The 57,671-nt window shown below is 39.1% G+C and carries 60 protein-coding genes and 1 riboswitch (2 of these 61 running past the window's edge); of the genes, 4 read left to right on the top strand and 56 right to left on the bottom strand.

The window, feature by feature from the left end:
* The 28 genes from KHA95_RS17040 to KHA95_RS16905 form a co-directional block, all read right to left on the bottom strand.
* Positions 1-217, bottom strand: partial view of a ReoY family proteolytic degradation factor gene (locus KHA95_RS17040; protein ID WP_213138761.1) — the beginning only. Its footprint begins 329 nt before the window's first position; only the first 217 of its 546 coding nucleotides appear in the window; it begins with the start codon at positions 215-217; the stop codon falls past the left edge of the window.
* A 31-nt stretch (positions 218-248) separates the two neighbouring features.
* Complete coding sequence (locus KHA95_RS17035) at positions 249-1,511, bottom strand: tetratricopeptide repeat protein (RefSeq protein WP_349305497.1); 1,263 nt, start codon at positions 1,509-1,511, stop codon at positions 249-251.
* 11 nt (positions 1,512-1,522) lie between these two features.
* On the bottom strand, positions 1,523-2,410 hold the full coding sequence (locus KHA95_RS17030; protein ID WP_213138760.1) for a type 1 periplasmic-binding domain-containing protein: 888 nt from the start codon (positions 2,408-2,410) through the stop codon (positions 1,523-1,525).
* 78 nt (positions 2,411-2,488) lie between these two features.
* On the bottom strand, positions 2,489-3,571 hold the full coding sequence (gene aroB, locus KHA95_RS17025) for a 3-dehydroquinate synthase (protein WP_213138759.1): 1,083 nt from the start codon (positions 3,569-3,571) through the stop codon (positions 2,489-2,491).
* A gap of 14 nt (positions 3,572-3,585) precedes the next feature.
* Positions 3,586-4,362, bottom strand: coding sequence for a CheR family methyltransferase (locus tag KHA95_RS17020; protein WP_213138758.1), 777 nt, complete (start codon positions 4,360-4,362; stop codon positions 3,586-3,588).
* A 220-nt stretch (positions 4,363-4,582) separates the two neighbouring features.
* Positions 4,583-5,029 carry a nucleoside-diphosphate kinase gene (gene ndk, locus KHA95_RS17015; RefSeq protein ID WP_213138757.1) on the bottom strand — a complete coding sequence of 149 codons (447 nt, stop codon included), beginning with the start codon at positions 5,027-5,029 and terminating at the stop codon, positions 4,583-4,585.
* Positions 5,030-5,214: 185 nt separating this feature from the next.
* Positions 5,215-6,177, bottom strand: coding sequence for a heptaprenyl diphosphate synthase component II (gene hepT / locus KHA95_RS17010; protein WP_213138756.1), 963 nt, complete (start codon positions 6,175-6,177; stop codon positions 5,215-5,217).
* An 18-nt stretch (positions 6,178-6,195) separates the two neighbouring features.
* Complete coding sequence (locus tag KHA95_RS17005; RefSeq protein WP_213138755.1) at positions 6,196-6,900, bottom strand: demethylmenaquinone methyltransferase; 705 nt, start codon at positions 6,898-6,900, stop codon at positions 6,196-6,198.
* A gap of 3 nt (positions 6,901-6,903) precedes the next feature.
* Positions 6,904-7,710, bottom strand: coding sequence for a heptaprenyl diphosphate synthase component 1 (locus KHA95_RS17000; protein WP_213138754.1), 807 nt, complete (start codon positions 7,708-7,710; stop codon positions 6,904-6,906).
* Positions 7,711-7,803: 93 nt separating this feature from the next.
* On the bottom strand, positions 7,804-8,037 hold the full coding sequence (gene mtrB, locus KHA95_RS16995) for a trp RNA-binding attenuation protein MtrB (RefSeq protein ID WP_213138753.1): 234 nt from the start codon (positions 8,035-8,037) through the stop codon (positions 7,804-7,806).
* A gap of 18 nt (positions 8,038-8,055) precedes the next feature.
* Positions 8,056-8,622, bottom strand: coding sequence for a GTP cyclohydrolase I FolE (gene folE / locus KHA95_RS16990; protein WP_213138752.1), 567 nt, complete (start codon positions 8,620-8,622; stop codon positions 8,056-8,058).
* A 117-nt stretch (positions 8,623-8,739) separates the two neighbouring features.
* Entirely contained in the window at positions 8,740-9,012 is a 273-nt protein-coding gene (locus tag KHA95_RS16985; protein ID WP_213138751.1) for an HU family DNA-binding protein, read from the bottom strand.
* A gap of 265 nt (positions 9,013-9,277) precedes the next feature.
* A complete protein-coding gene (gene spoIVA, locus KHA95_RS16980) occupies positions 9,278-10,756 on the bottom strand; it encodes a stage IV sporulation protein A (RefSeq protein ID WP_213138750.1) in 1,479 nt (492 codons plus the stop codon).
* A gap of 138 nt (positions 10,757-10,894) precedes the next feature.
* The gene (locus KHA95_RS16975; protein WP_213138749.1) at positions 10,895-11,605 is read right to left on the bottom strand and encodes a hypothetical protein; all 711 of its coding nucleotides are present in this window, start codon (positions 11,603-11,605) and stop codon (positions 10,895-10,897) included.
* A gap of 46 nt (positions 11,606-11,651) precedes the next feature.
* Positions 11,652-11,852 (bottom strand): DUF2768 domain-containing protein, encoded by a 201-nt coding sequence (locus KHA95_RS16970; RefSeq protein ID WP_213138748.1) that lies wholly within the window; start codon positions 11,850-11,852, stop codon positions 11,652-11,654.
* Between the two features lie 413 nt (positions 11,853-12,265).
* Entirely contained in the window at positions 12,266-13,318 is a 1,053-nt protein-coding gene (locus tag KHA95_RS16965) for an NAD(P)H-dependent glycerol-3-phosphate dehydrogenase (protein ID WP_213138747.1), read from the bottom strand.
* A gap of 262 nt (positions 13,319-13,580) precedes the next feature.
* Positions 13,581-14,891, bottom strand: a complete 1,311-nt coding sequence (gene der, locus KHA95_RS16960) for a ribosome biogenesis GTPase Der (RefSeq protein ID WP_213138746.1) — start codon at positions 14,889-14,891, stop codon at positions 13,581-13,583.
* Positions 14,892-15,232: 341 nt separating this feature from the next.
* Positions 15,233-15,829 carry a YphA family membrane protein gene (locus KHA95_RS16955; RefSeq protein WP_213138745.1) on the bottom strand — a complete coding sequence of 199 codons (597 nt, stop codon included), beginning with the start codon at positions 15,827-15,829 and terminating at the stop codon, positions 15,233-15,235.
* Positions 15,830-16,267: 438 nt separating this feature from the next.
* The gene (gene rpsA / locus KHA95_RS16950) at positions 16,268-17,401 is read right to left on the bottom strand and encodes a 30S ribosomal protein S1 (RefSeq protein ID WP_213138744.1); all 1,134 of its coding nucleotides are present in this window, start codon (positions 17,399-17,401) and stop codon (positions 16,268-16,270) included.
* Between the two features lie 147 nt (positions 17,402-17,548).
* On the bottom strand, positions 17,549-18,133 hold the full coding sequence (locus tag KHA95_RS16945; RefSeq protein WP_213138743.1) for a lysophospholipid acyltransferase family protein: 585 nt from the start codon (positions 18,131-18,133) through the stop codon (positions 17,549-17,551).
* Positions 18,130-18,813: a (d)CMP kinase gene (cmk, locus tag KHA95_RS16940; protein ID WP_213138742.1), complete on the bottom strand. Its 684-nt coding sequence runs from the start codon at positions 18,811-18,813 to the stop codon at positions 18,130-18,132. The genes KHA95_RS16945 and cmk overlap by 4 nt, the downstream gene beginning before the upstream one ends.
* Positions 18,814-18,884: 71 nt before the next feature.
* Positions 18,885-19,535, bottom strand: a complete 651-nt coding sequence (locus KHA95_RS16935) for a flagellar brake protein (RefSeq protein WP_213138741.1) — start codon at positions 19,533-19,535, stop codon at positions 18,885-18,887.
* Between the two features lie 483 nt (positions 19,536-20,018).
* The gene (ypeB, locus tag KHA95_RS16930) at positions 20,019-21,368 is read right to left on the bottom strand and encodes a germination protein YpeB (RefSeq protein WP_213138740.1); all 1,350 of its coding nucleotides are present in this window, start codon (positions 21,366-21,368) and stop codon (positions 20,019-20,021) included.
* A 15-nt stretch (positions 21,369-21,383) separates the two neighbouring features.
* Positions 21,384-22,169 (bottom strand): spore cortex-lytic enzyme, encoded by a 786-nt coding sequence (gene sleB, locus KHA95_RS16925; protein WP_213138739.1) that lies wholly within the window; start codon positions 22,167-22,169, stop codon positions 21,384-21,386.
* An 86-nt stretch (positions 22,170-22,255) separates the two neighbouring features.
* Entirely contained in the window at positions 22,256-22,939 is a 684-nt protein-coding gene (gene prsW / locus KHA95_RS16920) for a glutamic-type intramembrane protease PrsW (RefSeq protein WP_213138738.1), read from the bottom strand.
* Positions 22,940-23,060: 121 nt separating this feature from the next.
* Positions 23,061-24,050, bottom strand: coding sequence for a YpdA family putative bacillithiol disulfide reductase (locus tag KHA95_RS16915; protein ID WP_213138737.1), 990 nt, complete (start codon positions 24,048-24,050; stop codon positions 23,061-23,063).
* 118 nt (positions 24,051-24,168) lie between these two features.
* A complete protein-coding gene (locus KHA95_RS16910; RefSeq protein ID WP_213138736.1) occupies positions 24,169-24,741 on the bottom strand; it encodes an adaptor protein MecA in 573 nt (190 codons plus the stop codon).
* A gap of 58 nt (positions 24,742-24,799) precedes the next feature.
* Positions 24,800-25,573 carry a metallophosphoesterase gene (locus tag KHA95_RS16905; protein WP_213138735.1) on the bottom strand — a complete coding sequence of 258 codons (774 nt, stop codon included), beginning with the start codon at positions 25,571-25,573 and terminating at the stop codon, positions 24,800-24,802.
* Between the two features lie 130 nt (positions 25,574-25,703).
* Between KHA95_RS16905 and KHA95_RS16900 the strand changes: the two genes are divergently transcribed.
* From KHA95_RS16900 to KHA95_RS16890, 3 genes are all read left to right on the top strand, one after another.
* Positions 25,704-25,934: a spore coat associated protein CotJA gene (locus KHA95_RS16900; protein ID WP_213138734.1), complete on the top strand. Its 231-nt coding sequence runs from the start codon at positions 25,704-25,706 to the stop codon at positions 25,932-25,934.
* Complete coding sequence (locus KHA95_RS16895) at positions 25,931-26,191, top strand: spore coat protein CotJB (protein WP_213138733.1); 261 nt, start codon at positions 25,931-25,933, stop codon at positions 26,189-26,191. The genes KHA95_RS16900 and KHA95_RS16895 overlap by 4 nt, the downstream gene beginning before the upstream one ends.
* A gap of 107 nt (positions 26,192-26,298) precedes the next feature.
* Positions 26,299-26,868 (top strand): manganese catalase family protein, encoded by a 570-nt coding sequence (locus KHA95_RS16890; RefSeq protein ID WP_213138732.1) that lies wholly within the window; start codon positions 26,299-26,301, stop codon positions 26,866-26,868.
* Between the two features lie 550 nt (positions 26,869-27,418).
* Here the strand turns inward: KHA95_RS16890 and KHA95_RS16885 are convergent.
* From KHA95_RS16885 to KHA95_RS16810, 17 genes are all read right to left on the bottom strand, one after another.
* A complete protein-coding gene (locus KHA95_RS16885; protein WP_213138731.1) occupies positions 27,419-27,754 on the bottom strand; it encodes a zinc ribbon domain-containing protein YjdM in 336 nt (111 codons plus the stop codon).
* 19 nt (positions 27,755-27,773) lie between these two features.
* Positions 27,774-29,501 carry a thiol reductant ABC exporter subunit CydC gene (gene cydC / locus KHA95_RS16880; protein WP_213138730.1) on the bottom strand — a complete coding sequence of 576 codons (1,728 nt, stop codon included), beginning with the start codon at positions 29,499-29,501 and terminating at the stop codon, positions 27,774-27,776.
* Positions 29,498-31,219 (bottom strand): thiol reductant ABC exporter subunit CydD, encoded by a 1,722-nt coding sequence (gene cydD, locus KHA95_RS16875; protein WP_213138729.1) that lies wholly within the window; start codon positions 31,217-31,219, stop codon positions 29,498-29,500. Before cydD ends, cydC begins: the two co-directional genes overlap by 4 nt.
* The gene (cydB, locus tag KHA95_RS16870; protein ID WP_213138728.1) at positions 31,219-32,232 is read right to left on the bottom strand and encodes a cytochrome d ubiquinol oxidase subunit II; all 1,014 of its coding nucleotides are present in this window, start codon (positions 32,230-32,232) and stop codon (positions 31,219-31,221) included. The genes cydD and cydB overlap by 1 nt, the downstream gene beginning before the upstream one ends.
* The gene (locus KHA95_RS16865) at positions 32,219-33,622 is read right to left on the bottom strand and encodes a cytochrome ubiquinol oxidase subunit I (protein ID WP_213138727.1); all 1,404 of its coding nucleotides are present in this window, start codon (positions 33,620-33,622) and stop codon (positions 32,219-32,221) included. The genes cydB and KHA95_RS16865 overlap by 14 nt, the downstream gene beginning before the upstream one ends.
* A gap of 833 nt (positions 33,623-34,455) precedes the next feature.
* A complete protein-coding gene (locus tag KHA95_RS16860) occupies positions 34,456-35,067 on the bottom strand; it encodes an ABC transporter ATP-binding protein (protein ID WP_213138726.1) in 612 nt (203 codons plus the stop codon).
* A complete protein-coding gene (locus KHA95_RS16855; RefSeq protein WP_213138725.1) occupies positions 35,057-35,980 on the bottom strand; it encodes an ABC transporter ATP-binding protein in 924 nt (307 codons plus the stop codon). Before KHA95_RS16855 ends, KHA95_RS16860 begins: the two co-directional genes overlap by 11 nt.
* A 23-nt stretch (positions 35,981-36,003) precedes the next feature.
* A complete protein-coding gene (locus KHA95_RS16850; RefSeq protein WP_213138724.1) occupies positions 36,004-36,837 on the bottom strand; it encodes an ABC transporter permease in 834 nt (277 codons plus the stop codon).
* A complete protein-coding gene (locus KHA95_RS16845; RefSeq protein WP_213138995.1) occupies positions 36,834-37,778 on the bottom strand; it encodes an ABC transporter permease in 945 nt (314 codons plus the stop codon). The genes KHA95_RS16850 and KHA95_RS16845 overlap by 4 nt, the downstream gene beginning before the upstream one ends.
* 59 nt (positions 37,779-37,837) lie before the next feature.
* Positions 37,838-39,445 (bottom strand): ABC transporter substrate-binding protein, encoded by a 1,608-nt coding sequence (locus tag KHA95_RS16840; RefSeq protein ID WP_213138723.1) that lies wholly within the window; start codon positions 39,443-39,445, stop codon positions 37,838-37,840.
* A gap of 22 nt (positions 39,446-39,467) precedes the next feature.
* Positions 39,468-39,887 carry a nickel-responsive transcriptional regulator NikR gene (gene nikR, locus KHA95_RS16835; protein ID WP_213138722.1) on the bottom strand — a complete coding sequence of 140 codons (420 nt, stop codon included), beginning with the start codon at positions 39,885-39,887 and terminating at the stop codon, positions 39,468-39,470.
* Positions 39,888-40,098: 211 nt separating this feature from the next.
* Positions 40,099-40,230, bottom strand: coding sequence for a hypothetical protein (locus KHA95_RS23200; protein ID WP_283248181.1), 132 nt, complete (start codon positions 40,228-40,230; stop codon positions 40,099-40,101).
* Positions 40,231-40,328: 98 nt separating this feature from the next.
* The gene (locus tag KHA95_RS16830; RefSeq protein ID WP_213138721.1) at positions 40,329-40,778 is read right to left on the bottom strand and encodes a DUF2663 family protein; all 450 of its coding nucleotides are present in this window, start codon (positions 40,776-40,778) and stop codon (positions 40,329-40,331) included.
* A gap of 92 nt (positions 40,779-40,870) precedes the next feature.
* A complete protein-coding gene (locus KHA95_RS16825; protein ID WP_213138720.1) occupies positions 40,871-41,566 on the bottom strand; it encodes a LysM peptidoglycan-binding domain-containing protein in 696 nt (231 codons plus the stop codon).
* Between the two features lie 14 nt (positions 41,567-41,580).
* Complete coding sequence (locus KHA95_RS16820; RefSeq protein WP_213138719.1) at positions 41,581-42,165, bottom strand: CPBP family intramembrane glutamic endopeptidase; 585 nt, start codon at positions 42,163-42,165, stop codon at positions 41,581-41,583.
* Entirely contained in the window at positions 42,155-43,594 is a 1,440-nt protein-coding gene (locus KHA95_RS16815) for a RecQ family ATP-dependent DNA helicase (protein ID WP_213138718.1), read from the bottom strand. The genes KHA95_RS16820 and KHA95_RS16815 overlap by 11 nt, the downstream gene beginning before the upstream one ends.
* Positions 43,581-44,648, bottom strand: coding sequence for a YpbB family protein (locus KHA95_RS16810; protein ID WP_213138717.1), 1,068 nt, complete (start codon positions 44,646-44,648; stop codon positions 43,581-43,583). Before KHA95_RS16810 ends, KHA95_RS16815 begins: the two co-directional genes overlap by 14 nt.
* Positions 44,649-44,896: 248 nt before the next feature.
* Between KHA95_RS16810 and KHA95_RS16805 the strand changes: the two genes are divergently transcribed.
* Entirely contained in the window at positions 44,897-45,145 is a 249-nt protein-coding gene (locus KHA95_RS16805) for a ferredoxin (protein ID WP_213138716.1), read from the top strand.
* Between the two features lie 368 nt (positions 45,146-45,513).
* Here the strand turns inward: KHA95_RS16805 and KHA95_RS16800 are convergent, their stop codons facing one another.
* From KHA95_RS16800 to ccsB, 11 genes are all read right to left on the bottom strand, one after another.
* Positions 45,514-46,125: an ECF transporter S component gene (locus tag KHA95_RS16800; protein ID WP_213138715.1), complete on the bottom strand. Its 612-nt coding sequence runs from the start codon at positions 46,123-46,125 to the stop codon at positions 45,514-45,516.
* 134 nt (positions 46,126-46,259) lie between these two features.
* Positions 46,260-46,395: riboswitch (FMN riboswitch) on the bottom strand.
* A gap of 100 nt (positions 46,396-46,495) precedes the next feature.
* Entirely contained in the window at positions 46,496-47,350 is an 855-nt protein-coding gene (speB, locus tag KHA95_RS16795; RefSeq protein ID WP_213138714.1) for an agmatinase, read from the bottom strand.
* Entirely contained in the window at positions 47,340-48,191 is an 852-nt protein-coding gene (speE, locus tag KHA95_RS16790) for a polyamine aminopropyltransferase (protein ID WP_213138713.1), read from the bottom strand. The genes speB and speE overlap by 11 nt, the downstream gene beginning before the upstream one ends.
* 6 nt (positions 48,192-48,197) lie before the next feature.
* Positions 48,198-49,649: an aminotransferase class I/II-fold pyridoxal phosphate-dependent enzyme gene (locus KHA95_RS16785; protein WP_249317021.1), complete on the bottom strand. Its 1,452-nt coding sequence runs from the start codon at positions 49,647-49,649 to the stop codon at positions 48,198-48,200.
* Positions 49,650-49,660: 11 nt separating this feature from the next.
* Positions 49,661-50,482: an adenosylmethionine decarboxylase gene (gene speD / locus KHA95_RS16780; protein WP_213138711.1), complete on the bottom strand. Its 822-nt coding sequence runs from the start codon at positions 50,480-50,482 to the stop codon at positions 49,661-49,663.
* A gap of 1,225 nt (positions 50,483-51,707) precedes the next feature.
* Positions 51,708-52,760, bottom strand: a complete 1,053-nt coding sequence (locus tag KHA95_RS16775; RefSeq protein WP_213138710.1) for an LLM class flavin-dependent oxidoreductase — start codon at positions 52,758-52,760, stop codon at positions 51,708-51,710.
* A gap of 194 nt (positions 52,761-52,954) precedes the next feature.
* Positions 52,955-54,115 (bottom strand): GerMN domain-containing protein, encoded by a 1,161-nt coding sequence (locus KHA95_RS16770; RefSeq protein WP_213138709.1) that lies wholly within the window; start codon positions 54,113-54,115, stop codon positions 52,955-52,957.
* Positions 54,105-54,641 carry an RNA polymerase sigma factor SigX gene (gene sigX, locus KHA95_RS16765; protein WP_213138708.1) on the bottom strand — a complete coding sequence of 179 codons (537 nt, stop codon included), beginning with the start codon at positions 54,639-54,641 and terminating at the stop codon, positions 54,105-54,107. The genes KHA95_RS16770 and sigX overlap by 11 nt, the downstream gene beginning before the upstream one ends.
* Positions 54,642-54,806: 165 nt before the next feature.
* Positions 54,807-56,588, bottom strand: coding sequence for an ATP-binding protein (locus tag KHA95_RS16760; RefSeq protein WP_213138707.1), 1,782 nt, complete (start codon positions 56,586-56,588; stop codon positions 54,807-54,809).
* A complete protein-coding gene (locus tag KHA95_RS16755; RefSeq protein ID WP_213138706.1) occupies positions 56,585-57,304 on the bottom strand; it encodes a response regulator transcription factor in 720 nt (239 codons plus the stop codon). Before KHA95_RS16755 ends, KHA95_RS16760 begins: the two co-directional genes overlap by 4 nt.
* A 211-nt stretch (positions 57,305-57,515) precedes the next feature.
* Positions 57,516-57,671 carry the final stretch of a c-type cytochrome biogenesis protein CcsB gene (gene ccsB, locus KHA95_RS16750; RefSeq protein WP_213138705.1) on the bottom strand. It continues 1,041 nt past the right edge of the window, so 156 of the gene's 1,197 nt are visible here — the last part of the coding sequence; its start codon lies beyond the right edge, outside the window; its stop codon occupies positions 57,516-57,518.

Raw genomic sequence — 57,671 nt, 5'->3', positions numbered from 1 at the left:
AAAAGCGAAATGGGACATCTCTTGTACAATGAGTAGACATAATCAAGCCTCTCGGACAACATTGGGCTTCCTCGACAAAATGCACTTTTTCCATTAACTTGTCATGACTCATTAAATAATTGAGAATCCAAACCGACTCTCTTCTCTTCAATTGATATCGATTTAAAAACCAACGAATAAATTCTTTCTTCTCGTTGACAGATACAGGGGTTGCCATTTTACTTCCCTCCTCTGCTTTTTTTCGCTTATTATTCATCTATACTTCTAAGGAGCTCATACCATTCCTCGTTGTCAGGCTCCATTTGTAAAAGTTTCTTGAAAAGGTGAGAGGACTCTTCCCTTTTGCCTTCCTCTAATAAAAAATATCCATAATCAACGAGGAAATCACGGTTATGTTTGAAATCATTATATGCGAGTTCATAATGCTTTAATGCCATTGAATATTGCTCTGTATGCTGAAAACTTACAGCCGCATCCCACTGAAATTGAGGATCTGCATTCCCATCATCAAGCATATGAATAATTTCCAGCACCTCTTCGTATCTTTCCTGATGAATCAATAATTTATTTATATTTAGCGCAGCCATAACAAATTCTGGATCGAGGGCGAGGGCTTCGCGGAAATAGTGTTCAGCTTCCTGCTCATTATTATTTTTTAGAAATAAATTGCCCGCATAAAAATGTAAGTCTTTATTATATTCATCAAGCTCAAGTCCAAATTTAACTGCCTCTAAAGCAGATTTGATGTCATTCTCATGTTCATAACATTTAGCTAAATATAAATATAATGAATGATAATCTGGATCCATTTCTTTTAACTTTTTAAAAGCATTCAGCGCTTTTTGATACAAGCCAGCTTGATAACTTGTTAATCCGTAACCAAACAATACGTTAACATCCGATTGATTAGCAAGTGAGTTTTCATAATAAAATAATGATTCCTCAAACGCGCCTCCCGCACTTAATGCTTCAGCCATCCTCGCATGTAAATCAATATTATTCAGAGAGGCAGGCTTAGCATCAATGAGCAGCTGAAACAGCCGAGAAGCTTCCAGAAAGCGTCCTTGTGACATATAAAGCTCTGCTAAAGCATAATCAATGATCGGCTCGTCTGCTACAATTTCCTTTGCCTGTAAAAGCTTTTGTTCACTTACTTCATAAAGGCCCTGCATTTCATATAAATCGGCTTCAATCAGTAAACTTTTTGGATAATTCGGGTCCTCTGGTGATATGGATTCCAAATAATGATATGCTTCCTCATCCATATCCATTTCAATTAATGTTTGTGCAAGTAAAATTTTCAGTTCCGACTCTTCAGGATGGTTCACCAGCAATAATTCAAAAAGCTGTCGCGCCTCTTCTAAAAATCCATATTGGGACAACACTTCGGCTAACTCAAACTTTTCCTCATCACTGCTACTTACTTTCACTAATTCAAATTGTTTTTCTGCTTCCTGCAAATTTTGTTCTTCTATATAACGAATCATTAACTGTGCGGGATTCATCGGCATCACCCTTCCTACTAAACAAATAAAGCTGTTTGATTAATTACAAGCTCCTCGCCAAAGCCTGAATGAAAATGCGCATGTGGATCGCTGAAAAGGAACTTCCCTTTATGAACGGAAACAGCTAATTGTAATTGCTGAACCTCTACTTCAGATTGAGGGTCCGCATGTCCATCTTTCCAGTAAAGGTTATAACTAACTTCTCCACCAACCCGTAAAATTCCTCTATTCGGATATAAACCAATTTTCTTTAATATATTTTCTTGTAATGGTGTATGCTCATCTAGCGGACTAGACAAATGATTGATTTTTTCATTCACTAATATTTTTGTCCAAACTTTGCATAATCGCTTTTGTGCCGCAGTCTTTAAGTTTGAATCTAGAATAGGAATAAATATCGGATTAGATGGAAATGACGCTTCTTTGATCCATCCCCACGGCTTTGCATCAAGCTCCGTTCTCTCCTTCACCACAACGAAAATAATTGGTATTTTATATCTTGCACATTTTCTTACAATAGCAGGCGTTAATTTACTGAGCGAAATGCGAAGCCCGATCACATAATCGATCGGACTACTAAAAAGAGCTGCACGCTTTTCACTTAAACGCTCGTCAATCTCTGATTCATAACGAATGGAAAAGTCAGTGATCATTGTACCACATCCTGCTGCAAGTAACCGCTCACTAACAAATGCTTTGAAAATTGCAAAAGAATCTGCTGGTAAATTGGGAGTATACATAATATGTGAAGGGGTAAGGAAAAACGAAGCTGCTTCCATCTTCATAACAGAATACATCGAAACGGAGTCCCCTATATAACGGATTTCTCTATTTTGAACCATAAGTGAAATCCTTCTTTTCCGACCCGCTTGAATAAAATGAGCATTTTCAATAATAAAGTGCATCCAATCCCTCCTCCTTTTATCACTCTTAAGACAAGCTATGAAAGAATTGAGGGAATGATGCGAATTTTTCGTAATCGATTAGATTTTTGCGTTCTCCATTTGTTCTGTGAATATTTTTTCAAGTTCATGCTTTTCCACTTTTCGCAATAGAGGCTGTCCTATTTTTTCTAAAAGTACGAAATATGGCTCACTGCCGATTGATTTCTTATCGCGCTGCATTGTTTGAAAAGCCGTCTCAAAATCAAGCGTTTCAGGCAAATTCACTTGATAGCCAAGACTGCGGATCCACGCGACGAAGGAAGAGAGTGGGAGATCCAATCCAAGCATGCTTTTACTAATATGTAATGCATAGACCATTCCGATCATTACAGCCTCTCCATGCGTATATACACCATAGCCTGCCGTTGCTTCAATCGCGTGACCAAGCGTATGACCAAAGTTCAAGTAAGCCCGAACTCCCGTTTCACGCTCGTCCTCAGAAACGATGCCTGCTTTGATTTCAATTCCCCTTTTTAAGATGTACGCATATGTCTCCGCGCTAATATTTTTAATATCGGAAATCTCATTCATTAAAAAGTGCAATAACTCTTCATCAGCGATTAACGCATGTTTAATGACTTCTGCCATGCCGGATCTTAGTTCAGAGTCTGGAAGGCTTTGTAAAAAATCAATATCATAAATGACCGCCTCAGGTTGATGAAAAGCCCCGACCATATTTTTGCCAAGTGTTACATTGATCGCTGTTTTGCCTCCGACTGCACTATCATGAGCCAAGATGGTCGTTGGCACTTGAATAAAGTCAATTCCCCGCATAAATGTAGCCGCAACAAAGCCGGCAAGATCCCCGACGGCTCCCCCGCCGAATGCGATAATGCATGACTTACGATCAAGCCCTTCTTGTAATGCAAAGTTTAAACATGCTTCATAAACGGAAAACTGCTTTGCTTTTTCGCCAGCGGGAACCGTATAAGCGACCGTTTCAATCTCTTCTGGTAATTGTGCTTTTAATCTTTCAAGATACAAACTCTCAACAACCGTATCCGTAATAACAAATAATTTCGTGTATTGCTTTTGATGCAAAGTTTCACGAATAAAGCGAATCGCTCCTTGTTCAATATAAACCGGATATGTTTTGGATGCCGTGTTGATCATTACCTTCATCGTTTATCCCTCTCTCATTTTACTTTTTTATAAAAGAATGTATCTTCTACTTCAAAGCCGTATTGACTTGGATTAAAGATTTGCTCTGTACTGCCGACAAATAAAACACCACCTATTTTTAAAGCGGCAGAGAACTTCTTATAAAGGCGATCTTTCGCTTCCTCCGTAAAATAGATTAGTACGTTTCTACAAACAATTAAATCAAAAGAAGAATCAAAAGGATCAGATAGTAAATTCATTTTCTTGTATGTAACGGTTCGTTTCAACTCGTTGGTAAAAGCATATACATTTCCTTTTTTTTGAAAATACTGCTTTTTCATATCTTGTGGCACTTCAGTAAGTGATCGCTCCGAATAAATACCCGTTTTAGCCGTGGCAAGTGCTTGCTCATCAATATCCGTTGCCAATATTGAAATTTGTTGGACTGGGCAGAACTTTGTTAAGATCATCGCCAATGTATAGGGCTCTTCACCTGTTGAGGAAGCAGCACTCCATACTTTTAACTGTTTATTGTTTTCATATAAACGTGGCAAAATTTTCTTCTCCAATACGTCCCATCGGGCTTTATTGCGGTAAAACTCTGTCACATTGATCGTCATCCGATCAAGAAATTCATTAAATAATTGTTCATCTTTTGTCATGCTAGCAAAAAATTCAGCAAATGAAGTGTAGCCTTTTTTTTCATAGAGAGACTTCAATCTTCTTTTCATTTGATTTTCTTTATATAAAGATAAATCGATGCTCGTTTTCTGCTTTACTTGGCTAATAAATTTTTCATAATCTACATCCATTCCCCAAATCTCCTATCACACTTTTCCTTCATCAATTATACATGAAACCAGCTACTTTTATTAGGATTTAATATAGAATAATAAGTATGCCAGTGTAGACAGCCACTGACTGTTTGCTAATTAATGTGAATCTATATAAATTGAAATAAGAGCTTTAAAATAAAAACTGTAAGAAATTCCTTTTAAAAAAACCGCTTGCAAAATTGCAAGCGGGAAAAGCTTAATACAGCCATGTATTGATGAGCTTTGAATACTCGACCAATTCTTCATCCTTAAAAAACAATCCAATTTCTCGATCTGCACTTTCTCGGGAGTCAGAACCATGAATCACGTTTTTCCCGACGATTAACCCAAAGTCACCCCGAATCGTTCCTGGACTCGCATCTTTCGGATTGGTTACCCCCATCATATTCCGTGCAACAGCTACTACATTTTCGCCTTGCCATACCATTGCAAACACCGGGCCTGATGTGATGAAATCGACTAACTCACCAAAAAAAGGACGCTCCTTATGTTCAGCATAATGTTTCTCTGCTAAATCCTTTGACATTTGTATAAGTTTTGCACCGACAAGCTGATACCCCTTTTTTTCAAAGCGTGAAACGATCTCTCCGACTAACCCTCTTTGTACCCCATCTGGTTTTACCATTAAAAATGTCTTTTCCATCTAAGATCACCTCTGATATTATGTAGGTCTGCACCGATGCATTCCAAGCAAATAATACCATTGTTTTAATTGTATGGCAATTAAGCTTTTTCAAATATAAGAAGCTCCAGCGACTTTCTCTCGCTTCAGCGTGTTGTGTAGCTTCTCCTGTTGCCAACATCTGATTACATCACTAAATGGGCAGATCAATAGGATCGTTTGCCGATAAAATTAGCAATTTCATTCAATGTCCTTTTGGCTCGATTGGCAGGTAATTCGTCTAATATTTGTTTTGCTTTCTCTAAATATCGATTACTTATAGCTAACGATTGTTCTATTGCTCCCGAATCTTTAATAAGCTTAATAATTCGATTCATCTCTGCCTTTTCTATATTTTCATGCACTGTCGAAATAACGGACTTTAAGTTCGCATCCCTCATCGCAAACAAGGCTGGTAATGTAATATTCCCTTGACGTAAATCCTCTCCAGCAGGCTTACCTAATTGTTTCTCCGTTCCAGTAAAATCGAGAATATCGTCAGTAATTTGAAAAGACATGCCAATATAATAGCCGAACTTATATAACTTTTTATACGTATATTCATCCGTATCCGCCGCAACCGCTCCTAATTTACAGCTAACAGCAATTAACAGTGCCGTTTTCCTTTTAATTCTTCTAAAATAATCCCTAACCGTTTGATCAAATCGATACTTATCTTTAATTTGCTCAACTTCTCCGATACATACTTCGATAATCGCATCAGCAAGGATTTTGTGAGCGATCGGGTTTTTCAGCTTTGTCATATATTCTAGTGAACTTGCTAAAATATAATCGCCTGTATACATCGCAATTTCGTCGTTCCACTGATGATTAATCGTTGGTACTCCTCTTCTTAAGCGTGCCTCATCGATCACATCATCGTGGACGAGTGAAGCCATATGGATGAGCTCAAGCGCAACGGCAACATTTTTGATTTCATGAATGTCGTATGTACCAAACTTAGCAGCAAGCAGCACGAAGACAGGACGAATTCTTTTGCCGCCTGCTTTTAATAATTGGCTGGCGGTCGTTTGAAGCAGCTCCGTCTCTGAATAAATAGCAAGCTCAAGCTCGCGTTCAATAAGAGTAAAATCTGTTTTAAAATTTGAATTAAGCAATGATCGTTTCATTTCATATCCACCCGGACGTTATTTCTGTTTCACACCAATATGAGTTGCTGCCGCACCGCCGCTAAAAGGCTTATAGATTACATCGATAAACCCTGCTTTCCAGAAATCCTGAGCTAGCTCTTCCATCCCCGGAAAATCGCGTGCTGATTCTTGTAACCAAGAATATTCTTTATAGCTTTTAGCAAAGACCTTGCCAAACAAAGGCATAACATAGCGAAAATAAGTGTAATAAAGCTGGCGATAAACCGGTAATGTTGGCTGCGATGTTTCTAAACAAACAGCCATTCCACCTGGTTTTAATACACGGTGCATTTCCTTTAACACTTGCTTATAATCAGGCACATTACGAAGTCCAAACCCGATTGTTACATAATCGAACGTATGATCATCAAATGGAAGACTCATTGCGTTGCCATGAACGAGTTCAACCTGTTCCAATTGTTGTTGCTCTACTTTTTGTTTAGCAATCTTTAGCATATTTTCACTAAAATCAAGACCGATCACTTTTCCTTCTGTACCGGTACTGTTTGCTAATGCAATCGTCCAATCCCCGGTTCCGCAACAAAGATCAAGCGCGTGATCGCCTTTTTGAACGTTCATTTTTTTCATTGTCGTATTTCGCCATTTGATATGTTGGTTAAAACTAATGATCGAATTCATTTTATCGTATTGATCGTAAATTTTTTCAAACACATTATGTACACGTTCTTCTTTTGATTGCATAAGTCAACCTTTCTCTACGCATAAGCTCGTTATTTTGATCCCCCTAATGACCTCATCGATACGCGTTTGAAAAATAGGAGGCAATTCAGAAAAGCTCGCGAGATATTCATTCATATTATTTATTGATTCACTTAAAATTTGAAGGCTTATATCATTTACTTTTTTTGTATCCTCTTTTGTCAGTGCTGTTGCATTTTCGGGAAAAAGATGTTGGATCAACATTTGAAAAAAGCTCGAAGTTTTTCCATTGTGAAACTGCTCCATTTCTGCGTGCAGCTTTTTCACAAAGAGAAACTCATTAAACAGTCCTATATATTTCGTGGAGTGAAAATGAAGAAAAAGTTGTTCAACAACTGAAATTTCTACTTCTTTAAAGCTGCTAATGATTTGCTCTAAGGAATGTTTATTTTTCTCACGAATAAGGATCTTATGTTCATTAATAGTTTTAATCGCTACGGCTAACGCTTTGATGAGTTCCGTATGATTGTGTTCTGCTAATAAGCGGTAATACAGGCCGCTATAATAATCGCCGGCGAGTACAGTAATCTGGCGCTCCTTCAATAAAAGCTGGCGAGTTGCGATCTTTTCATGTGTATCCAAAGCAAGTTGCACAAGCATAGCAGAAGTAATACATGTTAACCGTTCTGAATCCGGTATGTTTACGTCTTGAAGAGCGATCGACATCATCAAGATGCGGTCCTCATCTACTTGTGGGGAGCCAATAATTTTCCGAAAATAACTGTTATAGCTTTTCTCAGCTATCATTTCTTTAATTAATTGAATTTGCTGCTCATGATCGAGTACAGTCATCGCCGGAGTCCTCATTTCTATTCCCTAATTTTACTGATCATTATAACATACAATGCTCACTTGCGTTGTAATTAGCTCTTAAGCATTGTAACTTCATTTTCCTTCGCTTTCAACTTCCCCAAACGAAGTTGTAATGATTGCATTTCCTCGAACCTTCATTGCGGACGTATGCTCGGTGAATTGAGCAATCATCACTTCACCTTTGTCTAATTTTTCAGAGTGATGAAATTTCGTATCCGATCCTCTCGTTAAGCCAATGACATTAACCCCGTCTTCCAAAGCTTTAATAATAATAAATTCGGAATGCCCGTTTCCAGCTTGGTTCATCTTTACTCACTCCGTCCTCTATTCTTTTATTAATGACAAAACTTCAGCGCGTGCTTGACTGTCCGTTGTAAAAATTCCTCGTACTGCGGATGTTACGGTCTTCGCTCCTGGCTTTTTAATGCCCCTCATCGTCATACACATATGCTCTGCTTCTAAAACGACCATGACACCATATGGTTCAAGCTTCTCCATCATGACGTTCGCTACCGTGCTCGTAATTCGTTCTTGAAGCTGTGGTCGTGCTGCAACCGTTTCAACCGCCCGTGCGAGCTTACTTAATCCAGTAACTTTACCGTTTCGAGGAATATAAGCAACATGGGCAACACCGAAGAACGGAACAAGATGGTGCTCACACATTGAATAAAACGGAATATCTTTGACGAGCACCAATTCTTCATGCTCTTCACCAAATATTGTTTCAAAGTATTCTTCTGGATTTTTTCCTAGTCCTGCGAATACTTCTTCATACATCTTTGCCACACGCTTCGGGGTATCTACTAATCCCTCTCTATTTGGATCTTCTCCAAAACCCTCGATCAGCATTCGTACTGCTTCTTCAATCTGCGGGCGATTAAACTTTGCCATATGTAATCCTCCTAAAATAACAATTCCAATACTCCAATATTAGCATAGGTTTGAATATAAATAAAAAGGAACTACCGATTGGCAGTTCCTTTTTACGTCATCTTAAAGATGTATGTATTATTTTACAGCATCTTTAAGAGCTTTACCTGGTTTGAATGCAGGTACTTTGCTTGCTGCGATATCAATCTCTTCACCTGTTTGTGGGTTACGACCTTTACGAGCAGCACGCTCACGAACCTCGAAGTTACCAAAACCGATTAGTGATACTTTATCACCGCTTGATAATGCGTCCTGAATTGATTGGAAAACAGCATCAACCGCTTTAGTAGCATCTTTTTTAGATAGTTCAGTTGCTTCGGCAACAGAATTAATAAGTTCAGTTTTATTCATTCCATTCACCTCCTCCCAAAAAGAGAGTATTCATTGTACTACTATTACATTAGTGAACAATTAAATGGATTTCTAAACATTTCCTATGCAAGAAATCGTCTGAACTGCATATATATCAACGATTTAACAGCAATTCTGTTTAAAAGATTAACATAATCAAAACATGTAAGCAAGAATAAAAGTCATATTAAATGGAAAAAGTGCTGAATTCCTCCATTCAGCACTTTTTCTTGACATTTTATTGAAATTTTCAAGGTGTTAATTGTCATAAAATAATCGCAATTAAACCGCCAGATCCTTCGTTAATGATTCTTTCAAGCGTTTCTTTCAATTTATATCTTGCATTTTCTGGCATCATGGCAATTTTACCCTGAATTCCTTCCCTTACTAATGAGCTTAAGCTTCTACCAAAAATATCGGAATTCCAAATCGATAGTGGATCGTCTTCGAAATCTTGCATTAAATATCTAACGAGCTCTTCACTTTGTTTTTCTGTACCAATAATCGGAGCAAATTCAGATTCAACATCTACTTTAAGCATATGAATCGATGGGGCAACAGCTTTTAAACGGACGCCAAAGCGTGAACCTTGACGGATAATTTCCGGCTCATCAAGACTCATATCCGCCAATGATGGAGCAGCGATACCATACCCCGTTTGACGTACCATCGCAAGCGCATCCGAAATTTGATCGTATTCACGTTTTGCATTCGCAAAATCTTGCATTAATTCAAGGAGATGATCCTTCCCTCTAACTTCTACACCAACAATTTCTTTTAATACGTCATCATATAAATGATCTGGAGCAATCAAATCAATTTCTGCAACCCCTTGCCCCATATCTACACCTGCAAGACCTGCATTTTCAATAAATTCATATTCATAAAATTGTTGCACAACCCGATCGACATCGCGCAGCCTCTTAATGTCCTTCACCGTTTCTTTTACTGCATTTTGATAGCTTGAGCGCAGCCAATGGTTATTGTTTAAGACCATTACCCAGCTCGGTAAGTTCACATTCACTTCTAATACCGGGAATTCATAAAGAGCTTCACGGAGAACGTTTAACACGTCTGCTTCGCGCATATTTTCTACTGACATGGCGATGACTGGTATATCATATTTTTCTTCAAGTTGTCCTCTTAATACTTCCGTTTCTGGGCTATGTGGTCGAGAGGAGTTGACGACCATAATAAAAGGTTTTCCAACCTCTTTTAATTCTTCAATGACACGTTCTTCCGCTTCTATATAATCATGGCGGGGAATATCACCGATTGTGCCATCTGTTGTAACGACGACTCCAAGGACGGAATGTTCTTGAATGACTTTTCTTGTGCCAATTTCGGCCGCTTCGTGAAAAGAGATCGGCTCCTCATACCATGGTGTATTAATCATTCGTGGACCGTTTTCATCTTCATACCCCTTCGCTCCCGGCACAGTATAGCCAACACAATCAACAAGTCGCACATTCACTTCTAGCCCTTCGTCGACATGCACAGAAACAGCTTGATTTGGTACAAATTTCGGTTCAGTAGTCATGATTGTTTTACCAGCAGCACTTTGTGGAAGCTCATCTTGTGCTCGAACTCTATCAGACTCATTTTTAATATTCGGCAAAACAACCAATTCCATAAATTTTTTTATGAATGTGGATTTACCTGTTCTAACTGCACCTACTACTCCTAAATAAATATCTCCACCCGTTCTTTCAGCAATATCTTTAAAAATATCCACCTTTTCCAAGAGGTTCCCTCCTATCATTGGGTTCAAAGGACAAACATCATCCATCATTTTTGACGTTGTCCGATTTTGATATTCGTAGTTTGAAAGTAAATAAAAAATCCTTCTTCCACATTATATTGTGCTGAAGAAGGATTATGCTTATTTCGCCATGTAAACTGGTTCATTCTTTTCATCAACGGTGTATGGAACTGAATACGCTGGAACAACAGCAGATTTATCCGATAAAATCGAGCGAATATCATCACCAGGCGCAAACATTTGTTCACTTCCCTGTAAAGTGAGGTATAGATCACTTATATAATCAACATATACTTCTCCATTACCAGTAATGATAAACGGCAAATGATGATTCGTGTAAGGCGAAACGATATACGGATCTGTTTTATAGCCTAATTTTTCATAATCGAGCATAAACACATTATCTGCTATCGTCTCTTTAAAAGGTGGATAACCTTGAGATTTAATTCTTGATTTAATCTCTCTTATTTTTTCTGCTATTCGCAAGTCAACGACCTTTACTGTCGGATTTGTTTCCACATCGATTAGAACATACTGAAAAATCCCGCCATTTTCAAATGAATTTCCTGGAGGGCCTGATATGTACTGTGGGGCAATTTTTTTAAATTCAATCGGATATTTTATGTATATCGGTGTTTCCATATCCCGAGTTTTGATTGGTAATAATCCACCATTTGCCTCTTGAAATTTATTTACCGCTTGTTGAACAGATTGAATTTGTTCCTCATATGGAATTTGATTTTCAACCTTTCTTTCTTGCGGATACATACATCCTGATAATAGAATACATACAATGAATACGATTGACGATTTTAGTAATATTGCTTTCATCGATTTTTCTTCCTTTCTATTTACCCATTGCCGCATATTTAATTGATTAACTTGTTGGCCCTGGCAATACGATAATAAGTGAAAGAAGAAAACCGATGATTAAACAAAGCCAAGCTATAAGCGACATGAAAAACTTCAATATCCCTTTCTTCATTTTAAAGCGACTTATGTAAATCGCAAACATCGCCAGCGCAAAAAGAATCATCGCGATGATCGATATCCACATTTTTTGCATAGACAGTGACATCTTCATTCCTCCATCGTAATAAGTCATCTAAACAAAAGCTATTATAACACGGTGCAGAAAGTAATTTGAGAAAAATACTTACGAATTCGTGGACATTGTATCATTTTAGCTTAACGGGAAAGAAATCGGCACAAGACCGATTTCTAAATTTCTGCTATTTCATTTCCAAATAATTGAAAGCGTTTGATCTGCATGCAAACTGCGCCGACATTCCTTAGTCTGACTACGTACTTAGCCTATATACTAACCTTTTGTATTAAAATGAATACATTTCTTAACCGACAAAAAGCAGGAAGCAAAGAAATATTCCTTTGCTTCCCCAAAACAAAAATACCCAAACCGGCTGTTTAAGCAATTGTTACACCGCATTATATGCAGAAAAATCAGATACGCATTACGTTTCGCCCATCCTCTTACTGTTGATCAAGCTGTTCGCTTAAAATATCAATGAGGTCTTCCATTTCATTTGTTTTTAAGCGTGCCATTAGCTGCGTGACTGCTTCTTTTGCGTTAACGTCACTAAACAAAACATAATGAAGCATTTCCGTAATTGGCATGCTAGAATTGTATTTTTCCGCTAACTGATAAGCAGCTTTCGTCGTCCTTACTCCTTCTACGACCATTCCCATGTTTTCGAGCACCTCATCGAGATCATGGCCTTTTCCAAGCAGATTTCCCGCCCTCCAATTTCGTGAGTGGACACTCGTACACGTAACAATTAAATCACCAATTCCCGCTAAACCAGAAAACGTTAACGGATTAGCCCCCATTTTTGTACCAAGACGAGAAATTTCCGCAAGCCCTCTCGTTATTAAAGCAGCTTTTGCATTATCACCGAAACCTAATCCATCAGAAATTCCAGCAGCAAGCGCAATAATGTTTTTTAATGCGCCACCAATTTCGACTCCAACGATATCCGGGTTTGTGTATACACGGAAATGTTGATTCATAAATAAATCTTGTGCATATTCAGCTGCTTTCAAATTTTTCGATGAGACGACTACAGTTGTCGGATGATGCAGGCTCACTTCCTCTGCATGGCTTGGTCCTGAAAGAACTACAACATCTTTTAAAACATTTTCTGGAACTTCTTGCTCAATCATCTCAGAAATTCGCAATAATGTGTCTGGCTCAATTCCTTTACTCACATGAATAAACGTAAGTGGCTGCTGTTGAAATAAAACAATATTCCGCATTAATTCCCTAATTGCCTTTGTCGGAACAGCTACGATTGCCGTTTCTACATTTTCTAATACTTCTTCCAACGATGTATGAGCTTGAATTTGCTCAGGCAATTGAATGCCTGGCAAATATTTTTCATTCGTATGACGCTCATTAATCTCCTTTTGCTGTTCTTCACTTCTTAGCCATAGATGTACGTCATGACCATTATCGGCAAGTACAATTGCAAGTGCTGTTCCCCAGCTCCCTGCACCGAGAACTGCAAGCTTTTCTTTTTTATTCATATGCCCACCTACTTATTTTTGTTTCTTTTGAAAGGATCATCTTCTCATTTTTAATTTTGTTAAAGTTATCCTTATCCAGCCTCGGACGCTAACGCATAACTCACATCGGCATTGCCACGGAAGGCTCGCGGGATACAAATCATAAGGGCGTTGCAAATAGGCCGTGGCGAACTTCTCCTACAAACGTTAGGCGATGTTCCATTGCTCCTGTTAGAATCCCAAAAGTAAATACGTCGCAAAGCGTCCCCTTGCGTTTTTATTATTATTTGCGTTGACGGGTAATAATTTTAATTGGTGTTCCTTCAAAACCAAATGCTTCACGAATTCGATTTTGTAAAAAACGCTCATAAGAAAAATGCATAATTTCCGGGTCGTTTACAAATACAACAAAAGTTGGTGGTTTAACACTTACTTGTGTTGCGTAATAAATCTTCAATCTTCTTCCTTTATCAGATGGAGCCGGATTCATTGCGACCGCATCTAGTATCACTTCATTCAATACACTCGATTGGACACGCATCGAATGATTCTCACTCGCCGTTTGAATCGCAGGCAATAAGTTGGTTAACCGTTGCTTCGTTTTTGCTGAAATAAATACAATCGGAGCGTAATCAAGAAATAGAAAATGTTCTCTAATTTTCTCCTCAAATTTCATCATCGTTTTCTCATCTTTTTCAACAGCATCCCATTTATTGACGACGATCACGATTGCACGCCCTGCTTCATGTGCATACCCAGCAATTCGTTTATCTTGCTCGCGTATTCCTTCCTCGCCATTAATGACGAATAGAACGACGTCTGAGCGCTCAATCGCTTTAAGCGCGCGAAGAACACTATACTTTTCTGTACTTTCGTATACTTTTCCGCGTTTGCGCATTCCTGCTGTATCGATAATGACGTATTCTTGTCCGTCGTATGCGTAGCTCGTATCAATCGCATCTCTTGTTGTTCCCGCGATATTACTGACGATCACACGATCTTCGCCAAGCAATGCGTTTACAATCGACGATTTCCCGACATTTGGGCGTCCAATTAAGCAAAATTTAATCGTATCATCATCAATCTCTTCTTCTTTCACTGCTGGGAAATGCTTGACGACTTCATCTAGTACATCACCTAGACCAAGTCCGTGGGAACCAGAGATCGGAAAAGGCTCCCCAAAGCCAAGTGCGTAAAAATCATATATTTCCGAACGCATTTCCGGGTTATCCACTTTGTTGACCGCTAAAACGACTGGCTTTTTTGAACGATAAAGAATTTTTGCCACTTCTTCATCCGCCGATGTCACACCTTCACGGCTGTTTGCAATAAAAATAATCACATCTGCTTCTTCAATCGCAATTTCCGCTTGCAAACGTATTTCTTCAAGAAATGGTGCATCACCGATCTCAATTCCACCAGTATCAATCAAGTTAAATTCATGCGTAAGCCAATCTGCCGTGCTGTAAATACGATCCCTTGTTACACCAGGGGTATCCTCGACGATTGAAATTCGTTCTCCAACAATTCGATTAAATATCGTTGATTTTCCTACATTAGGGCGACCTACAATCGCCACAGTTGGTCTAGCCAATACCATCACTCGCTTTAATTAAATTAGTCTTTTTACCATATGTTGAACAAAAGCGGAAACACCCATTTAACGACGTGCAAACAGTGCCCGCCGACATTGCCACAGAAACTTAATCGATGATCCTTAAAGGAAACACGGAGGAGCCTACAAGGCAAGCCGATCTTTTCATAGGAGATATCGTGAAGTTTACTAGTAGCTAGGCGTCTGAGCTAGCCGTAGATTATTAAAATTGAAAGATTATCTACAAGCCAATATGTTGTAATTTCCAAGACGACATTCAAATGTTCAATTTATGTTATCATAGTTTTTTTGAAAATGGCAATTTAAGTCGTATTTCTCGATCATTGTTGCAATTTTTTACGATTGATTTGTGTCGAAAACGAAACGAGATGAACAATCGCTTGGAAGATAAGTAATAACGAGCAAGTAATCGCTAAAATATCTAAACATTCCTTCGCTCCGACCATATGGACCATTCCCCAATGGGAAAGAAGAATGGCAAAGAAGATTTCCCCGTGTAGCACACCAAGGCAAATAAAGAGTAGGCGCAATGATAATGACGATGGATACATAAAATAGGCAAAGAAAAATAAGAAAAAGCAAAAAAAACTTTTTCGATCAATGAACACCCAAATCGGATCATATATTTCAAATAAACGAAAACCGGAATAACCGATTGATAAAGACAGAATTGCCCCACTAACATATAGTTTTTGCTTCCAAGGTAGTTTTGATAGAAAATAATAGCCGATGAACAAGATAATGATTGTCGATCCACTCATTAACATGAACTTGAGTGAAAGATGAACCGGAAATAAAATCAATAATAAAAGTGCGCCAGCTGCCATTGGCAATCGATAAAATTGTTGTTTCTCTAACAAAAAAGTAGCGATAATCCATATGCTCCATAAAAAAAACAAATAAAAAATACCGTCCATATTACACCTCCACCTTTCCAGTATTGGAAAAAGGTAGAAGTTTTAACCATTATCATTTTTCGTTTTAAGATTAGGAGCAACACCATAGCGATGAATAGCAAGCGAGCGTTTTCAAGATTCCTTTTCCTAATGGCGTTAGGGAGAACAAGATGTGCCATAAAACTAATCACTGGGTGGTTAAGTAACTTGAATTAGCGGAAGCCGCCCGCCTTTTATAAATAGTGAGCAAAATCCCGTATTCCCATCCAAATCAGGGCGAGCTCCAATTCCCTGCTATTTTAAGCTAAAGCCTACGGTGGAGAAGCTTAGAAAGGCAACCTAAGTTCATCGGTTCTGAGGGCACGAACTCGAAAAATATCTGGACACTACATAATTAGTTTATTTAAAAAGGTCTGAACTCCCAATTGGAAGAACAGACCTTCTTTTCTACAATCATCTTTAGTTTTTAAAGTTTTTTAATTTATCGCCGATCATATCACTTAACTGGAAACCTTTTGATTCTTCAGGAAGCTCATAATCCTTTTGTTGTTCGTTTTCTTCAAGTTCCTTCATGCTTAATGATAGGCGTTGTTCATTTTCATTCGCATCAAGAACTTTCACTTTCACACTTTGTCCTTCTTTCAGCACTTCATGAGGTGTGCCGATATGTTTATGGGAAATTTGCGAGATATGAACAAGCCCTTCAACACCAGAGAATACTTCAACAAAAGCACCGAACGAGACAAGACGCTTGACCGTTCCTTCGAGCACAGTTCCTCGTGGAGCTTTCTCGGCAATATTTGCCCATGGTCCTGGAAGTGTTTCTTTAATCGATAAAGAAATTCTTTCGTTGTCACGATCAACTGACAATACTTTTACTTGTACTTTTTCACCTTCTGTGACAACGTCAGCAGGCTTATCAATATGCTCATGTGATAGTTGAGAAATGTGAACAAGCCCATCGATACCACCAATGTCAACAAAGGCACCGAAATCAGTCAATCGTTGTACTGTTCCATCCAATACTTGACCAGCTTCAAGCTTCTCTAATAATGCGCGTTTTTCTTTGCTCTTTTCTTCTTCTACAACTACTCGGTGAGATAAAATCAGTCTATTTTTCTCCCGATCTAATTCGACAATTTTAAATGATAATGTTTTGCCTTGATAATCTGCAAAGTCTTCCACATAATGGTCTTCAACCATTGATGCTGGAACGAAACCTCTTACCCCAAGATCAACGACGAGCCCACCTTTGACGACTTCATTCACTTCAGCGTCAAATACTTCTTGGTTTTGATAACGGCTTTCCAGAACTTCCCATGCTTTTTCAGCATCGATTTTTCGTTTTGAAAGCACAAGCAATTCCTCTTCTACTTTCGTAACGATCAAGTCAAGAACTTCTCCTTCTTTTACAGCATCCGATGCTTTTTCGATATGGAGACTTGAAAGTTCGCTGATCGGAATAATTCCATCAACTTTGCTATCTTCAATATCTACAAGGACCTGCTTTTCTTCAATCTTTGTAACAGTTCCTTTTACTCTGTCGCCTTCTGAAAAGCTTCTAACTTCAACATTATTCATTTCCTCAGACATATGTACTCCTCCTATCAACTTAAAAAATGCTGCAAGGATACTCATTCATCATTTTCATTTATCGGTTTCATAAATCCTCACATAATTCGAAATAATTACCTTGTTACTAACTTCTTATAAATACTGGATTTTGTCAAGTAAATGAATTCACGAACGGTGCTTTTCCAGTAACTTTTTAATTTCCGCCATGATGACTTTTGTTGCTTCTTCTGCTGATGCTTTATTGTTTCGCATTTCTGTAAAATCGATCGGCTGACCAAAGACGATTTTTAATTTCCTAAAAGGTTTATAAGGACCAATAATCGCACATGGGACAACATGCGCATTCGATCTGAGCGCAAAGAACCCAGCTCCACCAAGCCCTTCTCCTAACTCTCCCGTCTTACTTCTCGTACCTTCAGGAAAAAGTCCGACAACTTCGCCAGATTTTAAAAATTTTAATCCTGTTCTTAATGCTTCTCGGTCACTCATCCCTCTTTTTACCGGGAACACCTTAATGCTCTCCATCAATTTTTTTGACCAAGCATATTTGAATAATTCGGCCTTCCCCATAAAATAGACAGGTCGTGGTGATGTAAATCCTATGATCGGAGGGTCAAGGTTATCGATATGGTTCGGACAAAGCAAGACACCGCCTTCTTTCGGAAAATTCTCAGTCCCAACCGTTTCGATTCGATAAAGCGAGCTTAAAATAAATTTCGTTACCGCCTTCGCAAAAGCATAAAAACTCATTTTTCTTCGATCCTTTCTCTTGCCAGCGTCAATATTTCATTTTTCACTTCGTCAATGGAAAGATGAGATGTATCAATCACGATTGCATCGTCCGCTTTCACTAGCGGTGAGATTTCTCGCTCGGAATCTTGCTTATCGCGAAGCTCAATCTCCTTCATCAATTCCTCTAAATCGGTAGTAATCCCTTTCGCTTTATTTTCCTCGTATCTGCGCTGAGCCCGTATTTCCACACTTGCTAGCAAAAAGATTTTCAATTCCGCATCGGGAAGCACACTCGTCCCAATATCTCTCCCATCCATGACAACACCACCGTTTTTTCCAAATTGACGTTGGCGTTCAACTAAATCAAGGCGAACGGCTTTTGATGCCGCTACTGCTGACACAGCATTTGTTACATCGGATTGACGAATGCGTTCCGTTACATCTTGACCATCCAAATAAACAAGCTGTCCACTCACACTAGCTTTCAACTCGATTTTCGTCTTCGCGAGAAGTTCTTCCAAATATCCTTCATTTTGAATATCCACTTTCTCCTGAAGGGTCTTATACGTAAAAGCCCGATACATTGCCCCCGTATCGACATAAATATATGATAATTGTTCTGCCACCCTTTTCGCGACAGTACTTTTTCCAGCTGCTGCTGGGCCATCGATGGCAATGCTAATTTTCTTTTGTACCAACACGTTCACCTGCTTATCGTTATTAAAATTTAAAACTACCTTTTCTATTTAAAATCATTTCATAAAATGATTCAAATATCTATCCCCTTTTTACGATATTCTACTTGCTTTTCAAAACAAAAGCGAATGAGCTGTTGCTCATATTTTTGATTATCGATAAATTGGATTGACGCATATTTCATCCCCTCTTTTTCGAAAATCCTTTTTATTTTACAAGAAAGCTCTAAATAATGGTACTCTTGATCTTTCATCACTAAGACGACGCAAATTTTCCCTGATTCACCTTGATGAACGTTTGTTGTTGAAGGTATGATAATTAGACAGCCGCCAGCACTAAAATCTTCCGTCACTGTCGCGAATTTCGAACCACTTTCTGAAAATTCACAAGCAACATCAACTGAAACAGCTATTCTTACGTATTCTCTGCGCTGAATTTTCATTAAGTTATCCCGTCCTGGATAATGAAGAATAAGCATTGGAACAGGGTTTCGTATTCGTCCGTTTACATATGTTCGAAACGTGTATGCAGTCAAATTTTCGGAAACGAAATTTGCATACATAGTAATATTTGCTGGCAAATAAGACGTTCTGTTCGTCTCAATGTTTAATGGATATTGAATGTAAATTTGGTTATCACGTATATCCGCAATTTTCGATTTATACGTTTCTTCCTTTCCTTGGTTATGTAATTCAATCATTATTTCCATTCCGATTTTTAACATCCGCTCCACATCCTGTCGAATACTTAGTACTATTATCGCATGTCAGAAGATGTGTTTCCACCACAATTGTTTTTAAGTCTACCGTTTTTCATCACAGCTAAGCGTATTTTTCAAGAGAACCTCTAGTCAAGTTTTTTTAATTTGTTTTATAGAGCTGTTGAAAAGGTTGGGAAAAAAACGACTTTCATTGAAGCCTTCATCAATTTTACTCATTCTACGCTGAACTTGGATGTTGATTTGCGCTCCATGCACTTCGCTTTCCACAGGGCGAGCGGTGAGCCGCTTCGGGCCAACAGGATGTTGGTCACGAAGCCGTTGCCACACGATGTGGCGAATTTAGGCTTTGTTCCTTAAACGCGCCTTGCAGGTCTCACCTGTCTCGCACATCCCGCAGGTGCGGAAACCAACATTATTAGATAGATGAAACATCTATTTTCAAGCACATAAAAAATGCGGGCGGTTTTCTCCGCCCACATTCATCGATTAAATAATATCCTCGTATACGGTTTCTGCATTTTGTAGCTTTTCTACTTTTTCCTCAATCCCATTTTCAGCATTAATATAAAGACGATATGTGTCATCGTCCATCGTTCCGATAAATTCATAACATAATACTTCTTCGCCAAGATCATTGACAATGATCGCTAATCGGTTTTCCATCACACGCACATTTTCGTTTATAAATCCCCTCGCATCCGCAAGAGTGAGAACAGGCTCTGTCATTTTTCGTTCTTTTTTTCCTTTTAAATAATCGGCAGCAGCAAATCCGATAATTTGCCCATTGTCTAAAGCGACTTTAATTTTAATGGATTCTGGATAAATCGTTACCCCATCTTGGACAGATGTGAATGTCAATAATCCGATCGAATCATATTGAGTGCTCTCAGTTAGCTGTAATTGTTCATAGTCATGTGATGATAAAAATTGTTCTGCTTTTACTTGTGCATCATGCAAACTTAGTTTTTGCTCGCCGATGTCACGATGGTTCATAAACCAGACGGGATATCCGCCTTTTTTTGTAATATCAAGGCTTGCACTATTACCATTGCCATCATCAAGGTTAACACTATAAAATCCGTAATTGGCCCCTTTTCCATTTTCGGCTACGACAGATTGCTCGACTGTTTTCATTGCCGCATATTTTTGTGCCAATTGTACCGCTTCTTTTTCGGTAATTGTTTTTCCTGTTATATGATCGTAATTTTCATCTTTTTTCTTAAAAGATACGATTGCCGTATCTTGAAAATTTTCTTCATCATACCCTTCCACTTGCTTTTCCACCGTCTTAAAACCATCGATAATTGTATTATCCGCCGCTTCTTTTCCGGACGCTAATGCAGTCTCGACGTCCATCCAGCGCAAATTATTCTTTAATACTTGATGCTGAACATTTCGCAATTCACCGCGAATATCATTACTTTGCTTATACAGCTTTTTCAATGTTGCGTACTCTTCATCTGAAAGCGGCTCATTATCTAGATCACGGACTGCCGTTCGATAACTAAAGTTTCCGATATTCGTTAGAAACTCTTCCGTTTTATTAAACGGCATTAACGTGAGAGGCAATTGTCCAACTTCTCCCCTTGCTTCAGAAGTAATTCTCCAAACATCCGCCAAAGTCGGTGATAGTGACTTTTTTGAGTTCATCGCTAATGTTGACCCAATTTTGTCATTTAATAAATCCATTTGATACGTCAAATTATGAAATGCTCGCTGATAATTATTCTCTGCATTGATAAGGATTGCATTTTTTTCCTGATGCTCTTGATAACCCCAATATGCTGACCCAATCACTCCAACAGTTAACACTGCTATCAAAATGGTTCTAATCATGTCTCCTCACCTCCATTATTTACAAAAAATATGCTTGCCAATTTGCTTAATTTGCGGTCTTGTCCAAATCCAAGCACTTGTTGCTGTATCCGGGTTAAAATAATACAATGCGCCTGTCGATGGATCCCAGCCATTAATCGCATCTAAAACGGCTCTTTTCGATGTTTCATTTGGCGTCAACCAAATCTGGCCATCTGCAACGGCTGTAAAAGCTCGTGGCTCAAAAATAACACCAGAAACAGTATTCGGGAATGATGGACTATTTACCCGGTTTAAAATAACAGCCGCGACCGCGACTTGCCCTTCATAAGGTTCTCCACGCGCTTCACCATGAACAGCATTCGCCATTAAAGCAATATCATTTTGCGAAAAGCCAGCAGGAGTGTTTGTCGCCTTCGTTTGTGACTCCGTTTGTCCGGCAGTATTCGTTGTTCCACCGTAATGTGTAAATGGTTGTCCTTTTTGAATTTGCCCCATTACATAATCTTTCCGATATTCAGAGGCCTTTACAAGCCTGGCTTTCGTGTCCGCGCCAGCCAATCCATCGACTTTCATTCCAAATTCATATTGAAAGTTTCGCAGCCCCCAATATGTACCCCAGCCAAAGACACCATCAATTTTACCGTTATAAAAACCTAAATATTGTAGGCGTGCTTGGAGTTCTATCACGTCATCGCCAACAGCACCTTGTTGAATGACTTGATTCGTGAACGCCTTTGTATCATCAGGATGCTGGGCCGAAATCGTCAGGGCACATAAGAATAATACAAAGATCAGGCTCATTATTTTGCTATTCTTCATTTTTTGGAAACCCTCCAACATTTATTTTCTTAGAAAGTAGTTTTTGAAAAAAAAGGAGATTTATTCATACGAAAAAGCACAACCTTTTAAAAATGAAAAGGTTGTGCTTTTTCGTTATTGTATTTTTTTGTTAAAAGATGTGCTGCCTTTACCTTTTTTAATCCAAACCACCAAAGGAAAAACATAAAAGGGAATAAATAGTATAACCATTTTTCTTCAGCTAATAAAATATAGTCATACAGCCCATGTAATAGAAATGGAATAAAAAACGATAGAAACATCCAAATACGCCTGCGGTCTTGTCGATGAAATTTTGCCTTACCGAAATAATACCCCATGATAACACCGAATAAGGCATGGCTTGAAACCGGAAAGAGCGCACGACCAAACGCGAATTCCAACCCATTGGCAATTAAATACAAAATATTTTCCACCGTTGCAAACCCTAAGGACATGCTTGCACCATACACAATTCCATCATACGGTTCATCAAAATCGGCATGTTGATAAACAGCTAAAAATAGCATAAAGCATTTAAAAAATTCCTCAAGCAAAGCAGCCGAAAAAAAAGAGCTCAATATTTTGCTTTGAAATATACCCTCTACACCGATCACATACTGAATAAACATAATCGGAAACGTCATAATTGCCCCAAACATAAACACTTTAAAAACTGTAATAATTGGCTCCTGATCATACTGATCTTTTAAATAAAAATAACTAAGCAAGGCAAGTCCCGGAGCAATGCCTGCTGAAACAATGACAAGCATATGCAACTCTCTTTTCTTTCCGTTTCCCTTATCGTAACACGGATATTCGTGAAAGAACATTGGATATTTTTTGTAAGCTCAGTCAAAATTGAAAATTGATCCTTTTTAGAATCACTTTTAACTATTCATTCGTTAACAGCAGAGATTCTTCGTTTAATTGAATTGCTTTGGCAATTTGACTGCCGTGGAATCGTCCATTTTCAATGAAAATCTCATTTGCATTATTTCCAGCAGCAATCACTCCAGCGATAAAAAGATGAGGGACATTCGTTTCCATCGTATCTTCATTAAAGCTTGGTCTACCTGTTGAAGGATCAATAGCAACTCCCATATTTGTTAAAAACTGATGATCTGGATGATAGCCTGTCATCGCAAAAACGAAATCATTGGTGATTTCCCTTTCTTCGTCATTCACACTATACTTAAGCGTATTTTCTGTTATCTCTTTCACATGAGCATTGAATTCCATTTTTATTTCTCCGCTTTTCACAAGCGAAATAAATTCAGGGATGATCCATGGCTTAACGCTTGATGAATAATCCGCCCCTCGATAAATACAAGTGACACGAGCCCCGGCCTTATGCAATTCAAGAGCAGCGTCAACTGCTGAATTTTTTCCGCCAATGACTGCCACATCTGTATCAAAATAAGGATGGCCTTCTTTGAAATAATGGAGAACTTTATCAAGCTTTTCTCCAGGTACATTCATGTAATTAGGATGATCATAGTAACCAGTAGCAATGACAACATATGGCGTACCATAAATTTGTTTATTCGTTCTTACTGTAAAATAATCATGTTCCTCTCGCTTAACATGTTCAACCTTTTCAAAGCGGTGAATGCGCAATTCATGACTTTTCACGACCTCACGATAATAGGTTAATGCTTGATTTCGATATGGCTTACGTTCAACTGTAATAAATGGAACATCACCAATCGCCAGCTTTTCGCTGGAACTGAAAAACGTTTGGTGTGTTGGATATTGATAAATCGCATTTACAATATTTCCCTTTTCAATAACTAACGGATTTTTTCCTATCTTCTTTAAGGCAATTGCCGCTGCTAACCCACACGGCCCGCCACCAATGACAATACAATCTTCTTTTTGCAAAGCGTATACTCCCCTATCTAATCAATCATGTGAAAAATCTCCTAACCATAATGATAGGAGATTTCAAAAACGAGTGCAATGAAATTGTTCGAATTCAAATGTAATCGTTAATATATTTTTAAAAATATTGTTGGAATGTTTCAAATGCTTTATCATGACAAACCGCCATTCCATACTCATCTAAAATTGCTTCAGTGATGACTGTTGTTCTTCCGTATTCCTCGCACTGAGCTACTATCCCTTCTTGATAAGCATCGACAAATGTGAGGATGAGATAGTATGCTCCTTTGAACATGTATAGTGAACTTTTCAATTTGTACTTCGAGCCTATATCGATTGATTTCGAAAGCGAAATCCAATCTTCAATATCCATAAATTCAAAGACAACATGCTTTCGATCAGAATAACGTTTTTCATTATATGAAGGCAAATTAGATGATTCTACCGTTTCATCATCTAATGTGACGATTAAAACGAGCTCTTGCGAAGTTAAAGAATAAATCTCAATCGCAACTGCTTCACATTCGTCCAACTCAAATAATTTGCTTGCTTCATCAAGCATATCTTCAAATAAATCATCCCAAATATATGATTCTTTTAGCATTTCATCATGGATAAAGCCTTTCAGTGTCAATTCTTCAAATGTAATGGAATATTTAATTTGATTTGGTGATATCCGTTCCAGCTTCATGAAACCACCCCCTGAATATTGCTCTTATCTTCATATTATGAAGAGCGATGCGGATGGTTCATGACATTCGATGTTCCAATGTAATTAAATGCGCCTCTGGCTTTGCACCGAGCCGGAGTGGCAAAAGGGATGTTCCATATCCATTACTAACGAAAAGCGTCATCCCATTAATTTGTTTCACTCCTCCATGCTCATATGGTCCAAAGCCAAATAGACGAATCTGCCCTCCGTGTGTATGTCCAGATAGCATGAGTGAAACATCCTCTTCGTCACTAAATGTTTCAATAAACTTCGGATTATGAGCAAGTACAATCTTAAATGAAATATCCGCCATTTTGTTCAACATTACATCAATCCGTTCCGGATATTGTGACATATCATCAACACCAACGAATAGAATCTTCTCACCATTTCGCTCGAGTACTTCAGTTTTATTTTTCAGAATGATAACATCCAACGATTCTAGCAGCAAAGTAAACTCTCCATAGTTTAATTCGTAATCATTATTCCCCCAAATAAAATAGACTGGACCTAGCTGTTTTAGCAAGATAATATTCTCTTTCACCCGTTGTAAAGGAACTCCTTTTTCCGCTAAATCTCCACCAATGACAACTATATCAGTCTTATTTTTCGCACGCTCAATCAAAGATGGATGGATACGTCGACGATGAATATCAGAAATAAAAAAAATCGTAAGCTTTCCAAATTTTTTCGGAAAGGTACTGAATGATAGTTGCTCTTGTTTAAGATGATTAGAAAATGCCTGACAAAACATATAACACCCTAAGGCGATGATTCCAATGCAAAACATAATGATTACAACAACTTCCATCTAATCACCTATTTTTATCTATTTTCATTTCTTTACTATTATACAGGAAAAACGCGCAATTCAGAACGCGGAATGTAACCAAGCTATCTCCCATACAATGTAGCGAGGAATGGTAAAGGAGGTAATTAATATGCCAAGCTTTTATAGAACATATAAACCGTATATAAGCCCGTTTGATCCATGTCCGCCAATCACAACGAAAACATATTCCACACCGCCCAATTTATTTATGGGCTTTCAGCCGACCAACTTACCACAATTCACTCCACACGAAGCATTGAGAAAAGGCACGCTTTGGAAAGCTTTTTACGACCCGTATTACAGTCCATACGAACGAGCGAGAGAGGAGGAAAAGCAATGAGGCAAGTGCCTCCAGAATATTACAAGCAGCTTGAAGAACTGCAAACCGTTGATTTTGTCATTGTAGAATTAACGCTTTATTTAGATACACATCCTAATGACCAAGATGCGATCCAGCAATATAATACATTTGTTCATAAAAGAAAAGCAATTAAACGACAGTTTGAAAAAGATTTCGGAGCCTTAACGAACTTTGGATATAGCTATTCGCAATATCCGTGGGATTGGAAAGAAGCCCCTTGGCCATGGCAAGTTTAGCAATATTTTTATCATCAATTTCAGTGCTTAATCGGTAATTGTCTGATTAATTGAGGAATTCACGTTCCGCGCTTTAAATATGAGTAAGCAAGGAGGTTTTTCCGAAAATGTGGGTGTACGAGAAGAAGCTACAATACCCCGTTAGAGTAAGTCAATGCAATCCGATGCTCGCCAAGTTTTTGATCGAACAATATGGCGGAGCTGATGGCGAATTGGCCGCAGCGCTCAGATATTTAAATCAGCGCTATACGATTCCTGATAAAGTCATCGGTCTACTAACAGATATTGGGACCGAAGAGTTTGCACATCTCGAAATGATTGCGACGATGGTATACAAGCTGACAAAAGATGCGACCCCCGATCAGATGATCGCAGCCGGACTCGGTGCTCATTACGCCAATCACGAAAAAGCATTATATTATGAAAATGCCGGTGGAGTTCCATGGACGGCGACCTATATCCAAGCTAAAGGAGATCCGATTGCTGATCTTTATGAGGATATTGCGGCAGAAGAAAAGGCCCGGGCTACGTATCAATGGATCATTAATATGAGTGATGATCCTGATTTGAATGATGGTCTGCGCTTCTTACGAGAAAGAGAAATTATACATTCACAAAGATTTAGAGAAGCCGTTGAAATTTTAAAGGAGGAACGAGATCGGAAGAAGATTTTTTAATGGACAAATAATAAGAAAATGGCAAGCGCTGTTTAGCAACGTACAAGCTGCGCCAACAGGATGTTGGTGCGTCGGCGTTGCCACAGGAAGTAGGCAATCTTAGTCGACCGTCAATCGAGATAAAGGAAACAAGGAGAAGATTGAGCCAATGTTGACTTATCCCAAGAAAAAGAGCGAAGTTAGCTAGTCGCTGGGTGGCTGGCGCTAGACAAGAATATGCTACTTCAAAATGAAATCAACGAAAAATTTATACTTTCATTTTTTTATCAAAAAACATGAGTCTTTAAATAAAGGTAGCATATCCGCATGTGACTATTTTAAACAAGCAACGGGTCATTAGAAGACGCCTTATGGAATAAGTTTGCATTTTTTTTATCTCCATGAAAAAACGATTCATTTCCTTTTAGATCTCACTGAACTCCCAGTAAAATATGCCAGTTAGAAACACTGTGTCAGAACCAAAAAGTTATAATATATTATAATTTCAAATTAAAACTGCCCCTTACATTTCCACAAAATGAAGGGGTCTTTAGTATATTTAGTAATCCTTTTACACCTTTTTCACAAACTCTGACTTCAACTTCATCGCACCAAATCCGGCGATTTTGCAATCGATATTATGATCACCATCAACTAATCGGATGTCTTTTACCTTCGTTCCGATTTTAATGACCGATGAGCTTCCTTTTACTTTTAAGTCCTTAATAACAGTAACTGTATCCCCGTCTTTAAGCGGGTTACCGTTTGCATCTTTAAACAGCAATTCTGCATCCGTATTCGTCGTTTCTAAGCCCCATTCGTGTCCACACTCAGGGCACACGAATAAACCTCGATCCTCATATGTGTATGTTGATTGGCATTGTGGGCAAGTTGGTATATTTGACATCTTTTTTTCCTCCATCTGTTTATTGTCCGCGATCAAGCTTATATAGCATTTGATAGCGTTCATTTGTTTGAATTAGTTCCTCATGCGTTCCTTGAATCGCGATCCGCCCTTCATCTAAAAATAAAATCTCGTCTGCACGCTCGATCCCAATTAAGTGATGGGTAATCCAAATAATTGTTTTATCTTTTAATGCGCTGAAAATCGTTTCAATTAATTCATATTCTGTTTCAGGGTCTAAACCGACCGTTGGCTCATCGAGAATGACGATCGGCGTATTTTTCAATAAAATTCGTGCCAATGCAATTCGCTGTCTTTCTCCACCTGAAAAGCGCTGCCCCGTTTCCTCCATTTGCGTTTGCAAACCATTGGGGAGCGAGTGAATATACGTATCTAATTTTACTTGTTTCATCACAGATTCGATTTCTTCTTTTGTCGCTTCCTGATTGCCTAATCGTATATTATTTTCCACCGTTGTTGCGAATAAATAAGGTTTTTGATTCAATATTCCCATCATATCAGAAATATGTTCTCCATAATATACGGGTAGCTGATCATTGATCGATATTTTTCCCGCAGTAGGTCCAATTGCTCCTTGCAATAGTTGAAGTAAAGTTGATTTTCCTGCTCCACTTTTCCCGAGCAAGGCGATTTTTTTCCCGAAAGGAATGTATAATGAAAGATCGTGGATTGCATCCACTCCTTCCCCATTATACCGATAAAACAAATGTTCAATGGCAATATTCGCCTTTTCACTCGTTTGTATTTGTTTTTTCACTTCTTGTTCTTCAGGAACAAATTGCTGAATGGAATCAATCCTTTGAAGTGATTCATAATAAGCGGGAATTCGTTCAATTGCGTGCGAAAGTGGCAGCAATCCTTCAAGAATTGGCAAGGTAACCAATGTGAAGGCGGCAATATACGTTGGTGCGATCACACCTTGCTCAGCTTTAATCCCAGCCCAAAGTCCGACAAGTAAAACAAGGAAACCTGCGAAAATCTGCAATTGTAATTGGCGTGATTGGCTCCAATAGGCTAATTTCTTTTCAACACGATCACTCTTTCTATGCCCTTCCATAAAATCGCGAATCCATTGCTCTTTATTGCCGCTAATCATCCAATCGGTTAATCCAAAGATCGCATCCGTAAATAAACGGTACAAGTAAGCTCGTTTTTGCTTTGATTCTCTCTGTCTTTTTTTCAGCATATATAACGATATTAGCGGGTAAACGAACACGATTACACTTAAGCATAATCCGATCCAAATCGCGAATAACCAATCAAAAAGCGCCAACATTGTAATCGCGTAAACGAATAAACATAAGCCAATCACCGTTGGAAAAATCGTGCGAATGTAAACGTCCTGTAAATGTTCGATATCATCCGCTAAAGTTCCAAGTAAATCTCCTGTTTGAAAGCGGGAGCGAATAAATAATGCTTGGGGCTCAAGCATTCGATATAATTTCACACGTAGTTCAGATAAGATTTTTAACACCGCATTATGTCCAGCTAGACGCTCCAAATAGCGGGCAACAGCGCGTGATAAACCGAATGTGCGCACGCCGACAATCGGGACATACAAAAGCAAGATCGTTGCCGGCATTTCCGAGGCTCGAGAAATTAAATAGCCAGAAGTAAAAGTTAACATTGCCCCTGATAAAACAGATAAACATCCTAGGAAAATCGTTACACCGATTAAACCTTTGTATTTTTTTACATATGGCATAATATAAGCTTGAAATAAATTCATTGCTTCATTCCCCTTTGATGAGCATGGATGAGGCGTTTATAAACCGTCGCGTTTTCAGCCAATTGCTCATGTGTTCCTGTTTCAACAATTTGCCCATTATCAATCACGAAAATCATGTCCATATCCTTCATCCAATGCAAGCGATGAGTGGCAAAAAAGACAAGCTTATCGTTTAATATCGGAAGCATCATTTCTTTTAACTCATGCTCGGTTTCAATATCTAGATGGGCAGTTGGTTCATCAAAAATGAGAACGGGACGTTTTTGCAGCAATGAGCGGGCAAGTGCAACTCGCTGCTCTTCTCCCCCGCTTAATGTTCTCCCTCCTTGACCAATCTTTTCAGCAAGTCCGTTTGGAAATCTCGCGATTAATTGTTCGAGCCCTGTCATTTTACAAACATGTTCAATCTCTGTCCGTTTCGCATTCGGTTCATAAAAACTAATATTTTCTGCAATCGTTCCAGAAAAAATGTATGGATGCTGTGGAATATACGTCACTTGATCATACCAACTTTTCAATGTTAAATGTGAAACATCAACACCATCGATTGAGATAGATCCAGCCGTTGGTTGTGTAAACCCAGATATGATATCGATCAATGTTGATTTCCCGGCACCTGAGGCACCGACAATGCCAATTTTTTGAAATCCTTTCACGTGCAGATCGATCTTTCGTAATATGTCGCGCCCCTCTTCTGAACGCTTATGAATTTGACTGAACTGCATTTCACTGTTATTCGTCCATCTCGGGACATTTTCAGTTTGAGTCTGAACAATTGTTTTCTCAGCTAGCAAACGATGGATTTGCTCCCCCGCTTCTTTACCATCCATTGTTGCATGATAATCATTGCCAAGATCACGAACAGGCTGAAAATACTCCGGGGCTAATATTAAGATCACTAATGCGGCTTCAAGACCAATCTGTCCATGAATAAGACGCAATCCCAGCTCAACCGCAATGACCGCAACAGATAAGCTTGTAAAGAAGTCCAATGAAAACGTAGATAAAAAAGCGACGCGCAACGTACGGTTCGTCGCAATTCGGTATTTATTACTAACAATTTCAATTGATTTTTGGTGCGACTTGCTTCGTCCTAAATATTTTAGCGTGACAAGTCCGCGCAAAGAATCAACAAAATGTCGCGATAATAAACGATACGTGTCCAATTGCGCATCAATTTGTTTTTGTGCGGCAAAGCCGAGTAGTATTAAAAAGGCGATTAAAATCGGGAAAACAATCGCAAGAATGATCCCGGACATTCGATCGACAGTAAAAATGGCTAAAAATAATGACAGCGGGATGATTCCGATCGATATGAAGCGAGGAATAAATAATTGTAAATACGTTTTAAATTGGGAAACGCCTTCTAATGATAGTGTAATGAGATTTCCTGATCCATGTTTGCCAACAGTGCGTGGGCCAAGTTCAAATATTTTTCGGATAAGCTGCTCTTGAAATGAAGCAGCTGTTTTTTCGGCAAACTGATAAGCGAGTCGTTCTTTTCCCCATTGGATAAAATGCCGTAAACTATATGCGATCAAAAATATAAAAAACGAAGGCAGGACTGCCTGTAATACAGTCCCATGGAATAATTGTGTAATTGCCTTCGCTAAAAATAATGCTTGGAAAATGACCGCAGCTGCTTGAGCGAGCGTCAATACCCCAACGAAAGCCATTATTTTTTTACTACCTTTATAACGCAATAAATGTTTGTCCATTAGTATTCTAGCTGCCCCTTATCTGTCACACGCTTACGGAAAACATAGTAGCTCCAAATCGTATAGGCGAGAACAATCGGGATCATTGTCGCCGCCACAATCGTCATAATCTTAAGCGAATAATCCCCTGATGCTGCTTCATAAATCGTCATATGATAAGCGATGTCTAATGAACTGATCATGACATTTGGGAATAACGAGATAAAGAAAGTGGTCATAACAAGAATAATCATCAATCCGGTCATCGTAAAACTAAGTCGTTCAGATTTATTACGTAAAAGAAAGAATAATAAGCTATATAACAATAGAACGATCACATAGATCGGGATTAATATATACCCTTTTTCAGAAAAAGCATCGGTATATGCGGCGGTTAATACGGTAAAAGCGACGAGGATCATACCGCTAACCACGTAAATTTTTTGCGCCTCTTTTCTAGCGCGTTCACGAATAGAGCCGGTCGTTTTTAAACTAATAAACATCAGTCCATGCAAATAGCTTAATGCAACGAACGCAAGTCCACCAACAATCGTATACACATTAACAATATCAAAAAAGCCTGCATACATATTCATCTGTTCATCAATTGGCAAACCTTTAATTAAGCTCGAAAACATGACACCGAGTAAAAATGGCGGTAAAATACTGCCAATGAAAATCGACCAATCCCATGTTTGCACCCACCGCTTGGAATCAACCTTCCCTCTAAATTCAAAAGCAACACCTCTTGCAATAAAAGCAAGTAAAAGAAGAACGAACGGTAAATAATAGCCGCTGAATAATGTCGCATACCAATGAGGAAATGCAGCAAACATTGCCCCACCTGCTGTAATTAGCCAAACTTCATTCGCATCCCAAAATGGTCCAATCGTATTGATAAGCACACGCTTTTCGAGATCATTTTTAGCGAGAAACTTTGTACTCATTCCAACACCGAAGTCAAACCCTTCAAGAAACATAAATCCTACGAATAAAACACCGATTAATACAAACCATATTTCACTTAACTGCATGTTCCATCCCTCCTGTTTCAAACGGGTCTGATGCTGAGACATCATCTTTACGTTTTTCATGCGGTCCTTGCTTGATCACCCGAATAAATAAATAGACCATCGCAATAGCGAGTAATGTATAGATCGTCGAGAAGGAAATAAGTGAAAATAAGATTTGTCCGGCTGATACGTTCGGAGAAACCGCGTCCTCTGTTTTCATCAACCCATTGACCACCCATGGCTGCCGGCCAATTTCGGACATGATCCATCCAAATGAATTCCCAATAAACGGAAGGAATATTGCAGGAACGAGCCATTTTAAATATTTTGTACTAAAAACTAGCTTTTTTCGATAGGATAAATATAAGCCGGTTAAGCTTAGTAATAGTAAGACGCCTCCCGTTCCAGCCATAATGCGGAAGCTCCAAAAAGTTGTTTTAACAGGAGGCATATAATTACCTTCACCAAACTGCTCCTCATATCTTGCTTGTAATGTGTTCATTCCTTCTACTTTACCTTTAAATTCACTAAATGCTAAATAACTTAATAAATAAGGAATTTCAACTCTGCTTGTGCTTTCCTTATTTTCAACATCAATATTGGCAATGAGCGTCCATGCGGCCGGATCTCCACTATCTTCCCATAACCCTTCTGCTGCCGCCATTTTCATTGGCTGTGCATGCATTAAATATGTTGCTTGGGAATGGCCGGAAAAAGCAAGGCCAAGCCCGGAAATTAAACCAAGTACAAGTGAGATGTTCATTGACTTCTTAAAGAAGTCAACATCTCTTTTCTTTAACATGTTCCATGCACTCACACCAATGATAAAGAACGCACCTGTTGCAAAACTACCGAAAACAGTGTGTGGAAATGCAACCCATAATTTTTCGTTTGTAAGCAAAGCGATAATATCATTCATTTCCGCCCGCCCATTTTGAATAATAAAACCGACGGGATTGTGCATGAAGGAGTTAGCGGCTAGAATCCAAAAGGCTGAAGCGATCGTTCCGATTGAAACGAGCCAAATACATGCTAAATGAATTTTTTCCGGCAGGCGATTCCAGCCAAACACCCAAAGACCGATAAATGTCGATTCCATAAAAAAGGCTAACAATGCCTCAACTGCTAATGGTGCTCCAAAAATATCTCCGACAAATCTAGAATAAGTGGACCAATTCATCCCAAATTGGAATTCTTGAATAATCCCTGTAACAACTCCAACTGCAAAATTAATTAGGAAAAAAACACTCCAAAACTTCGTCATCTTTAAATAAACTTCATCTCTTTTTATAACATACATCGTCTGCATGATCGCAATTAATAATGCTAGACCGATTGATAAAGGTACGAAGATAAAATGAAACAATGTTGTAGAAGCAAATTGAATTCTTGCTAACAAGACTGCATCCATATATGTATCCCTCCAAATTTCCATCGATACTACTAGTATAACTATGGAGGGTGTTTTGTTTGTGAACTTTCAAACAAAGTTTTGTTACAAATTAAGTAACTCTGTATTATTACTTTTTTATGTCTGTTATATAAACTTCACAATTCGTTCAATATTCGATTTTAACAACGCTGTTACAGTAATAATTATTGTTAATTGTAACAGATTAAACTTAATTATCCATTTCAATTAGCCACTTTGATAGTAGTGTGGAGAAATTGTCAAATCTACAGTTGATATTCCCCTTCACCATTAGCAGAACAAAAGCGCAAGCGCCCGTTTAGCGCGTACTTCCTTTCGCGATTCTGACGAGATTCTATGGGATCAATGGCTAAAACCGCCACATCCTTTGGCAACGCCGTTGTGACCTGCATCGTGCAGGCACACGTCCAATAATGAGTCGATGTTGACTTATCGTTGGAAGAAGAGTGAAGTTTGCTAGTCGCTGAGCGACTGGAGCTAGACGTAGATTGCTCCAGTCGAAATTGTCCACAAGCAAGTATTTGACATAGTACGCTAGATAACAAATAAGCGCTTGGAAAAAAATCATCTCCAAGCGTTTTTAACGTCTATATTTTTTTGTTTTTTATTTTTCACCCTAACGATGTCATCTTCTTTTGTTACCAATCGTTCGCTCAATAATATCAAATCAAAAATACGAACGCTAGCAACTGCAAATGACTCGCTCCGGAAATATACTTCGCTAAGGTATTGCATTGTTCACCAATGGGAATGGATCACTTTAGCTATGTCCCAGCCTCTACTGTATCTTTATAAAAACTGAACTATTTATTTTACTGCTGTTGAAGGGAATCAAAATCAATGATTCGATCACATAGTCGATTCATTAGCTTTGCTTCATGACTAACGACAATGATTCCCATATTTCGTTGCTTTGCAATATCAAGAACGGCGTGCCAAATTTGTGCCTGAGTAATGGCATCGAGCATCGTCGTCATTTCGTCGGCAATTAAAATACGAGTATCTGGGCCTAATGCTCGAGCAACGCAAAATCGTTGTAACTCTCCGCCAGATAGCTCATTTGGCCAACGTTTTAACCACGCTTGCTCAATCCCTAATTTGTTCAGCAATTCTTGATCAGGCTTCCATCCTTCTTGAAGACTTTTCTCCATTTTCCAACGTGGATTAATTGCTTTTTCCGGATGCTGAAAGACGAGTTGAATCGGATGATATCCTTTTTGAGCGATGTCCTCCCCATTAAAAGTGATCGTTCCTTCGTTTGCTTTTTCAAACCCAGCTAATATACGGCAGAAGCTCGTTTTCCCACGGCCACTCGGCCCGGTTATACCGACTATTTCTCCCGGTGATAATGTAAAATCAACGCCACGGAATAGCCAAGGGCCATTTCCATAACGAAATCCGACTCCCTTTGCTTCAAGTTGCATATATACACCTCACCGTTCCATTACGCAGCTCCCTCATTTCCGGTTGTGCTTTCGAGCAATCTGCCGTTGCAAGCGGACAGCGCAGTGCAAATAAACACCCTGATGGCAATGCACTTGAAAGTGGCTGTGAACCAGAAATTGGAATAAAGTCATTTTGCGGTAACGCACGCCATAATGCTTTGCTGTACGGATGGCGCAATGCCTCCCCCTGATCGGAGAAATCTTCGACTGGAGCAATTTCGACGGTTGTGCCTGCATAAAAAACCGCGATTTTATCAGCGATTTGTAATGCTGATTCAATATCATGCGTAATGAGCATAACCGCACAGCCAGCATCAGCCAGTTCACGAAAATGGCTTAATGCTTCTTTTATGACGATAGGGTCAAGGCCAGGCGTAGGTTCATCAGCGATGATTACCTTTGCTCCGCTTACAACTGCCGTTGACAGTAGCGTTCTTCTTGCCATACCCCCAGATAGTTGAAACGGGTACATACGCTCAACCTCTTGTTGTAGATGATAACGCTGAAACACGTCTCTCTGCGCTGCTACTGGATCTGCTCCGTTCACCGCTGTGCGCACTTGCTTACCAACGCGCATAAGCGGATCTAAATAATTCACAGATTGTGGAATAAGAGCAATCTCTTTCCCTCTTAATGCCGCCTGCCGATCAGCTGTTAACTTCTCACCCATATAACTGATCGAACCGTTAATACGTGCATTATTCGGAAGAATACCAAGTATGGCGTGCGCAAGCAAGCTTTTCCCTGACCCACTTGCTCCTACGACCGCAAGAATTTCTCCCTCTTCTAGTGCTACATCTAAACTCGATATAACTCGGTATGTTTTGCGTTTTAAACCGCTCGTATATTGCGTAAACGATACCGATAATTGTTCAACTTTAAGAACGGACATTGAAAACCTCCTCTTACTTCAAATCATTCATGGGCCCTTATTGGATCGATCAGAAGGCGTAATTGTTCCCCAATCAGATCAAACGTCCGCACGATGATTAATAAACAAAGCCCCGGAAAAAACGCAAGCCACCACATGCCTGAAGATAAGTACTTCATTGATTCTGATAAAATAATTCCAATGGCTGGTTCATGCGGTGACAACCCTAAGCCTAAAAATGTTACGGCCGCTTCATGTAAAATGACATGAGGAAATAAAAGCATAAAACCAATGATAACTTGCGGCAAAATATGTGGGAATATATGATGGAATGCAATCCAGATACGCGGTTTTCCCATTTTTCGTGAAATTTGCACATATTCCGCTGAACGAACTTGCATCACTTCCGCCCGAATGACCCTAGCAAGACTTGGCCAATGCGTAAGCATTAAACCAATGACGATCCCCTTCAATCCACCGCCTAATGTAAACGCAATAAGAATGAGCGTAACGAGATGCGGCACGCTTAGAAAAAGATCGATAAGCCAGGAAATAAAACGGTCGGTCATTTTCCCCATTGTAGCAGCCCCCATGCCGAGAAGAAAAGCGATCGTTGCACTACCAATTGCACCGATTAGACCAACTTGAATACTTAAAGACAAGCCCTTCATCGTACGTGTAAACATATCTCTTCCTAACCAGTCCGTGCCAAATAAATGGGCGAACGATGGGGCTGCGTTTCGCTGATCAAGATTTGACGCAATCTTTCCTTCATCCAGAAAGGTACTTAATAAGAAAATACTGATTAAAAAAACAACGGCAATTATAATCGTAATGACCGTCTTCCGTCTTCGATTGATTTTGAGGGATGAGATCATACGGTTTTCTCCTCCCTCATCCGTGGATCTAAAACAAGATAAATAAAATCAGCAAGAAGATTACCACCAAAAACAAAAATGGAACTAAAGAGAACAAGACCTAATAAAAGCGGAACATCTCCTCTTAATCCCGCTTCAACCGTTGCCTGACCTAAACCCGGATAAGAAAATACTTGCTCAGCCAGCACTGCACCACCGAATAGTTCGCTAAATCCGGCAAATTGAAGTGTAATAGCAGGCAGCGCAACATTGCGCAATCCATGTCTCCAAAATAAGACGAAGCCGCGCTCTCCTCGCGCTCTAGCGAATAATATATAGTCACTAGCGAGCACATCAACTAATTTTTGACGAGTGTGAAGGGCAACGTTTGCTACCCCAATCATACTCAATGTCAGTGCAGGTAGAATGAGATGTTCAATGCGATCAAGCAGCGTCACATCATGCGCAAGCACCCCGGCGGGAACTCCTAGACCAACTGGAAACCAACGGAGCCAGACGGCAAAAACAATGAGAATAAGCAGCCCCATCCAAAACGTCGGCGTTGAGGCTAGTGTATAACAATACCATTTAATCAAGCGATCGATCCATGTATCTTTTTTCATCGCCGCAAAAATCCCCATCACAAAGCCAATAATTCCTGATAATAGCCAAGCGATCGCCATAAGTGCGAGAGAATTCAAAAATCGTTCGCCGATTATATCAGCGACGGGCCGACGGTAAATCATTGAAGTCCCTAGATCACCCGCGAGCAAAGCGGAACCCCAGTTCAAAAACTGGGTCATGAGCGGTTGATTAAGCCCCCAATATTCCGCAATTTTCTCGCGCTGCTCTGGTCCAACCTTTAACATATCGGCACCGATATACGCTTGGATTGGATCGATCGGAGAATTTTTAATTAATAGAAAGGAAATCAGACAAATGGCGAATAATAAAGTTGCCATTCGCAAGCCTTTCAACAAAATAAACATCGCTATCCTTTTAAACATGTTGTTGCGCACTGTTACTTACTCCACTTCCAATCGACGATATTATCTGTCGCTGGCCACCCATGACCATGTACATGAATTCTTTGTTCTCCAATATCTAATCCATCCTTTACTAAGTATAGATGGTCAATATTTACGAGCCAAGCCCAAGCAGCGTCACCTTTTGCACTGTATCCCGTCGTTCCGTCCCATTGTGCTTTTTTCCAAAACTCTATCGCTTCGTTTTCTGTTGAAGCACCTAATGCTTGATGAAAATAGTTATCAACCGTTTCATTTTTATAAAAGCCAGTATTATAATAATCTACTCCAGCATTTTCACTGCCATAAATATTGTACATTTCATGAGGATCATGACTGCCCCAGCCCATTAAAACCGGGCTTGAGTACATGTTTTTCCCTATGATATCCCAACTTGCTCCTTCAAGATTTACCTGAATTCCTAAAGGTTTTACCATATCCGCAACTGTGATCGCAAGCGATTGTCTAATCACATCACTCGCTGGATAATATAGGCTGAATTCAGCCTTCAAACCATCTTTTTCAATGATGCCGTCACCATCCGTATCACTCCATCCGGCTTCTTCCAGCAACTGTTGAGCAGTATCCATATCGGCATCTTCAATTACCGTTTCGGGATTCCACCAAGGTAGCTGATCAACGGAAGTGTATGCCGGTGTTCCATAGCCTTCTAACACACCATCGACAAGTGCTTGACGGTCAACCGCGATATTAATCGCCTGACGTATCGCCAAATCTGCCGTTACATCATTTCCGATTGGTAAACCATCTTCTGTGACCTCTCCTGATTTTACAACCGGAAAAGCAACCCCTCGATTATCAACTGTTTTTATTGCTTCAAGTCTCATACCGGCAACCTCTTTTTGGCTGAATGCTGCGGGAATATAAGCAATATCAACCTCTCCTGACTGAGCAGCAGCAAATGCCGCATCCTCGCCTAAAAATAAAAAGGTTAGCTTTTTAAAATAAGGGCTTTTTTCGTAATACTCCGGGTTGGCCTCAACAATTAATTGCTGCCCTTTATCCCATTGAACGAGCTTATATGGACCGGAACCGATTGGATTTTCCGCATAATCCGCCGAATAAGCATGCTTAGGAACAATTCCTGTTGCAGCTAACGTATTAACAAACGTTGATTGAGGCTCTTTCAACGTAAACTTAACTATATGTTCATCGATCGCCTCCACCTTTTCCAATATATTCAAATCAACAACAGATCCATTTGACTGCGCCGTTTCAAATGTAAAAACAACATCCTCCGCTGTTAATGGCTCTCCATCTGAAAATTTCACATCATCCCGTAAAGTTACCGTCCATGTCTTTCTATCTTGTTCATCGACTTCATAGCCTGTCGCAAGATCATTGACAATTTGAAGTTGGTCATCTCTTTTCAATAATGTGCTCTGAAATAATGGTGATCCATAGCGTCCCCATCCTGTTGTCGGATCAAATCCCGCTTCAGGCTCAGAGCCAAAGGCTAAAACGAGTTCATCTTTTTCATTTTTGTTATTTTTATTACTATCATCATTTTGTTGATTTGCTTGATTACAACCAACTAGCATAAAAATGACTAGTATTATAATTCCAATAAATTTTTTACCCATTTCCTTCCCCTCCGTCAATTGCTTAAATATGTTCAATCGGTGCAACTGTAAATTTTCCGTATTGCACACCTCTTAAACTTGTTAATTTATTGCTTAGTTGCTGAATTTCTTTTGCTTTCCCTTTAACAATAATCAGCTCAAGACAATTCGAATGATCCAAATGAAAATGCGTTGTGGCAATGATATTATCATGCATGCTATGTTGAATATTTGTCATTTCATCTAGCAAATTGCGCTGATGGTGATCGTAAAATAAAAGAATCGATCCTGCTACAACTTGCTCATCTTTTTCCCAAGAATGTTGAATAAGCGCATCACGTACAAGATCACGTACAGCTTCTGAGCGATTTTCGTACCCTTTATCACTCACTAAACGATCAAACTTTTGCAATAACTGTCCTTCCATCGACACGCTAAATCTTTTTAATGTAGAATGGTCCATACTAACTTTCCTCCCCCAGTAACACGATAACTAACTTTCGTAACACGATCGTGCATAACTATGTAAAAACAAACAATAATCATACTTTATCATCTTATATTTATGAAATCAATTCTTACTTCTTATGAAGGAAGCAAGTAACATTTTTATTCCCATTCGTAACACAAAAAAGACAATCCAACTTTTATATAGAAGCTGGATTGTCTTTATATTACTGCTTAGAATTTTGGCGTTTTGTTGGATGGATCGCTTTTTCTAAATCCTCAGCAGCAATCATCGGTTTAATCGTATCACTGTTCGGTTTTCCCTTCTGGCTATATCCCTTATCCCTTTTGCTACTCATATGCCATTTCCTCCTTTTCTTGCCGTTCATATATATGATGGAGGAAAACAGGTGCACTCATTCATGGCTAAAAATAGCAGTTCTCATTTATTTCCGTTTCATTTGCTTTCATGGTAAAGATTGATGTCATATTGCTTTTTTAGATGGGCATATATCGTGTGGCGATTTCGCCATCTTTCTTCTTTCCATAAATCTTTGCTTTTATCAATGATTTCACAGCGAAGATCATGAAATTCTTTTTCAGCCTTCTCTTTTTTATCAAAGTAAATTTTAACAGCACCAAACAGAATGCATCCAATCAAGCCAAGATAGAAGAACAATGATTGACTCAATAGAATAGAAATTGTATCAAGGACAGATTGCTGATTCGTCCCAACGAGATGTGTGTACACATAATAGAAAGCGGAGATGCTATACATTGTTGCGAAAGTTAATAAAATAAAATGAATGGTTTTGTAGCGATTTGATTTTAATTTTTTCTTAATAAGATTTTGCAACATTTGATTTGTTGCTTCGTCCACTTCCTTCTCGCGGATAATGGAATCCATCTTCAACGCCCCCAGCTCTTATCCCGAAAATCAATAACGGAATGAAGCGTGTACTTCACTTCATCATATGAGCTAGTCCATTAATTTATGATTCATTCATCGAGAGGAATGACTAATCGTTGTCCCACGGAAATCTCATTTTCAACGATGCCGTTTGCTTGGCGGATCTTTTCAATCCCACTTTGGCTATTGTAATAGTGGTTAGAAATTCGATAAAGGGTTTCTCCGGCTTGAACGGTATGATAAACCGTCTTTGCTTGTTTTTGCTCTTTTTCAGCCTGTTCCTTCGCGATTCGTTCTTCTTCCGCCCTTTTCTCCTCTTCCTCTTTTTTCTTCATTGCTTCTTCTTCAGCTTTTCGTTCTGCTTCTTCCTCAGCCTTTTGTTTGGCTTCTTCTTCGGCTTTTTGCTTCGCTTCCTCTTCTGCTTGTCGCTCCGCTTCTTCCCGATCAGCTTGCTCAGCTTTTTCTTTTTCCTTAGCGTCAATAGCTGGTTTCTTCTCAAAGGAAATATGTTCTCCAACACGACTCGTGTTAGCTGCTTGAGATGGCTGCTGCTTCGCAAAGTAAGAATATGAATAATATATAATTGGCAATAAAAGCAGAAGGATTAATAAAATAAACGGAATCGAAATTTTTATTTTTTTTGATTGCTTTTTATCCATATTTTTTTTACGCGTTTTTCTTTTTTTATATTTATGTCCGTGAAGTTCAACCCTTGATGCTGTTCCATTTGACTTCTCAGCATCGTCCTTGGACTCATACGGTGTATATTTTTTATCTTTATCCATATTTTATCCCTTTCTTATGTTTGTGATATCCGCTTGCTTATATAAAGACCGAGAATAAAATCAATTGTAAAATGCATAGCGATGACAGGTAAAAGCAAGTGGCCAGACATTGAATAAATGAGACCAATCCAAAAGCTTAACACGACTACATTTACGATTAAAAACCAATGCCGCCAATAGCGCATATGAATAAATGCGAATATGAGACTAGCAGCAATGATACCTACTTTCGTTTGAATGATTCCTCTAAAAAGGATTTCTTCTGAACAAGCGACAAGCAATGCAATAAGCGCAATCTTCCAAACTGGCATATTTTGAAATAGTTTCTCGTTAATCCCCCCATCATCATAATACTTGTGCGGGAGAACTTTCCATAAAATCATATCGATTGCAGCTACGATCAATCCACTGAATATGCCAATGAAAATCCAAAATCCATCCAAACGAAGATGTGGAAGGATATCCGCAAATGGACGGAACAGAAAAAACCCTAATCCAAATGCAATGACCAATATGATAGCTTGTGATAAATACAGTTGTAGTTGTAATTGGTTTGGAGTCATTTGTTGTATAAGCTGTTCTTGCTTTTTAAGATTCATATTGATTTACCAGCAATTGCTGAAGAATCCCTTCCCATGTAATTGTCTGTTCTTTCATTGATTCTTCCGACTCCTTATACATATTTAGCTGTAGCCCACAGCGATCACAGCATACATCTTGTTTTTCGCTGAAGCTTTCATCAAACATCGTTAATATATGTTGTCTTCGGCAATTTATTGCTTCAATCCACTGTTTCATTTCGTTTACTTTGCTTATTTTATGAGCCATTCGCTGATTTCTTGCTTTCAGAACACGATCAATTGAATGGTTAGAATGAATACTCGGATCAAAATAATGTTCCATAAAACGGAGCTGCGTCTCTGTCGCTTCGAGATCATGTTTATTTTGCAAAGCGGCAAATGTTTGTATTTGCCAATCCGTTGGGAGTTCATAATCCATGAGCTGATAATGTATTTGCTCATCTCCTTGACAATACAATAAGATCGCGACGCTTTTCTTCCCATCTCGGCCAGCACGACCGATTTCCTGTACATATGATTCAAGTTGGTTGGGCATATGAAAATGAATAACAAAACGGATATTGTCTTTATTGACTCCCATGCCAAATGCGCTTGTAGCACAGATAATTTGGAGTTGATCATGTAAAAATTGCTGTTGAATTAATATTCGCTGCTCTTGCTCCATCCCTCCGTGATAAGCCGCGACACCTTTGATCCCTAGTGTACGCAAATCGTCTGCCATCTCTTCCGCTAATCGCTTGCTTGAAAAGTAAATAATTCCTGGTTTGCGTAAATATTGTACGAGTTCTAGCACTCTTTGTTTCTTTTCATCTAACCCATTAATCTTTTCCACAACCATACTTATATTCGGACGATCGACACTATATATGAACTCTTCAGCATGTTCCAGCTGCAAACATTTTTTTATATCTTCCCTTACTTCACGGGCAGCCGTTGCTGTTAACGCTAATAATGGCGGGTTTCCAAGTTCATAACGAATCGTTCCTAATTGTAAGTAGTCGGGACGGAAATCATGCCCCCATTGAGAAATACAATGGGCTTCATCTATGACAAATAATGAAATCTCAATCTCTTTTAATTTTGCCCTCACGTACGGAAGGTTTAGCATTTCAGGAGATAGATATAGAAAACGATATTGAGCAAGCCGTTTTAAAACCTCGCTTCTTTCATGTTGTGTAAGAAAAGAATTCAAGGCTACTACCCTTTTTTCTCCAATCATGTTTAATTGTTCGACTTGATCTTGCATTAATGAAATAAGTGGTGAAACGATCAAAACCGTCCCTTCTAATAAATATCCGGGCAACTGAAAGCAAAGCGATTTGCCAGTTCCAGTCGGTAGCATGGCCAGCACATCATTTTTGCCTAGGACGGCTTCGATAATTTCTTTTTGGCCTTTTTTAAATTGTGAAAAGCCAAAAACATCTTTTAATACTTCATACGTTCTCATTCTCTATCTCTCCTAATCTAGCTAAAACGAGGCGAATTTGAAAATAAGAGACATCGTTGATTTCTTCTTTTATCGGTTTTAGCTTTTTCCTTCCTAACCGCTTAGCTGCATGAGTAATTTTCTCTTGTAATGCTTCGCTTATGAATGGTGCAATTGAAAAAGACGGATCTGTTAAAGCAATTTCAATAATATGATCTTCAATCGTACTCACTCGAAGATTGCGCATATGAGCGATTTGTTCAATCGATATTTCTTTTCGCAAGTATTCATACGTTTCGAGCGTTGATTTCGTATACGGGATCATTTGAAATACGTCGGAAATCATTGCGTAAAAAATCGGATAGACTGTACGTTGATTAACTGCTTGCTGAATAATATAGTGGAGCCCATTTAAAAAGCGGTAATGATATTCTGACTGTTCGAGCTGTAAATGTTCAGCCGTTTGCTTACTCGTCATCCCAATGAATCCATAACCACTTAACCTCGCGATAATTACGAGCGGATTTTCAGGAAAAGGGTGAGAAAAAAGCGTATGTATTTCCTGATATAGTGAATGAATGAGCGTAGTTCGACAGCTTGAATTTGTCTTTAAAAATTGTTTTACCCATGCATAAACGTCAGGGTCACGTTGAATCGTTTGATAGCGTTTATTCCGATAATGCAAGTGAGAAACGACTTGAACGAGTAACGTCATTCTTTTCCATAGTAAAATGGCTGCATCTTGATATTTCCAACCATTTACATAAGTTGGAATAGAACGATGAGAAAAAAATTCATTGATGGCTATCGTACCAGCATTCGTAACGGTTCCTGTTTGCATCTCCTCATCCATTTCAACATATGCTTTATTAATTAACTCTCGTACGATTTCATCAAAGTGAGCTCGTTTCATTTGTGGAACGGTTTTAAAGAGGTGTTCAAGCTGAAACAGGTGGGCGTCTTGTATCGTTTGTGATGATTTTTTCCCATTGAGCAAATGATAGACGGAATAGGTTGTGCGCTCCGCATTTATCGTTCTCAAACAGTCCATGATCACCGCTTGTAAGAAAGTCATAACAATCGCTTCCCCTAGCTATATTTCCCTTAATTTTACCATGAATTCATTTTTTCGACTATATTCATTGAATGCTTCCAATAAATTCGAAAATTATTGACAAACTTGTCTAATTTTCTTTCCTAAAATCAATTAAAGTTGAAATGTTCATTTAACAGTATTAAAATAATGTGTATGGAATTTTATTTCAATCATATTCGTAACGCTTTAGTGCAGTATGATAGATGTAAGGGTGGGAGGTTTTACTCGTGGCAAAATTTACAATTGTCGATAAAGATACTTGCATTGCCTGCGGCGCTTGCGGTGCAGCAGCTCCTGACATATATGATTACGATGACGAAGGCTTAGCATATGTGATCTTAGACGATAACCAAGGAACGGCGGAAGTTCCTGATATTTTAGAGGATGATTTAATCGATGCTTTTGAAGGCTGTCCAACAGACTCCATTAAAGTAGCCGACGAATCATTCGATGGCGATCCGTTGAAATATGAATAGGTAAAATTAAAAAACCGGGCATAGATCGTAACGCCCGGTTTTTTCTTTACTATAATTAAGTTAAACCTAAGATTTTAGAGCAAGGAAACAGGTTTATAAGCCGGAGTGCCGTTTTATTACGAGCTGATATGCAATGTTCGAAATGAAAAAGCGAATTTTAAACTTGTTATGAAGACATACAAGCCGGTTATGCAGTTTTACAAGCCACTATTCACTTTTTTCGAGCCACTTTAATGCTTTTACAAGCTGGAAACAACTAGGTACAAGCCACTTAAGCAATTTTTCGAGCCAGATACGGATTTCGTCCATTCAAAAAAGGTGTCCAAAAAGTTATTTTCTCTAACTTTTTGAACACCTTTATTTTTTACTTAGGCACCTCTATATGATAGTTGCTTATCGATCCAGCCCTTCATCCGATTATATAACAAGATGAAGATGACAGCGACGATTAATCCTTTAATAAGATTAAAAGGCAGAATCGCAGCAACGACTAATTGACGTAAAGCGGATGTTGACATTGGATCCCAATAACCAAGTAGATATATATACGCCGGCAAAATAAAGAAGTAATTTAAAATACTCATGATAACGCTCATTACTGTAATCCCTGTAATTAACGAAACGACCAAACCTTTTTTCGTTTTTAAACGATTATAAACAAAATAGGTCGGCAGGACAAATGTGATTCCAGCTAAGAAATTTGCCATATTACCGATTGGTAATCCAGCCTCACTGCCACTCATTACATAATCTAGAATATTTTTAAAAAGCTCAACCAAAACTGCAGCAATTGGACCAAATAATAATGCAGCGATCAATGCAGGTATGTCGCTAAAGTCCACTGATAACCAAGCAGGAAATGGCGGAATTGGAAATTTGATCATCATTAGTAAAAATGACAAACTACTCAACATTCCAATTGCAACAAACGATTTAACAGATAACTTTTTCAATTTTTCCTCTCTCCTTAGGAGATTCATCCCATGTTGAAGAAAGGTTGACCTTCGTTTCCACGCTTCAAATAAAAACCCCCAAAGAAATATTCTTTGAGGGAGATAGTTTAGGCGTGTTTAAACAAGCGTCCAAAAACCTGCAATTTTTGAACACTGGCAACCTTCACCTTCTCCCATCCAGACTATACTGTCGGCTTTGGAATCGCACCAAATCCTGCCTATAAAGGCTCGCGGGCTTAGAAGCAAAAAGCTTACATTACCGCCGGTCGGGAATTTCACCGCGCCCCGAAGATGAATCGTATTTTATTTTCTACACCATTATACATGATATCGAGTAGTTTGTGAAGAGATTTGTTTACAAGCAAAACAAATGGCGCGGATTCCGCACCATTTGTTTTTATTTTGAATTAAGCATTAGCAATAATTCCCGCAACACTTTACATGCGGCAGCTGTTGATACCCCGCTTTGATCATAAACAGGTGAAAGCTCATTGATATCGCAGCCGACAATGTTTAACCCGCTCACCGCTAACATCGCATTCAATAATTCTATAAAACTCACTCCGCCAGCTTCTGGGGTGCCAGTTCCTGGGAAAACGGATGGATCAAGCACATCAAGATCGATCGTTAAATATACAGGCTTCCCCTGTAATTTTTCCACGACTGTTTCCAAGCCAGCAAAATTAAACTTATTCGTAAAGACATGGTCTTTTCCCCATTGGAATTCGTTGCGATCGCCAGAACGAATGCCAAATTGGAAAATCTTCCCGTCGCCGAGCATATCCCACACTCTGCGGATTACCGTTGCGTGGGAAAGTGGCTCACCGAGGTAATCATCGCGTAAATCTGTATGTGCATCAAATTGAATGATATGCAGATCTGGGTATTTTTTGGCGGCCGCTCTTACAGCTCCAAGTGTAACGAGATGCTCGCCACCGATCATGCACGGAATTTTATTATCTTCCAGCACTTCGGCGGCAAACTTCTCAATCTGAGCTAGAGCTTTTTCCGTATTTCCAAAGCTAAGCTCCAAGTCTCCACCATCAAATACAGCGATATCTTCTAAATCTTTATCTTGATAAGGGCTGTATGTTTCAATCCCGAACGATTCGCTGCGCATTACCTTGCTCGCAAACCGTGTTCCCGGACGAAAGGAGGTCGTCGAGTCAAACGGAGCGCCGAAAATGACAGTCTTCGACTCTTCATACTCGTTATCACAGCCGATGAACGTTTCAATATTTTTACTCCGCATCGTCCAATTGCTCCTTCACATAATTTGGAAGGGCGAATGAACCAACATGGATATCAGTATTATAGTATTTCGTTTGTAAGCCGAGACGATTCCAGGCTTCTGCATCCAAATCTTGAATCGGATCGAATTTTTTTGATGCAAATCCGAATAACCAGTGCCCAGAAGGATATGTTGGAATATGTGCTTGATACACTTTACATACTGGGAAGAAATCAACAATCCGCTTATGGGCTCTTTGCATCGAATGAGAGTATTCACTATAAAATGGACTTTCATGCTGATTGACGAGAATGCCCTCCTCGTTTAACGCCTTATAGCAATTACCGTAAAATTCCTTTGTAAATAGCCCTTCTCCTGGTCCAAATGGATCGGTTGAATCAACGATAATTAAATCATACTCGTTCTCTTTATCGCGAACAAACTTCAATCCATCCTCAAAATATAAATTTACTCTTGGGTCATCAAGCTTTGATGCCGTTAATGGGATGAATTCCCGGCAAACATCAACGACCATTTTATCGATTTCAACCATATCGATTCGTTCAACATTGTCATACTTTGTCAACTCTCGCACCGTTCCACCGTCTCCGGCACCGATGACGAGAACTTTTTTTATATTCGGGTTTGTCGCCATTGGCACGTGAACAATCATATCATGATAAATGAATTCATCCTTTTCCGTGACCATGACTAGCCCATCTAATGTGAGCAACTTTCCAAATTCCGCTGTTTGCAATACATCAATTTTCTGAAACTCACTTTTCCCCGAATAAAGATGCTGCTCCACTTTTAATGAAAATCGTACATTTGGTGTATGCTCTTCGGTATACCATACATTCATCTTTCCCTACTCCTTTACTACATTAATCTGTTTAATCTCACTATCCTCTGTTCCCGTTAAGAAGCAGCCCTTTTCCTTTGAGTATTCAATATAAGCTAATATTTCATCTGTTACCCGTTCCCCTGGGGCAAGAATCGGAATGCCTGGAGGGTAGCACATGACGAACTCACTCGAAATCCTTCCTGAACTTTTGCCTAATGGCAGATTCTCTTTCTCCTCGTAAAAGGCCTCTTGAGGTGTGAGTACGACTTCTGGTGTAATGTATTCATGATCAAATAATCCAGTTTTATCTTGCGAATACCTTCTCTTAATTTCGGCAAGGGCAGAAATGAGCCGTTCAAGGTCCATCTGGCGATCACCTACTGAAAGATAGGCGAGTAAATTGCCAATATCGCCAAACTCAATTTGGATATCATATTCGTCACGCAAAATATCATACACCTCGATGCCAGCTAGTCCAATTTCAAGCGTATGGACAGAAAGCTTGGTCACATCGAAATCATAAATCGTATCACCATTTAACAATTCTTTTGAAAAAGCGTAATAGCCGCCAATTTTATTAATTTCATCGCGAGTATATTGCGCCATTTTGGCTACTTTTCGAAATATTTCTTTCCCGTTTAAGGCTAAATTGCGTCTCGATATATCCAATGATGAAAGGAGCAAATATGAGCCACTCGTCGTCTGTGTTAAGTTAATAATTTGTCGCGTATATCCTTTGCTCACTTCATTATTAATTAATAGAAACGAGCTTTGCGTCAATGATCCGCCTGATTTATGCATACTAACAGCCGCCATATCTGCTCCAGCTGCCATTGCGGAAAGCGGCAAATCATCACCGAAATAAAAATGAGTGCCATGTGCTTCATCAACGAGCACAAGCATCCCATAGCGATGGGCCAGATCAGTGATCGCTTGTAAATTTGAACAAATCCCATAGTAGGTAGGATTATTAATCAAAATCGCCTTCGCGTCACGATTGTCCAAAATCGCCTGTTCTACATCTTTCAATGACATGCCTAAAGGAATCCCAAGTTCGTTATTCACTCCGGGATTCACATAAACCGGAACAGCACCGCTAACAATGAGTGCGTTAATCGCACTGCGATGGACGTTGCGAGGCATGATAATTTTTTCGCCTGCCTTACATGCCGTCATGACCATCGCCTGAACAGCCGATGTCGTACCATTGACCATGAAAAAGGCATGCTTCGCCCCAAAGGCCTGTGCCGCAAGCTGCTCCGCTTCAAGAATAACCGATACAGGGTGGCAAAGATTATCCAATGGCTTCATTGAGTTGACATCAACGGACAAGCATTGTTCTCCTAAAAAAGATGCTAAATCATCATTGCCTCTCCCCCGTTTATGCCCTGGAACATCGAAAGGGACGACCCGCATTGATTTATAACGTTCTAACGCCTCCATAATCGGCGCTCGCTGTTGTGAATTCTCGATCATTTCCTTAGCTCTCATTCTTCGTAAATATTCGTTCCGCTAAAAATTTCAATCATTTCCTTGCGTAGATTATTCGTTATTTGCAGACGTTCTTTTGGCGGGAGTTCATACACATCTGTATTAAATAAATAATCTTGCAAATCAATGTCTTTAATCAATAATTTTGTATGGAATATATTTGATTGATACACATTCACATCAATCGCATCGTACTTTTGCAATGTGTCTTTATCTATATAATCCTGGATGGATGTTATTTTATGATCAATATATAATTTCTTTCCTTGTTCATCGCGCGTAAATCCACGAACTCGATAATCGGTCGTAATGATATCCGAATCGAAACTACTAATTAAATAGTTCAATGCGTTTAACGGCGAAATTTGTCCACATGTCGAAACATCAATATCGACACGGAACGTCGCAATCGAATTATCTGGATGATATTCCGGATACGTGTGGACGGTAACGTGACTCTTATCTAAATGCCCAACAACCGTTTCGCGCGTCTTTAAAATATCAACCTCGCCACGGTTACAGGATTTATCAATCAACCCGACTGGAATGGCTTCTTCCGAAATGAGAATCGTGACACTTGCACCTTGCGGGTCGTAATCCTGTTTGCTTACATTCAACACATGGGCACCAATCATTTCTGTTACATCATAGAGAATATTGGTTAATCGTTCTGAATTATACTGCTCATCTATATAGGCAATATATTCTTTTTGTTCACGCTCACTTTTTGCATAGCTTACATCATAGATGTTAAAGCTAAGTGTTTTGGTGAGGTTGTTAAAGCCGTAAAGTTTCAGCTTATTTTCCAACCCTATCATCACGCCTCTCATTACTAAATAATTATTTATGAACACTTTTGATGATCATCCAACAATAATGACAAACATAAAAAATATTCATTATTAAATATAAAGTATTACCTTCACAAGTCAATATTATTTTTAAAAAATATTTTACAACTTAACAACTGGTGGGAACGCTTACCATTTATACTATATATAGTCACTATGATTAGAATATGCATCGGAAGGATGAGTGTGAAATCAAATTGAAATAAGAATGATTGATTTCCGCCTTATTCCACGAGCTTTCTCACCTTTCTCAAATCAAGGATCATCTCGTCCAGCGATGTATCAATGATGAAATAATTGATTTAATTGATAAGTAGAAAAGCATCTTACGGTTATGCGGAATGCGGGGACTGGAGAATTCGTGCTCGTTCACTAGATGTATAGTGAAATTGTGGCTCGTGGAATTTAAGTATATCATGCATCATTTAGCTTAATATTGAAAAGACCGAGTGCCTTAACACTCAGTCAATTTATTGACAACCTCATAAGGAGCGGTTAGCCGGTGTAAAGAAAGTTACAAAGAATAATCATCCTATTTACATAGGTCGTAGCGAAGGCTTGTTATTTCTCTTTATTGGTGTATATAGCAATAAGCCCAAGTATGCCTGTTGCTCTAGCTGCAAGGAATATAGCAGATTGAAATAGCATTATTCATCGCATCATATGTCACCATGTAGACACCCCCTTTCTTTTAAGGGAGTGCCACCCATTCGCTATATGTCGCTACAACTATTTTTTCTATCAGTTCTAATAGGTATATTCGTAAAATGAATTTCTTGAATTTTCTTTTCGTTCTCTTCTTCAAACCACTTTCATTCGTTCCACTTATTTTTTTGCTCAAACTCGGGAATATCACGTTCTTTTTGAATTTAGGATCATCTACAAATACATCGAAGGATTTCTTCGAAAAATCTTTTGCGTTTTCTTTTTCAATATAAACCCGAGCTTACCTGAAGTATCTGCAAATTACTCCATCATCTATGCTGCTTCCATTCATATGTCCATTTCTCCCACAAGAAATGAAATATGGGATTTATTTAACCATAACAGTATAGCCGAAGCGAGAATAACGATCGAAATAGGGCCCCCGTAATAATATTTACAATCAAAATATAAGTTAAGGTGACAGGTAAACAAATACCTAAAATGTGGATATAAAATATTAATTTATATCCATAACAGACTCCTTCCTTTATACAGATTGATTTTCCCATTTCGCTATCTCTTCTCGAACGAGTGGTGCCACTTCTTTTCCGAGAAGTTCGATTGCCTTCATGACATCGGGATGCGGCATCGTTCCAACAGGCACATGCAACATAAATCTTGTAATCCCAACGTTTTTTCGAAGGTGAATGATTTTTTCAGCAACAACCTTTGGATCTCCGACATACAATGCTCCTTCAAAGCTGCGAGCAGCATCAAAACTTGAGCGCGTATATGGTCCCCATCCGCGTTCTCGTCCTAGTTTACTCATCACTTGTTGTGTTGATGGGAAAAATTTATTCGCTGCTGTTTCAGTATCCTCTGCGATAAACCCATGCGAATGCGAAGCGACTGGAAGTTTTGTTATGTCATGACCAGCGCGAGCAGCTGCCCGTTTATATAGTCTCACAAGCGGCTCAAAATGCATAGGGCTGCCGCCAATAATCGCTAGAACGAGCGGCAGTCCAAGAGCGCCTGCACGAACCACAGACTCCGAAGTACCGCCACTGCCGATCCATACAGGCAAAGGCTGCTGAACAGGACGTGGATATACGCCTAAATTGTCAATTGCTGGGCGATGGCCACCTCTCCAGCTCACTTTTTCCGATTCTCGAATCTTTAGCAGCAGCTCTAACTTCTCCTCAAACAACTCATTATAATCATTGAGCTCATAACCAAATAACGGAAAAGATTCAATAAAAGAGCCACGTCCCGCCATAATCTCAGCTCGTCCATTTGAGATCGCATCAACCGTAGCAAAATCCTGAAACACACGGACGGGATCAGCAGAAGAAAGCACCGTTACTGCACTTGTTAAACGAATCCGCTTCGTTCGTGCTGCCGCCGCTGCTAAAATAATCGCAGGAGAAGATGCCGCAAAATCTTCGCGATGATGCTCCCCGACACCGAATACGTCGAGTCCTACCTCGTCAGCTAATACAATCTCTTCGACGACCTCTCTAATCCGTTGCGCATGACTAATCACCTCACCCGTTTCAACATCCGGGGTCGTCTCAACAAACGTACTTATACCAATTTCCATGAAAAATTCCTCCTGCTTCCTCGTAGTGTAAATCGTATATTCGTTTAGATAAAGATAATTAAATTTTAGATTTTCCCCTTTTACAGCCTTTCTTACTGACACTTTACAATGGTGATCCTATTTTCGCAAGTAGATTCATCGTCAGAAAAAAGAAAAGGAAGCGCAGCTTTTATCAGTACGCTTCCTTACTAACATTACTTTTCAGATTCTTCGATCAGATTAGCAGCAACCGGCACAGTAATCGGTTTTGTGAAATCGAATCGATCCCAATGTTCTGGCTCGATATTTTCAAATTGTAATTGTTTATATCCGAATTCTTTCGCCGTCAGTAAAATCCCTTCAACCATTCGGATTTTTGCTATTGAATCTCCTTCATCAAGCAAGATTTCTTCTTTAAAATTGACTGTCGCTTCACCATTCTCTTCGGTTACAACCGGATGCACATCTTCAGGAATTAAAGGCTGAAAAAAAGCATTTGGTGTTTCACGCATGTCTTCAATTGCTTTTGAGAATTGAGGGGAGTCCGAAGTAGCCGCTACAATAAATATCTCTCCCGTCTTCGTTGTAAATAAATAATGAGCTTTGTTTAAATTTTGCTCGATGTCACGATCTTGAACGACACCAAAGTTACCTAGTTCAACCGGCTCCCCATGCTCATTGCGAAACTTTGTCATTTGAACTTCTTCATTTCGTAACGTGTAATCTAACATTTCCACAATCTGATTTACATTATTTACAAAAAAGGAACGATTGTCCGGGTGAACGGTAACGATCATTGCCTTTGTTTCCTGCTCATATTCCAACGCATCTAGCATCGGTGTAATCGGCTTAAATCCATGGCGCTCCACATCAAGCTTTTGTGCCGCTCTTTTATAAACGCTAAGCCAATCCTCTTTCCCATCATAAGCAACATACATACTAATTGGAATGACAAAGGCATCTTCAGTGCTCACACCGTATGTAACGAGCTTATGATTCGCGTCGTCAGGTTCGTATGCAGCCGTCGTCATATGAGGCGATTTCTGTTGCTCAACCATTTCATTGCTCTCCTTAACGAGTAAGGAAGATTCATTCTTCTGTTCTGCCATATCCATACTGCTTTTTTCTTCCATTAACGGTGTGCTGTTACGAGTAAACTCTCCTTTTTGAAAATAGGTTGGAATCGCGATCATGAATAGAATAAGCGCAGCGAGCGTAGCAAGGGAAGGAATGATGAACCGACGCTTCTTTGGTTTTTTCGCAAGATGCTGATTCACATTTCTGTATAGTTGATCAAATGATCTTTCGTCTTCAATTTTCGGAAGCTGATCAAAAAGTTCGATCAATTCCTGCTCTTTTTTATCATCATAATTCATGGTCATCCTCCTCCTTTCCTCGCATACGTTCCATCATCGACTTTACTTGTTTGATTGCTCGATGCTGTGTCGTTTTCACTTTGCTTTCAGACCAGTTTAAGGAAGTCGCTGTTTCCGTTATCGTTAGCCCATTTAAAAATCTCATTACTAAAACGAGGCGTTGATTCGTTGTACAGCGGTCTAAACATTTATATAATTGACGTATTTCTTCATTTTGCAGGGCGATTTCTTCAGGGAGTGGTCGAATGTCTCGTATATGATTTCGATCCCAGTCAAATGTTTCATATAGGCGCCCTTTCCAGCCCTTTTGTTTTCTAAAATGATCAATTGCGACATTTTTAGCAATCGAAAATAGCCACGTTTTTTTCGAACTTCTTCCTTCAAATGTATGATAAGCTTTCATAATGCGAATATAAACTTCCTGTACTAAATCTTCCGCTTCTTCACGGCTTTTAACCATGTAAAAAAGAAACTGAAACAAATCTTGGTGATGCTCCTCATATATTTCTCGAAAAACGGAGTCCATTCATTCCCCTCCCCGTCAATAGATTAGTCGTTTATAACAATTAAAAAGTTACATTTTACTCATTCTTAATTTGAAATAAAAAAAGCGGATTGAACAACCTTCAGAAGTTCATTCAATCCGCTGTTTCTCGTGTAACAAGATTACGCGTCATTTTTCAACAATATATCACGATTCACTTGGCGAATATGGTAAGAAAAAAGTAAATGTTGTTCCTTGTCCTTGTTTACTTTGTACAGTGATCGTTCCAAGGTGAGCATCAATAATGTTTTTAGCAATTGCTAATCCGAGCCCTGTCCCGGCTCCACCTCTCGTTCTCGCTTTATCTGCTTTGTAAAAACGTTCAAAAACAAAAGGTAGATCTTCCTCAGGTATGCCCGTTCCATCATCTTGAACAGAAATCGCTATTCCTTTCGCATGCTCAGTTTGTGAAATCGTAATTGAACCTTTATCCTTTGTATGTCTAATCGCATTATCAATTAAATTTGTCAATACTTGTTCAATCCTATCCGGATCCATTCTCCAAGTTTGCCCTTTTAATGCAATCGAGGAGTGTAAGGCAACGTCATTTTCACTTGCCATCCCTTTAAATTTGTAGATGATTCGCTCGATGAATTTCTCAATATCTACATCCTCATAATTCAACGAGATATGGCCTGATTCCATTCGAGCTAAATCAAGCAACTCATTTACAAGGCGGCCAATGCGCAATGATTCATCATAAATAATTTTTGCCAGCTCCTTATTTTCCTCTTCTGATCCAGCAATATCATCGATGATTGCCTCACTATATCCTTGGAGCATAGCAATCGGTGTTCTAAGCTCATGCGATACATTCGATATGAAATCAATCCGCAGCTTATCAAGCCTTCGTTCCTCCGTCATATCACGGACAACCGCCACCGCACCGCGGACACTTTCTTGATTTTGTGTATACAACGGACTAACAATGACGACATAATAGCGTCCTTGGAGCTGCAATTCTCCAATTTGCTCCATTTCCGTTTTAATTGCTTGACTTAATAATTCATCAAGCTCCGTCGGTATTGGACTATCTTGTTCACCTACGTAATGCCACTGTTGTAAAAATCGTTCCGCTGGAGGATTTGTAATGAGGATCGAACCATTTTGACTAAATGTCATGACCCCATCAGCCATGCTGCTTAAAATGCTCGTAAGTTGCTCTTTTTCTTGGCTTAATACATTCATATTAAAATTAAGCCTTTTGCCCATTTGATTAAAAGCGATCGCCAATTCACCGATTTCATCATGACTTAAAAATGGAATTTTCGTATCGAATTTCCCTTTTGAAATTTCTAGTACTGCCTCTTTCATTTTTCGGAGTGGAGCAGTAATTCGTGTCGATAGAAAAAAGGCAAAGATCGTCGTTAATACAATCGCAATTCCAGCAGCAAGCAAAATGAGTCTTGTCGTTTTCTGGGTCGTATCTTTCAACGCGGCAAGTGATTGATAGACATATATGGCCCCATTATCCCCAGCGATTTGAATCGGGACTCCTGCGACAATAAAATTATCGTATCTACTCCCTCTTTCCTCTTTCCCTGCTAGGGATAATTCTTTTCTTACTTGAACCTTATCTGAAAAAACTTTCGAGAGTTCTTGATCATCTAGAAAGACAGATTTCGGAATCCAGCCTTCCGTTTCACTTGTCGGCGAATATAAAAATGTTTCTTCATTGTATGCAATCGCTACGCCAACAGGATCATCAACAATTTCAAAGACAATTTTTTCTCCCATATTATCATCAGCATGCGCTTCGATAATCGCTGAAATTTTTCTTGCTTGTTCCGATAAACCTTGTTCAATCTGATTGACATGATATGTTTCAAAAAATTGCAACAGCAACATAGTAAGAATGATAAGCACGAACGAAACGAGCGCAAGAATTGTCATCCATAACTTGCCTACAACACTACGCCAAAGTCTCATGCATGATGACCCGGCTCAAATTTATATCCGACTCCCCATACGGTTACGATCATACCCGCTGCTTTTTCGGAAACTCGGTTTAATTTTTCGCGCAATCTCTTCACATGGGTATCAACCGTGCGTAAATCACCGAAAAATTCATATTGCCATACTTCTTTTAGTAAATGCTCACGGTCAAATACTTTATCAGGTGATTTTGCTAGGAAATGAAGAAGTTCATATTCTTTCGGTGTCAAATTTACTTCCTTTCCATCTGCTGTTACACGATGTGCGTCATGATCAATTGATAAATGCGGATAAACGATAATATCCCTTGTGGTTGCGCCTGGCTGCATATAAGAAGATTGAGTCGATCTTCTTAAAATCGCTTTCACGCGTAAAACGACCTCTCGCGGGCTAAACGGTTTTACAATATAATCATCCGCCCCTACTTCAAAGCCTTGTACTCGATTAGCTTCTTCTCCCTTTGCCGTTAACATAATGACAGGAGTCGTCTTTTCTTCGCGAAGCTCCTTACATACTTCGATTCCATCTTTTTCTGGCATCATTAAATCAAGAAGGATGCAGCTATACTCATTTTGTAAGGCAAGCGCTAATGCTTCTTCACCATTAGCTGCTTCGTCAATGACATAATTTTCTCTTTCTAAATACATCTTTAATAATCTACGAATACGATCCTCATCGTCAACGACTAATATTTTTACCTGTTGATCCATCGATAAACCCCTCTCAAATATATATATACTGCTATTGTACAAGAAAAAGCCCCACACCTAAAGTGAAGGGCTTTTTTTCTACCCTTTTAAGAGGATGTTCAAAAAGTCCGATATAAAATGACGCAGCGAATTTCTTCGTCGGCTCGCTTTTCTGTTTCTCAAAGCTACACCACCTCGAACTTCTCGGTCTTTTTGAACTCGCATTTAAGGGCTAATTGGCTGCGTAGGAATGCAATCCAAATAAAATTAAGTTGACAGCAACGAGATTGAACATAATAATCGCAAAGCCAACTACCGCAAGCCAGGCAGATTTTTCTCCATGCCAACCTCTTGATAATCGAAGGTGTAGAAACGCGGCATAAAATAA

Source organism: Bacillus sp. FJAT-50079, from assembly GCF_018343515.1.
In the GTDB taxonomy this organism is placed as follows: Bacteria; Bacillota; Bacilli; order Bacillales; family Bacillaceae_C; genus Lederbergia.
This window is presented reverse-complemented; position numbering and strand designations above follow the sequence as displayed.

Coding starts and splice junctions, on each gene's coding strand:
- ndk (WP_213138757.1), bottom strand. CDS start 5,029: ATGGAAAAGACATTTTTAATGGTAAAACCAGATGGGGTACAAAGAGGG.
- KHA95_RS17005 (WP_213138755.1), bottom strand. CDS start 6,900: ATGCAATCAAAAGAAGAACGTGTACATAATGTGTTTGAAAAAATTTAC.
- KHA95_RS23200 (WP_283248181.1), bottom strand. CDS start 40,230: ATGAGTAGCAAAAGGGATAAGGGATATAGCCAGAAGGGAAAACCGAAC.
- mtrB (WP_213138753.1), bottom strand. CDS start 8,037: ATGAACCAAGCTGGAAACGGGCATTCCGAATTTATTATTATTAAAGCT.
- KHA95_RS16910 (WP_213138736.1), bottom strand. CDS start 24,741: ATGAAGCTGGAACGGATATCACCAAATCAAATTAAATATTCCATTACA.
- KHA95_RS16905 (WP_213138735.1), bottom strand. CDS start 25,573: ATGGAAGTTGTTGTAATCATTATGTTTTGCATTGGAATCATCGCCTTA.
- KHA95_RS17030 (WP_213138760.1), bottom strand. CDS start 2,410: ATGCACTTTATTATTGAAAATGCTCATTTTATTCAAGCGGGTCGGAAA.
- KHA95_RS16860 (WP_213138726.1), bottom strand. CDS start 35,067: ATGCAACTTGAAGCAAAGGGAGTCGGATTTCGTTATGGAAATGGCCCT.
- rpsA (WP_213138744.1), bottom strand. CDS start 17,401: ATGTCTGAGGAAATGAATAATGTTGAAGTTAGAAGCTTTTCAGAAGGC.
- ypeB (WP_213138740.1), bottom strand. CDS start 21,368: ATGATTAGAACCATTTTGATAGCAGTGTTAACTGTTGGAGTGATTGGG.
- KHA95_RS16845 (WP_213138995.1), bottom strand. CDS start 37,778: ATGGCAACTTTATTATTCGCCATTTGTCTGATTTCCTTTCTATTAATT.
- KHA95_RS16800 (WP_213138715.1), bottom strand. CDS start 46,125: ATGAATCTCCTAAGGAGAGAGGAAAAATTGAAAAAGTTATCTGTTAAA.
- KHA95_RS16830 (WP_213138721.1), bottom strand. CDS start 40,778: ATGGATTCCATTATCCGCGAGAAGGAAGTGGACGAAGCAACAAATCAA.
- KHA95_RS16965 (WP_213138747.1), bottom strand. CDS start 13,318: ATGAATAAAAAAGAAAAGCTTGCAGTTCTCGGTGCAGGGAGCTGGGGA.
- KHA95_RS16985 (WP_213138751.1), bottom strand. CDS start 9,012: ATGAATAAAACTGAACTTATTAATTCTGTTGCCGAAGCAACTGAACTA.
- KHA95_RS17020 (WP_213138758.1), bottom strand. CDS start 4,362: ATGGATGTAGATTATGAAAAATTTATTAGCCAAGTAAAGCAGAAAACG.
- speD (WP_213138711.1), bottom strand. CDS start 50,482: ATGATAGGGTTGGAAAATAAGCTGAAACTTTACGGCTTTAACAACCTC.
- aroB (WP_213138759.1), bottom strand. CDS start 3,571: ATGAAGGTAATGATCAACACGGCATCCAAAACATATCCGGTTTATATT.
- sleB (WP_213138739.1), bottom strand. CDS start 22,169: ATGAAGAATAGCAAAATAATGAGCCTGATCTTTGTATTATTCTTATGT.
- KHA95_RS16890 (WP_213138732.1), top strand. CDS start 26,299: ATGTGGGTGTACGAGAAGAAGCTACAATACCCCGTTAGAGTAAGTCAA.
- hepT (WP_213138756.1), bottom strand. CDS start 6,177: ATGAAACGATCATTGCTTAATTCAAATTTTAAAACAGATTTTACTCTT.
- KHA95_RS16970 (WP_213138748.1), bottom strand. CDS start 11,852: ATGTCACTGTCTATGCAAAAAATGTGGATATCGATCATCGCGATGATT.
- KHA95_RS16825 (WP_213138720.1), bottom strand. CDS start 41,566: ATGGATAAAGATAAAAAATATACACCGTATGAGTCCAAGGACGATGCT.
- KHA95_RS16775 (WP_213138710.1), bottom strand. CDS start 52,760: ATGGAAATTGGTATAAGTACGTTTGTTGAGACGACCCCGGATGTTGAA.
- nikR (WP_213138722.1), bottom strand. CDS start 39,887: ATGGACCATTCTACATTAAAAAGATTTAGCGTGTCGATGGAAGGACAG.
- cydD (WP_213138729.1), bottom strand. CDS start 31,219: ATGGACAAACATTTATTGCGTTATAAAGGTAGTAAAAAAATAATGGCT.
- KHA95_RS16935 (WP_213138741.1), bottom strand. CDS start 19,535: ATGTTAAAAATCGGAATGGAAATAATGATTGAATTACATAACCAAGGA.
- speB (WP_213138714.1), bottom strand. CDS start 47,350: ATGCGGAGTAAAAATATTGAAACGTTCATCGGCTGTGATAACGAGTAT.
- KHA95_RS17000 (WP_213138754.1), bottom strand. CDS start 7,710: ATGACTGTACTCGATCATGAGCAGCAAATTCAATTAATTAAAGAAATG.
- KHA95_RS16895 (WP_213138733.1), top strand. CDS start 25,931: ATGAGGCAAGTGCCTCCAGAATATTACAAGCAGCTTGAAGAACTGCAA.
- KHA95_RS16810 (WP_213138717.1), bottom strand. CDS start 44,648: ATGACTTTCTTACAAGCGGTGATCATGGACTGTTTGAGAACGATAAAT.
- KHA95_RS16900 (WP_213138734.1), top strand. CDS start 25,704: ATGCCAAGCTTTTATAGAACATATAAACCGTATATAAGCCCGTTTGAT.
- KHA95_RS16760 (WP_213138707.1), bottom strand. CDS start 56,588: ATGAGACTTTGGCGTAGTGTTGTAGGCAAGTTATGGATGACAATTCTT.
- folE (WP_213138752.1), bottom strand. CDS start 8,622: ATGGCAAAGTTTAATCGCCCGCAGATTGAAGAAGCAGTACGAATGCTG.
- KHA95_RS16785 (WP_249317021.1), bottom strand. CDS start 49,649: ATGATCGAGAATTCACAACAGCGAGCGCCGATTATGGAGGCGTTAGAA.
- speE (WP_213138713.1), bottom strand. CDS start 48,191: ATGAATGTATGGTATACCGAAGAGCATACACCAAATGTACGATTTTCA.
- KHA95_RS16975 (WP_213138749.1), bottom strand. CDS start 11,605: ATGAAAGCAATATTACTAAAATCGTCAATCGTATTCATTGTATGTATT.
- KHA95_RS16855 (WP_213138725.1), bottom strand. CDS start 35,980: ATGTCCGTTCTTAAAGTTGAACAATTATCGGTATCGTTTACGCAATAT.
- prsW (WP_213138738.1), bottom strand. CDS start 22,939: ATGCTTGTCATTGTTTCAGCAGGCATTGCTCCGGGACTTGCCTTGCTT.
- cydC (WP_213138730.1), bottom strand. CDS start 29,501: ATGAATTTATTTCAAGCTTATATTATGCCATATGTAAAAAAATACAAA.
- KHA95_RS17035 (WP_349305497.1), bottom strand. CDS start 1,511: ATGCCGATGAATCCCGCACAGTTAATGATTCGTTATATAGAAGAACAA.
- KHA95_RS16770 (WP_213138709.1), bottom strand. CDS start 54,115: ATGAATTATGATGATAAAAAAGAGCAGGAATTGATCGAACTTTTTGAT.
- KHA95_RS16865 (WP_213138727.1), bottom strand. CDS start 33,622: ATGGATGCAGTCTTGTTAGCAAGAATTCAATTTGCTTCTACAACATTG.
- KHA95_RS16755 (WP_213138706.1), bottom strand. CDS start 57,304: ATGGATCAACAGGTAAAAATATTAGTCGTTGACGATGAGGATCGTATT.
- KHA95_RS16885 (WP_213138731.1), bottom strand. CDS start 27,754: ATGTCAAATATACCAACTTGCCCACAATGCCAATCAACATACACATAT.
- cydB (WP_213138728.1), bottom strand. CDS start 32,232: ATGCAGTTAAGTGAAATATGGTTTGTATTAATCGGTGTTTTATTCGTA.
- KHA95_RS16840 (WP_213138723.1), bottom strand. CDS start 39,445: ATGGGTAAAAAATTTATTGGAATTATAATACTAGTCATTTTTATGCTA.
- KHA95_RS16820 (WP_213138719.1), bottom strand. CDS start 42,165: ATGAATCTTAAAAAGCAAGAACAGCTTATACAACAAATGACTCCAAAC.
- sigX (WP_213138708.1), bottom strand. CDS start 54,641: ATGGACTCCGTTTTTCGAGAAATATATGAGGAGCATCACCAAGATTTG.
- KHA95_RS16850 (WP_213138724.1), bottom strand. CDS start 36,837: ATGATCTCATCCCTCAAAATCAATCGAAGACGGAAGACGGTCATTACG.
- KHA95_RS16945 (WP_213138743.1), bottom strand. CDS start 18,133: ATGAGTTTTTATGCTTTTGCGAAGGCGGTAACGAAATTTATTTTAAGC.
- KHA95_RS16955 (WP_213138745.1), bottom strand. CDS start 15,829: ATGGACGGTATTTTTTATTTGTTTTTTTTATGGAGCATATGGATTATC.
- KHA95_RS16815 (WP_213138718.1), bottom strand. CDS start 43,594: ATGAGAACGTATGAAGTATTAAAAGATGTTTTTGGCTTTTCACAATTT.